The sequence below is a fragment of the Rhizobium leguminosarum bv. viciae genome (genome assembly GCF_012276115.1).
In the GTDB taxonomy this organism is placed as follows: domain Bacteria; phylum Pseudomonadota; class Alphaproteobacteria; order Rhizobiales; family Rhizobiaceae; genus Rhizobium; species Rhizobium leguminosarum_T.
On the sequence record NZ_WIEU01000030.1, the window covers coordinates 1 to 55,079 of the forward strand.

Here is a 55,079-nt window from a genome sequence, read left to right on the forward strand (position 1 = left end):
CTGGTGCGCGCTAACCTCATGCACCGCAAAAGGATCGACCGCCTGCTAAAACCAAGCCACAGTCCCCCCGGAAATCTCGGCCAAATGAGCCTCCAATGGTGACAAAATTTAAACCGGACAGCAGTGGCCTCGAGCCTGGGATCCACGCGCTGCCGATGGAGGCCAGCATGGATCCTCGGGTCAAGCCCGAGGACGACGGAGGGCGGGGTGAGCTTTAGAGCAAATGCAGCAAGGGCGGATGATATAAGTGCGAATTTCGCGCCCATGCTTGTATGGGATCATTCGAAGTTTAAGGCCCCACCGTAAAGCTTGCCACCCAGCTTGCGGATCACGACCGCTCCACCAGCAGGCCTGCCGCCAAGGCCTGAAAAGCCTCGCCCCCCTTCGGCCGGCGCGCGCCGGCCGGTCGACCATCCGATTCCGTTTGAGCCAACAGAATGCTTCAATCTAACCCCGAAAGGCTCTAGTAAAGTGTCCTTCGGTAGGCTTGTTCCAGGTCTTCGTCCATCTTGCGCATTTCATCCCCGTCCCGCGGCGCCCCTGTCGTCTCGTCCAGAATGATCTTCATGAGCGAGGGCATCTCCGTGCGGTCCTGGAAATGATCCGGGCTCCACAGGCGGGACCGTCTGAACGCCTTGGCGCAATGCATGAAGGCTTCGCTGACGTTGACGATGATCGCGAGTTTCGGCAGACGATCGGCAACGCTCATACTCGTCAATAGTTGAGGATCGTTGGTCAGACTTGCCCGCCCGTTGACGCGCAATGTGTCGTCGAAACCGGGGATAAGAAACAAGAGCCCGACGTTCGGGTTGGCGATGATGTTGCTTAAGGTATCCAGACGATTGTTGCCGGGTCGATCCGGGATCGCCAGGGTGCGCTCGTCAAGAACCTTGACGAAGCCCGGAGGGTCGCCGCGAGGACTGACGTCGGCCCTTCCCTCCGAACTCTGCGTGCCGATGCAGAAGAATGGCGAGCGCCGAATGAATTCCTGCGCGTGCTCGCCAAGCGAATTCTGACACTTCACGATTGCCAGAGCATGGGTCGGCTCGAACAGCGCCCGAAGCGACTGTTCATCGGCGATGGCAAAATCTGGATTGAGTTGTAAACCCGTCATGATCCCCTCCCGAAATCCCTCTCATCGCATGGCCGAACTGCAGGTCTGGAATTCAGACCTCGCAACGCCCGTCTCCGCCTTCAAGCCATGGATATGATGTACGTACCTCAGAGGATATACATGAGTTGAGATGCAGGATCAATGAGGGATCGAGCCATCGGATTGCAGCTCAAGGGCGACTGATGACGCGTTATCAGATGTAATCACGCTTCAAAGAGGGCAGCCGTCGCGGAGATCACCTCCGTGTGCATGACATCAGTGCCGTAAGACTGTACATTCCATTCGAAGCACTTGCCGTTTACTCGGGTTTTGTCACAGATGTCCTCTTCGCCCACTACCAGACGATTGATGGCAATCCTGACGACGGACGTTGTCGGTTATTCGCGCATGATGGAAGCCGACGAAGAAGGAACAATGGCAAGCGTTAGCCGCTTGCAAGAAGAGATCCTCAAGCCTCGAATCCTCAAGAGTGGCGGTCGGACAATCAAAGTTATGGGTGACGGCCTACTTTCGATCTTCGATAGCCCGGCCGTCGCCATCTCGACGGCGTTACAGGTACAGCATCTGCTGGCAAGCGAGGCTGTAGGTGCCAGTGGCACCGATGCTCTTCGAATTCGAATTGGTATAAACTACGCCGAGGTCATGATCACTCAGGACGATGTGTTCGGCGACGGCGTGAATGTTGCGGCGCGCCTCGAACAACACGCGTTACCGGATGGCATCTGCATCTCAGAAACAACGCACGACATCCTTCCAGAGGAATTGCAGCGGCTGTTTGTAGATGGAGGACTGCTACATCTGAAAAATATTTCCAGGCCGGTGCGTGCATGGCATTGGCCTCGCACTCCCACGATAGTGCAGTCAATTCGAACTGTCGTCGCCGTCCTTCCCTTTCAAAGCGCAGATGATGCAGCGAACGAGTTCCTCGTTGACGGCTTTACTGAGGACATCATCTCCGGTCTGGCAAGATTCAGGAGCCTGTCGGTGATTGCGGTGTCCTCAGCGTTTGCCTTCCGTGATCGCTCGGAGGGTTTAAAGGAAGTTGGGCGCAAGCTCGCTGCCAACTATCTCGTGACAGGCAACATGCGTCGGTCGGGAGACGAGGTTCGGATCACGGTGCGGATGATCCAAGCCGACACGGAGCGGTTGGTCTGGTCTGAGAAATATCAGCGGCAAGCGGCAGATATTTTCGGCATCCAGGACGAGATCGTGAAAATGATTGTCGCAAATCTCGTGGGCCAAATTGAAAGCTGTGATTATCGAGAGTCCCTCCGGCGGCCGCCGGCCAGCCTCGCTGCTTACGAATATTATCTGCGAGGGCTCGTGCATCTCAGAGGCTACGAGCCGGATGACAACGTCAAGGCGGTGGAGATGTTCGAAGCAGCGGTTGCCGGCGACGGAGGCTTTGCACTGGCACACGCTCATCTTGCGTTGGCGAGGATAGCGGTCGGCGGCTATGCCAACGCGCCGGAGGGTGTACTTCGCGACGGGATCGCCCTCGCTCGTCATGCCGTAAAGTTGGACGAGGGAGAGGCTGGCGCCCATCGTGTACTCGGGCTCGCTCACCTTTACTTGAAGGATTTTGACAACTCCGAGAGAGAATTCCGCTTGGCATATAAGCTCAATTCCAGTGACGCCCATGCATTGGTCCAGCTCGGCGGACTTCTGGCAAGGCGAAACCGCATAGACGAAGCGCTTCCTTTGGTCGAAGAAGGGATGCGGCTCAACCCCTACCCGCCTCACTGGTATCACGCAGTTTTGGGTAATCTTCTCTATTTTAAGGGCGACTACGAGCAGGCCCTAGCGGCGCTAAAGCAGCTACCGAACCCCGGAAAATATACCAGCACTCGCATGATCGCCTGCTTGTCGATGGCGGGCCGCTCCCGCGAGGCTGCCGCACTTGCCAAAAGCGTTCGCGAAAATCATCCAGATCTGACGATCGGAGAGTTTTTGGCGCGAGGGATCGTGGTTGAAACCGCCGAACAGACTGAGAAGTTCAGACAGGGCCTGTTGGGAACGGGATTGCCGGAGTGATAGGACGCTGATGGCCACGTCCAGAGGCGGGGGAGTAGGCCATGCCATGAGCAAGCTAACAGCCGCCCACTCGTCTCTGGGAAAACGGAGTCAGTCCGGACAGGAATGATCAGGCAGCGCGCTCGCAGAGACGGGGCTGTCCGTCGCTGGTGCTTGGATACCGGACGCGGCCGTCCGTGACCAGCTTGTCGAGGCCTCGGGATAGCACGTTGCAAAGCTGGCCAAGTCATGGATCGTCCTCGGTCAACCCGATCTGCAGCGCGACCTGCTAGAGCGAGATCGTTTTAGGTCTGTTCATATCCGGCTTCCCTGGAGTAGCTATGCCCCGGCGTGACGTCCGACGTCTGGAACACGTCCTCCATCTTTCGGTCGACGACGACATCCCGGTATCGGCGATCGACGACGCCCAGGGCCGACGCTTCGTGCTTCGTGAAGGTGTAGTCCTTTCGGGTGAGAGGCGGAACCGCGAACCGTCAGGCGGGTTTGAGAGCCGGTCGCTCGGCTGGTTTTCACCCCGAAAACCGCTGTCTCCTGTTAAGCCGGGCGGCCGCCCCGGCTTAACAGGTCGACGGTCCTCTTGATCGATGTTGGAGAGATCCTTCAATTGGAAGAGGACGACAGCTCACCTGCTTCACCGATGCTTGCAGCGCCCGGCCCGGCTTGCAAATCGGTCACGGCCTCGAGGCTATTTCCAAGAATTGCTGCCAATATTCTCTTTTCCGTTCAACACGCTAACAGACTTCGGGCCTGTATTATTCCAGGGATCACACACCGCCTTGCCCGCGTCCCTCCCCCCCTTCCAGGTACGGCAGAACGTGTTGCCAGAAATGTGCCACACGCCGTCAATTGAGATTACATCTCCGGAATCGAGTTTAACCTGACCATGTGCGGTGCCGTCCTTGAGTACAGAAAGCTCCCCACTGTAGCCCTCTTTTGGGCCGCCCAGCGCAATCACTTTGCCGTCTGAAAGCAGGGCCTGAAGCTCCTTTCCTATCATCGCGGTAGCAGCAATAGCTTGCGTTCCGAGAAACATCACAGATAGTCCAGTCAGTATAGTTCTATGCATCGGACGACTTCCCCCATCTCCGTCAAGCACAGTTTCTATCCGACATATATGAACCACAAGTCATCTCTTGTAATTAGCTACAACCCCCTTTGCCGGAAAAGCGAAGTCGCTCGATAATTTGATAGTTTTCAGCAGATATCTGGGGAAAAGTCAGTTCATGGATTATTGTTTTATTGAAAACTTATGATTTGTGTTCGAAATGGTTTTTGCAGCGCAATTAATTCGCCAGCCCAGAAAACACCCCCTTTCCTGATCCCCGCTCCAGCGGGGTTTTTCTTCTATGAACTCGGCAATCGTCGAGCAAGTACAGATTAATCCAAGCATTGGTGCGGAAACGTACAGGAACCTTTTCGATCAATCTTTGTTTGGCCAAAAGGATCGTACAGGTGGCCCCAATCCCGGGGCCCTCCGCCACCCCTTCCTGCCTGTACGATCCCCGTTTCGGCGGGCTCCTTTTTTTGGTCTGCGGCGCGAGCAAAGCGCAACCAGCCGGTTCCGTCATTGACGACTATTATCTCCAAGTTCTGATAGGTTTGGCGCCCGGCAGATCGAAGTGTAGGTTCAACATAGCGGGAAGCATTGAAGGCGGGAATGACCACGGTCCGGAATGGTGGGCGGCCGTTGCAAGCCGCCCGCAACATAGCTTCGGTTATTTCGCCATTGCGGCTCTGGCCGCCTCGATTTGCGCCTTGACGGCGTCGAGGTTGAAGCTCGCTCCTTTCTGCATCGGCGGGAATTCGATGGCGGTTTCCGCCAGCTTCCCGACTTCCTGCTGGACAAACACAAAGCGCCAGAATTGGAACATGAACCATTCGTTGAAATACCCCTGTGCGCCGTCCAGCGTTCCGTTTGCCGGCGTGCCCAGGCGTTCGAAGGGATCGAGGCGCAGGTTCGTAATTGAGGGCGCGTCGACATGCTCCTTGGCTCCGAGCCAGCCATTCGGCTGCTCGATAAAGCGATACTTGTAGTCATCGATGCGCACCGCGCCCAGCGTGCTTTCGCCAAAATAGAAGATCTCGTGGCGCTTCGACGGGCCTTTGCCGGTGAGCAGATCTAACTGGTTGTAGCCGTCGAGATGGTTCTTATAGGTCCGGTCTCCGATCTGCTTTCCCTTCAACAGTTCGTCCGTGATGTTCGGATTTCCGGCAGCGGCCACGAAAGTCGGCAGCCAGTCCAGTCCGGAGATCAGGCCATTCTCCACAGTTCCGGCAGGAATCTGGCCGGGCCAGCGAATAAAAGCCGGCACGCGGAAGCCACCTTCGTAAATCGTACCCTTCTGCCCCCGAAAGGGTGTGTTGCCGCCGTCCGGCCACGTGAATGTCTCCGTGCCGTTGTCGGTCGTGAACAGGACGATGGTGTTGTCGTCGACGCCTAAATCCTTGAGTTTCTGCATCACCAAGCCGACGTCGTCGTCGAGTTGAGCCATGCCGGCTTCCTGGAGCGACCAGCCATTCTCCGCAGTCCGCAGCGCCTCATACTTGGGCGAAAGATGAGTGATGACGTGCATGCGGGTGGGATTGAGCCACAGGAAGAAAGGCTTGTTCTCCGCCTTGGCCTTCTCCACGAACTTCAAGGCTTGGTCGCGGATCTCGTCGTCCACCGTTTCCATCCGTTTCGGATAGAGCGTGCCGGCGTCTTCGATTCTCTGCTTGCCGACCTTCCCCCAGCGCCCGTCTACGGTCGCGTCGTCTGTTGTCGTTGCCCAGCTATGGACCATGTTGCGCGGCCCGACCTTGTCCAGCAAGTCCTGCGGGTAGTTGGGATGCGCGGGGTCTTCCATCGCGTCGAGGTGATAGAGATATCCGAAGAACTCGTCGAACCCGTGAACCGTCGGCAGGAACTCGTTGAGGTCGCCAAGATGGTTCTTGCCGAACTGGCCGGTGGCATAACCCATGTCCTTGAGGGCAGTCGCCAACGTCACGGCTTCCGCCGGTAGGCCGGTCTTGGCACCTGCCTGCCCGACGGTGGTCATGCCGGTACGGATCGGAAGCTCGCCTGTGATGAAGTTCGCCCGGCCCGCCGTGCAACTCGCCTCGGCGTAATAGTCGGAGAACAGCATGCCCTCGGCGGCGATTTTGTCGAGGTTCGGCGTACGGCCGGCCATCAAGCCGCGGTGGTATGCGCCGATGTTCCACATGCCAATGTCGTCGCCCATGATGACGACGATGTTGGGCTTTTGCGCTTCTTGTGCCTGCGCCGGGACAAGCGCGCCCCAGAGAACGGCCGAAGCAGCCAATGCTCCGATGCCGTAGATGATCTTGCGATACATGTGACTCCTCCGTTGTAAATTCCGGCCGAACGACGAACCATCCGAACGCACGGCAGCAAAATTCAACGAGCGCCGCAGTCGCGTATCCACTCTGAATTCAATCGAACAACTGGAGCAATTTAAGTTTCGGACGCCCTTCAATTGGGAACGGCACCGCCCAAGCGTGAGGTCCCTCGGTTTGCGAAAGGAGGCTCACAGCGCGCAACCTACCAAACGGCGGTCCTTCGCGATATTGTACCTTGGGGCAGCCGCGGCCGTTCTGCAATTTTCTTGAAAGGAAACAGACATCTCTTTCGACACTCGCTTTTCGCGTGCCGATAGCCGGAACGTTGGCGGTCCGATGTTGGCGCATCGTTGCCGTGTCGCAATGGCCCCGATCCCTCGACATCGAACACTTACCGTTGACGCGCGAGCGGCACCACTAACCGTTCTCCAGCTGCTGCAAAGATAGATCCCTTACAACGATCGACAACTCGACGCGTCATCAGGGAGGTTCCGACTGGAGTTAAGCTACATGGCTAAAACCTCCCTGACGTCCTTTCAACAAGGATTAGGAGAATCTAGGCCGGATCGTGCCGGGGGGAAGCTGGACTTAAGTCCGGCTGGCGACGTCGGGACACGCTGCTCATATGTAATTTGAGGTAACGTGAAGGTCGGTGGAGGAGCGGGGCAGGAGGAGAATATGAAGTTCGGCCCGGGTAACTACGATCACGAAGAGCGCTGCTCGCAAGGCCACAGTTCGGCGTCCACCATCGCCACAATCGAAGCAGCCCTTTCCGCCGATCCGGATATCGACAGCAGCGCCATCGAGATCAGCATGCTCGGCCCTGTCGTCCTGCTCGAAGGCTTTATAACCAACACTGCAGACCGCGACAAAGCCATCGCGCTTGCTGCGATGATCGTCGGCTTTGAGAACGTCCAGGACCGGATGCTGAGCGTAAGCGGTGTTTTCCTCGCACATTGACCAAGCGCGATAGGCCATTCCGAAACTACCGCTATGACATTGATGGCAAGAATGCGCCAGAAGCTGCCGCCGACCGAGGAGGCGATCTGATCCGCAACCGCGTATAGTGCGATCGCCGAACAAGATCGCTGGGCAGCCGTCATCTGCCTCAGGAAACGCACCGGGAAAACTCACTACGGGGAGAGGCCGATGTACATTCTCTATGGGGGTGACTTCACCCGCGCACCGCTTGTCCAATGGGTGCTTGGGGAAGGCAAAATAGAGTACGAACTCAGAAAAATAGACATTTTGAACGGCGAGCACTGCTCCGCGACATTCCTCGCCATAAACCCAGCCGGCTTGGTGCCAGTGCTGATTACCCCTGAGGGCGACGCACTCTATGAAGTAGCCGCTCTGATGCTATACTTGGCTGACCGGCACCAACTTACAGATCTTGCTCCTCAATTGACGGATCCGGACAGGGGACTTTTTCTCTCTACGGTTTTCCACATCGCCGCGGACATACAATCCGAGATGAAGCGCTTCCATTTCCCGCACCGCTTCTCGCTGAGAAGAGAGGACAACGCCGGGATCCAGGATCTGGCAAAGTCGCTCGTCCTCAGCCGCTTAAACGTCATGAATACTAGACTGGCAAAAAGGGGGCCCTATGTCCTAGGAACCCGCTTCTCTCTTGCAGATTTCTATTTGAGCTTTTGGGTCGCGTATCTCGACCGCGAAACCGTATGCATGCATTTTCCGTCAATTGCCACGCTGTACGATTTGGTTCGATCTCGTCCAAGCGCAGCCCCCTACCTCGAGGAGACCGAGAGGATGGCCGAGACCTATGCAGAGATGATGAAAAAGAAACCCGGCGGCGTCATCACCTAACCACAGCCCGCGCTCACGTTCACGGTCCGATGCTGAGCGCCATTGAGGATGCACCCCTTCGTGCGCGGCGACAGGCGACGCTAGGCTCGTCCGGCCTCGGTCTAGCCCTAGCTCAGCTGGTGGTTCCCGCCTAACATAAGAGTCCGCTTCGGGCCGACTGCAGACTTCAGCCGTTTGTCCGCCCCGAATAATTCCACGGCATCAGATCGTCGATCTGGCTCTGCTTGTGGCCGTTCACGATGGAGGTGAGTGTGGCGGTGGCATGGAAGCCGATGAATCGCGGACAAGTCCGAGCTTCCGCATCACGCTTTGGGAGCGTGGGTTGTCACCACTGGTAACCGGACGGAGCCGGGAACGTAGATTCAGGTCTTCACGGTTTTTGGAGGCTCAGCGATCGGCGTGAACTGGATGGCCACCACTTTACCGTGGCCGATGTCCAATACGAAGGTGGCGCGGAATCTGCCCTCTGTGCGCCTTCCCTGAAATACCCCTTCTTGCGACACGGTGCCCACCCCAATTCGCCAGTCGCCCGCTCCCCGAAACGTCACGTCATCGAGAACGAGGCTCTCGTAAGCCCAGCCATCGGCAAAGCGAGCGACCCACGTCTCTCGGCTTAGAACAAAGCCGACCGGGCCGACACCTACGAACTGGTCCGCCAGGACCTCCAAGAGGTCGAGCGCGCTTCCGCGACGCTCTGCTTCGCTCCAGCGCTCCAGTATTGCAGCGGCACTCGATTGCATGCGATTCCCTCCTCGATCGTCAGAGCCATTCGGTTATGAACGTGTCGCTTGCGTGGATGCAGGTCATCTGCAACCGGCCGCGCCCGGTATTTTGGAAGCAGTGGGCGATGCCTGCCGGCACGATCACGACTTCGCCAACCCGCGCTGGCCCGCTCTCGCCGTCAACCGTGAACGCGACCTCACCGTCGGCCACAATCCACAGCTCGGCGTAGGGATGGCGATGGAGTGGCACGTTCCCGCCTTCCTCCATGTCGACCTCGAAAAAGGACACTGGCGCTTCGTGGGCCCGTCCCTCGAAGGCCGCCGTCAAGCCATCGCCTTGTCGAAGTGATGCAAGTTCAACCTTTAAAGCAGTTGCCAAGGCGGCCTCCCAAATTTCATCAAAAGATAGATGTCTAACTGTTAGATGTCAATCAATCTGCGCCGTATCCTGGCGCGCTTGCAGCGCCAAGTGCGGCCCGCGCGGGTAACCGGGCCTAGTCCAATCCGCGACTGGCTCTGATGGAGACAAAAGCCGCAGGTCGCGCCCAACGGCTGTCGGGCTAGCAGCTTCCGAAACGATACGGCGTCTATTGGCTGATGTTCGCGGCGACCTTTATGAGCAGATTGCGCAGCGCCTGCTCTTCCTCTTCCGTCAAACCTCGACGGAGATTTCGATCGTGGCCTTGCGCGACTGAGCGCAGGCGGACAAACATGCGCCGGCCCTCATCTGTGAGCGTGACGATCTGGGTCCGACGGTTGTCCGCTGGCCGCTCGCGGGTGATCCAGTTCCGATCGGACAACATCTCGAGGTGATGAGACATCGTCGGTCCGGTTACCCCGAGCCTTTCGGCAAGGTCGGTCTGGCGAAGCGGTCCGTGTCTCGCTAGGTTCATGATCACTAGCCACGCAGGCACAGTGGCGCCAGCATCGGCCAGCGCCCGCTCGAATGCACCATTCACGCGTTTGGCGGTACGGCCGATCAGCAGACCTAGAGGTGTCGTACGTACTACCATGCGACAGAATTACAGCGTCGCCCCGGCGCTGTCAAAGACGAGGCCTGGCTGCGCCTTTGCGCGTCAGGGGATGTGGGACGCCTACAAGTGCGGCTTCCACTTTTTGCTTGATCCAGTCAGCGCGGTGAGGTCGGCTTTCAGTTTCGCCGTCGCGGCTTTGGACCAGATTTCGAGGGCTACCCCGAAGCCGCGTGGGCCATCGTCGCGTCGCACCAAGGCAAAGGTCTAGGAAATTGCCATTCACGTCTTCCACAGCCCATCGCGCGACACCATGCTCGGCTTGTGCCGCGAGGTAGCGGCACCGGCATTATGGCGTTGTCGATGAAGATCTCAAACGCACTTCTTAGCTGACACCTTGACCGCAGGACCATTGCTCCATCGGCAAAAACAGCGCATTCAAGGCGTCGTCATCGGTCCGGTTTGGGCGGCATCAAATTGCCGAACTCCATCGGAAATGGAAAAATGATCGTCGAGGTCTTTTCGCCGGCGATGACGTTCAAGGTACTCAAATAACGAAGTTGCATTGCCTCGGGTTGCCTGGCGAGGATTTCGGCTGCTTCAAGCAGTTTGGCTGCAGCCTGCTGCTCGCCTTCGGCATTAATGATCTTGGCACGCCGCTCGCGCTCGGCTTCCGCCTGACGGGCAATTGCGCGGATCATCGATTCGTTGATGTCGACATGTTTGATCTCCACATTGGCGACCTTGATGCCCCAGGCATCGGTCTGGGCGTCCAGGATTTCCTGAATGTCGATGTTGAGCTTGTCGCGTTCCGCCAGCATCTCGTCGAGGTCATGCTTGCCGAGCACCGAGCGCAGTGTGGTCTGGGCGAGCTGGCTCGTCGCCATCATGAAGTCCTCGACCTGGATCGTCGACCTCTCGGGATCGACAACCCGGAAATAGATCACCGCGCTGACGCGGACCGAAACATTGTCATGCGAAATGACATCCTGGCCGGGCACGTCGAGCACCCGCGTGCGCAAGTCGACCCGCATCATCTGCTGGACATAGGGGATGAGCAGGATCAAGCCTGGCCCCTTGACACCGGTGAAACGGCCAAGCGTGAAAACCACGCCGCGTTCATATTCCCGCAGGATCTTGATCGCAGATGCGACGACGACGAGCAGAATAAAGATAATCACAAGGTAGAAGGCGAGATCTGAAAACATGCCCATGACTTTTCCTCCTGCATCCTGAAGGCGGTTAGGCCTCCTGCGAACTGCGGACCACTTCGAGCGTCAACCCATCCCGGCCTGTCACTTTCACGCCGTCGCCGGCGGAAAGCGGCTCAGTTGAAATGGCCTTCCAGCGCTCGCCATGGGCGATGACGTAGCCCGAGATGCCCGTCCAACTGTCGACCTTGCCTGAAATTCCGATCATCTGCTCGCCGCCGGTGACGACATCGTGCCGGCGCGAGATGTAGGCGAGACGGGCAATGGCAAGGCTAAGAGCGAGGCAGGCGACGGCGATTGCGCCAAGCACCGACCAGGAAACCTTAAGCCCGGGTATGTCCGTGTCGAACAAGATGGTAGCGCCGAGCATCAGTGCGATGCCGCCGCCGACGCCGAGTGCGCCGAAGGAGGGCGAATGCGCCTCGGCCACCGTCAGACCCACGCCGAGAACGATCAGCCCGAGGCCCGCAAAACTCACCGGCAGCAAGGCCAAAGCATAGAGACCAAGCAGCAGGCAGATGCCGCCGATGGTTCCCGGCACCAGCGTCCCAGGCGTCAGAAATTCGAAGATCAGGCCGTAGATACCGACCATCATCAAGATCAGCGCGATGTTCGGATTGGTGATCACCGAAAGCAGGCGGGTTCGCCAGTCCGGTTCAAGTTCCTGGACTATGAGACCCGATGTTTGGAGCCGGACATCCGTTTGACCGACCCGCACGACCCGACCCTGCGCCTGTGCCAGGAGATCGTTTATATCGGCCGCCACGAAATCTATGACCTTCTCACGCAGAGCTGCGGCGGAGGAAAGGCTTGCGGCCTCGCGCACGGCGCGCTCCGCCCAGTCGGCGTTACGATTGCGCAGTTCCGCAAGCCCGCGGATATAGGCCACCGCATCGTTGATCGCCTTCGCTTCGCCGGCAGCGCCCGGCACTTGCCGCTGCTTGCCGGTCGTATCAGGGCTGTCGTTCCGGTCATCATCGGATGGTCGGCCGCCAAGTGCGATCGGCGTCGCCGCACCCAGATTGGTGCCCGGTGCCATTGCCGCGATATGGCTTGCGTAAAGAATATAGGTGCCGGCGCTAGCAGCTCGTGCTCCGCTGGGTGCAACGAAACTCGCGACCGGTATCGAGGAGGCAAGGATCGCACGAATGATGTCGCGCATCGACGTGTCGAGACCGCCGGGCGTGTCGATCTGCAGGACAACCAGGCTGGCGCCGCGTTCATTGGCCCGCTGAAGGCCGCGTCTTACATAATCGGCCGTCGCCGGGCCAATCGCCCCGCTCATCTTCAGGACTATAGCGACACGCTCCGCTTCGGATGCGGGCGTCGCCAGGCCCAAAGCCGAGAACAACGTCAGCAGCAAAGCAAGGATTGACGGCATCCACCGCCAAAGCTCCAAACGCCACGCAATCGTCCGCCGGACTCTCATATTTTGAAATATATGGCAGAACTGCGAAACGGTAAGAGACAAGTCTGAGCTGGCTCGCTCGCTAGAGCGGCTGGCTTGAACGGCCGAGCATCTTCGGCCGCGGGTGGCGCTGCGAGCCTCCGGGTGATCGGATCCGGCAGTGAGAACCAGAAGCAGCGAGATGAGATCGAAGACGGAGAAGATCGGCGTTCCTCGCAATGTGACGGAACTTCGGCGCTCATCGGCAGCCGTTAGATGGTTGTCTGCAGCCCAAGTTCGACCACTCGCCCCGACGGCAGCCCGAAATAGTCTGTGGCATTGCTTGCATTCTGTGCAAGCGAGATGAACAGCCGGTCTTGCCAGAACGGCAGGCCGCCTTTCTTCGATGGCAGGATCGTTCGGCGGGAAAGGAAGAACGAGGTCGACATGATATCGAACTTCAAGCCTAGCTTGCGGGCGAGAACGAGCGCACGAGGGATGTTGGGCGTCTCCATGTAGCCGAACGTGATCACCAGCCGGCTGAAGTGGCGATTGAAGCTTTCGAGGAAGATTTTCTCATCGTCCGGGACGAAAGGCGTGGTCGAAGTCACGACGCTGAGAATGACGTTCTGCTCATGGAGCACCTTGTAGTGCTTCAGGCTATGGAGGAGTGCGGTTGGCGCGCCTTCGATGTCGCTTGTCAGAAACATCGCAGTCCCAGGCACCGTGGGTGGCTTCTTCCGGGCCAGGTTGTCAATGATCGCGGAAAGTGGGATTTCGTCGGCCTTGGTGCGGGCGGCAAGCAGCCGACGCCCCGCCGTCCATGTCTGCATGATGAGCGCCATCGCAGTCGCCACCGCAACGGGAACCCATCCTCCATCTGCGAACTTCGCGATGTTGGCGGCCAGAAACCCGGCGTCGATCAGTGTCATCGGCACGATGACGGCAAGAACCGTCGCCAGCTTCCAGCTCCAGATCCGCCGCATCACGATGAACAGGAGGATCGAAGTGATGAACATTTCGCCTGTCACGGCGATGCCATAGGCGGCGGAAAGGCCGCTCGAGTTTTGGAAGAAGAGCACCAGAGCAGCCACGAAGATGAACAGCAGGTTGTTCACCTGCGGCATGAAGATCTGTCCGGACTGAGTTTCGGAGGTGTGGAGGATGCGCAGGCGAGGAAGCAGGTTGAGGTGCATCGCCTGACGGACAAGGGAATAAGCGCCGGAGATCACGGCCTGGCTGGCGATGACCGTTGCCGCGGTGGCCAGACAGACCATAGGAATCCGCGCCCACTCCGGATGCATGCTGAAAAAGGGATGCTCAGCCATCTGCGGGTTCGCGAGCACGAACGCTCCCTGCCCGAAGTAGTTCAGAAGCAGACTGGGGAAGACGAGCGAGAACCACGCCGTGACGATCGGACGGCGTCCGAAATGTCCAAGGTCGACATAGAGGGCCTCCGCGCCAGTCACGGCAAGAAAGACGGCCCCAAGCACCGCGATGGCTGAGCCGATGTTGTTTGCGATATACCAGAGTGCGTGGACCGGATTGACTGCGCCCAACACCGACGGGTCGTCAAATATGTGGATCGCCCCGCTGACGCCAAGGACGATAAACCACAGAGCCGTTACGGGACCGAACACCGACGCCACGCCGCTCGTCCCGAACCGTTGGACGAAAAACAGCACGGCGATGATCGTGAGAGTGATCGGCACGACCCAGTTGGACAACGCCGGTGCGACCACCTCGATGCCCTCGACCGCAGACAGTACTGAGATCGCAGGCGTGATGATCGCATCACCGATGAACAGCGAGGCGCCGATCACGCCCAGGACAAGCACCCATTTGGGGCGTCCGGCCAGACCTTCGCGGGCGAGCGTCATGAGAGACAGCGTGCCGCCTTCGCCCCGGTTGTCTGCCTTCAAAACGAACGTTACGTACTTCAAGGTGACTACGATCGTGAGCGCCCAGACGATCAGTGACAGGATTCCAAGGATGTCCGCACGATGAGCTCCGGATCCGCCGGTGGCGTGGAGAGCCTCTCTGAATGCATAAAGCGGGCTCGTTCCGATGTCGCCATAGACGACGCCCACGGTAGCGAGAACGAGCGAGGGCAGTCCTCGCCGGCTCTGGTGTTCCAGTTCCGGATCCGCTGATCGCAGCTTTTCATCGGTCAAATGGGCTGTCCTGTTGTGGGCACGGTGTATGCTGGAAGCTGCTACCGGCTTGTTCTGATGGCAATGCGAAAACCTATGCCAAGCGATTGCATCCACCTTCCGAAAAAGGTCGTGAGGGCATCATCACAGGCTGCCCACAGTGTTAAGGCTCATTGGACATTGAGAATCGCCTTACAGAATTGATCCGTGATTTTGCCGGGCGGTTACTGACGAGTATATTCGCGAACACGTATCTTTGGCGGAACATGATGAATGTGCTATCGCGCTGGAGAATCTATGCACCTGGATGAAGATGCCGAGCGTGCCGAGCTTGTCCAATGAACATCCTATTGCGGAATTTTTATCCGGTGTGTTGCGAATAGCCGCCCATTTATCCGCTATCTCGACCGCAATACCCAGATGTCGCCGCGACCGCGTCATTCCAAGTTGAAAACGCCGTTATGGGGATGCCGAAGGCGGCCGGTTTGCGAAGCCGCCTTCTGTTTGATCAGACCGTCCGTCTGACCATTCTCGCAACAGCGATGAGGATACAGGCTCCGATGAAGCCCGCGATCAGATAACCCAGCCATCCGCCAAGGACGACGCCGAAGAGCGACAGGATAAAGTTGGCGACGATGGCGCCGACAATACCGAGAAGGATGTTCATCAGCACGCCCATGTTGCTCTTCATCAGCAATTCGGCGAGCCAGCCGGCAATGCCGCCGATGATGATGGCGGCGATCCAGCCGATACCTGCACTTTCCATGGCAATTCCCCCTTGTGAATGATGAGTGGACGACGCGGGCAATCACATCTAGCAGATCCAGGCTAAACCGATTGCCAAGCGACGAGACTGTAAATCTTCGCCGCGCCAGTTGGTTCCATAAGCCCCCGCCCCAAAGCGCTCGCGTGCCCCTCCCCGATCGGCTTCAGGTCACTTTTCGGCCGCCGGCCAATCGTTCGCAGGCTCCTCTATGACGGCAACATCGTCCTCCGCAGGGTCGGGATCGCGCTCAAGGGCTGCGCGCAGATTGCCGGTCTCCTTGATGATCGTATCGAAAACGTCCTGCTGCCTGGCCCCGGCCACAACGCAGTCGTCGACGAGATGCTCCAGCTTGGCGCGAAGCCCAGCCTTCCAATTATTTTTGCTCATGACCTTTTCCTCCTCTGATCGACCCACACGGAGCATGGTCGCTCGCCTGTTCCACCGCCTATGATGAGCGGGCGGCGGTTTCCGCGCTCAGAATACAGTGATCGATGTGTGGCCCTGGTTGACGGTTCGATCCTCGCCAAATCCTGTTGTCCGGGATGAGATCGCGGCGAACGGGTAAGGTGCTCGCCTGGCATTTCGTTGCCCGCACCGAGAAATCGGAAAAACCGGTGCGTTCACCATCTCCGTCACGTCCGATTGGCACGCCGCGACCTCGGCGGATTAACCGATAGCCGCTGCAACGGTTCCGCCCTGTCTGGACTCTTTGCATCCGTGACAGGGTCTCGCCTTCGCCGCTAAGCTGATATGCAAGGCCGGCATTTATTTCGAGCCCGAGACTATGCCAAGGCAATTGCCTAAACTCCGCGGCTTCCCGGTCCAGCTGGGCATATTTCCCGCTGTGCGCGCGGCGGATTTGCGCCATTACCGGTCTTCATGTTCATCTTCCCTGACAGGGCGATGGGGCATTCTATTTGCCGATTAGTTGTGGCATTTATTCACCTCGCCAAGAGGGAGATATCCACGAGTGAGCAGATACTGTGATTCGAGTATTAGCAACACCTCCTGTCAAAACAGCTATTTTCTCGCCCCTATGACCTTTTCGCAACTATTGTTTGACCTTCGCTTCAGTTCGTCTTTTTCGGCATCCGCGAACGTCAAGATGAACATTGAGAGATGAACTTGCTGCCTATCTTAAGGTGCTTGCGGGCGCTTCGCGGTTTCACGGTCACCGGTTTAGGGATGGTATTGTGCTTCCCGCTCGCAGGATGCTCATATCATTTTATGAGCGGCGTTGAGGGAAGCTACACCGCCACGGGTACTCCGCTTCTCGGGATGGTTTCTTCAAATGACGAACAGGCAGGGGGCACGCTTGAAATCGGCTCGGCCGAGAAGCAACAATGCAAAGGTTGGTACAGCCTATCGCAGTTAAAAACAAATCGATGGAAGCTAGAGACCGAGCGAACTTATCGAGGCCAGATCTACTGCCTGGACGGTCGAGCAGGAGAGTTTGACCTCATATCGGCGGATAAGGGAAGGACGGGTTCGTTCATCGGTGAGGTCAACGGCGAGGCATTTCAAGTCAATCTGATAGAGCCGAAGAATAGCAAGTGTGAGACGGACGAATGCAGATGGGGTTTGAAGTGGACTTACGAATACCCAGACAGAAACACAAAGACGTATCAAAAGGTTGCAGCTGAACATAAGACCTACTCAACGGACCGATGATCAAAGCGACAACATTCGCTAACTTTGGTGTGTTGAGTTTGGCTCTGACGCGCTGCTTGAGAATTCAGGCAGCCATGCGCTCCATACCGCTTTTGGATTTGAGGAGACACAGCGCGTCGTGTTCTTCCGAAGCCACTGTAGGCCGGCGTTGCCCTTCCACTCGGCTTTAACGACTTAGCGCGCGAAAGCCGGCCGTCTGGTTGCCACCCCATTTCAGCCCTTCCTTATGCGCCAGATAGCGTGATCAGAAAGCCGCCAAACAGGGTGAGCGTTTATAGGTCTTTCCTGAAAGCGTTCGAGGAGTTTCGCCGCAAAACTCTGTCGCAAAAGTTGGGGTTTCACGGCAAGCTATAGGCTGTCCGTGTCTTCCCGAACCTTTAGAATACGGTCGATAAGACCCCATTCCAATGCTTCTTCCGCCGTCATGAAGCGGTCGCGATCCATCCCGCGCTCGAAGTCTTCATAGGAGCGTCCGCAATGCTCCGCGTAGAGCCGCGTCATGCGCTGCTTGGTTTTCAGAATTTCTTCGGCATGAATCAGCATGTCGGAAGCCTGCCCTTGGAAGCCGCCGGATGGCTGGTGAATGAGGATACTGGAATTGGGCAAGGCAGCTCTTCCGCCGGCCTCGCCTGCCATCAGCAGGAACGATCCCATGGAACGGGCTGTCCCCATGCAAAGCGTATGAACTGGCGCGCGGATAAAGCGCATGGTGTCGTACATGGCGAAGCCGCTGGTCACGACGCCGCCCGGAGAATTGATGTAAAGATTGATCGGCTTGTTTGGATTCTCGGCCTCGAGGAACAGTAACTGCGCGCAAACCAGGGCGGAAACGGTATCGTTGACCTCGCCGTTGAGGAAGATGATGCGTTCGCGCAGGAGGCGGGAGTAAATGTCAAAAGACCGCTCTCCTCTGCTGGATTGTTCTACGACCATAGGGACGAGTTGCATCGCTTCGCGCATAGGCGAACTCCAATCTTCCAGAATTTAAAGGGGAGAGCTTGCCGCGTCAGGCGGCGAGCATGAGGGCCGGACTGTTGCTGTTCGCGGCCGTTTCCGCCATCCGGTCAAGTCTCGCGTCGGTGAGCTCGTGGATAATGCGCAGGCGGGTGCCGCCGGTCGCGTTCGGGACGATCGTGAACGTCACCGTGCTTTCAAGGAAAGGTGGGGCATCGTCGCGCAAGCTGTAACGGACTACCTCGCCAGGTGTGATGGTGGCCGGGGTGGGATCGGCCAGAGCGTCGTTCGGCAACCAGTTTTGCCGAAATTCCGGAATGCTGATTGCACGCCAGACCTTTTGCGGCGGTTCATCCAGATCGAATTCCAGTTCGATGCCGTCTTTCTGCTCCTTGGCCTTTCCATCGTTCATTGGTCCATATCCTTCAGCAAGACCTTGAGAGCTTCGATGCGGGCAGGCCAGTAGGCGCGATATTTCGCCAACCATTGTGCGATGAGAGCCAGCCCGTCCGGATCGACTTCGTAATTCACGAAACGCCCCTGCCGTTCTTCCCTCACGAGCTTTGCGCTCCGCAAAACCGAGAGGTGTTGCGACATTGCCGGCTGGCTGATCTCCATGCCCTCACGCAGGGCACTGGCGTTCATGCCGCCCGCCGCCAGTTTCTCGAAGATCGCGCGGCGGGTCGGATCAGCCAAGGCTCGGAAAATGTCATTCTCGATCATGCCGACACATAAGCACACACTTATGCGATTCGCAAGTCTATTTCGCGATGGCTTTTCCGTTGTCGCGCAACTCCTGACTTTTGCGACACTCCGGTCGTTCCTGAAAGCGTTCGAGGATCCTCGCCGCAAAACTCTGTCGCAAAAGTTGGAGTTTCGCGGCGGCTTCCGCGCTCAAGAAGCAGTGATCGATGTGTGGCCCTGGTTGGCGGTTCGATCCTCGCGAATCCTGTTCCGCGGGATGAGGTCGCGGCGAACGGGTAAAGGTCCTCGCCTGGCGTTTCGTTGCCCGCACCGAGAAATCGGAAAAACCGGTGCGTTCACCATCTCCGTCACGTCCGATTGGCACGCCGCGACCGCGGCGGATTAACCAATAGCCGCAGCAACGGTTCCGCCCTGCCTGGACTCTTTGCGTCCGTGAAACTGTCTCGGCTTCACCTCTAGAGCCGATATGCAAGTCCGGCATTTATTTCGAGCCCGAGACTATGCCAAGGCAATTCCGCGCCGGACGAGATGAAACTCGGCAGTCGTGTGTCATTATATTTTGGTGATGGCATAACTTGCCTACACTGTGCTTTGCTGCCGTGACGGCTTTTTCTAGGGCTGCCCTTAAACCCCACAGAAGAGCCACCAAAGCTCGACATCGCGTAGCCCATCTCGAAAAAGCTGCTAGATTGAAGTGGCAAAAAGAGGGGCGTAATGACCGACGAAACAAAATCCAGTGCCTTGGCGGCCGCAAAGGAAGAGCTTGAGATAGCGAAGATCAAACTCGAAATTGCTGACCTATCAAAACCTTGGTGGCAGCGTTTCACGGTCTCGGCGCCCTTTGCAACAATCTTCGTTGCGATCATTGGTTACGTCACAGTATTTCAAACCGGATACTTCGATCAGCGGAGGATCAGACTTGATAAAGAAGTAACTGAATTAACTTTAACCAAGGAAAAGTTGACGAACCAGAATGCTTACCTTGGAAAATCCATAAGAGAGAATGCGGTTATATTCAAAGCATCCCTAGTAAAATATCTGACGGTCGCCAACTTAGAGGTAATGTCGTATATTTTCGTTCCCTTCGAACCCAGAGAATACTGTAATGTTGGAAAAGCTGCAGTTGAGGGAAATATTCTGATTGGGGGGCCATTTGAATCGTCTGGATTTGCATTCTCGGCCTATTTCTTTCGACATATCGAGCTTCCGAAGGCGGGAATGTCTGCAACCGCGTCGAAAAATTTGGATGGTTTACTAGAGACACTAGCAAGCGAATTCGAGATGGGCAGTCACAGCACTTTCAAAAATCTAATGGCAAAGCACAATATTGAGGAGTTCGGTCGCCCTTTTGGTGACCTATCTGGTCCGATGGAGTTGGAACCTAAGGCGCGGCAAATACTTTGCGACCATGATCAAACCGCAAATTTCTCAGTCTCGGAAATTGAGACCGCCAAGGCACAGTTTGAACAGTTCTCCGGCGCAAGGGCCACGTTTTCACTTGTTGTCGAGGGGACCTTTAGAATTCTTGCTGCCGAGGTCAGCCTGATGCCTGCAAGCGACCTCTTTGGCCAGCCAGAGAAATAAGATGATTTGATCGCGCGGTCCGTTTCTGGTGGAAGCGGACCTACAGGCGGAAATTTCGATTGTCTACTCAGGGCTGAAAGCAGACCGATCGCTCCATCATCATCCAATGGTGAACTAAACGACTACCGATCGAGCCCGTGCCGCTTCCTTTCTCTCGCTTCGAAGAGCGGGTAAGGAAATGGAGCCACTTTCGCCATTACGGGTGAACGTCCCTTCGCTCGACTGGCTTTTGACAAATCACAAACGCTCCGCCAGCAGACCGGCCGCCAAGGCATGAAAAGCCTCGACCGCCTTTGGCATCACGCTTTGCGGATCTTCGCTGGCGGCGATCCAGAGGGCGGCATTGAGAGCCGCGCCGCTCAGCAATCGGGCGGCCGCCTCCGGGTCGAGCGGCTTGAGGATGCCTTGGGAGATCAGGCGCTCCACCGTGCTCCTGGTCACCTGCAGGCAATTGTTCTGGCTCGGCCATTGCGAGGGATCGCCCAGCACCGCAGGTCCGTCGAGCAGGACGATGCGCTGGACCTCCGGATTGAGCGCCATCTCGATATAGGCGGCACCCTCGGCAAGCAGGCCCTGCCAAGCGTCCCCTGCGCGCGCTCCGATCTCCTGAGCGCGCACCGCCATCTCCGTGTCGATCTGATCGACGACCGCCGCCAGCAGCCCGCGCTTGTCTCCGAAATTATGGTAGAGGGCGCCCCGTGTCAGATCGACGTCAGCGGTCAATTCGTCCATCGATGCTGCGGAATACCCCTTTTCCGCAAAGCTCTTGCGCGCCGCCGCGATCAGCTTGACGCGGTTTTCCTGCATCGTTTCGCTGCGTTTCCTTGCCATGCAATCCCTCAATTTCATATACGAAGCGTATATGGACTTGACATACGATGCGTATCTCATACATTTCGCATACGAACCGTATATCAAATGGGGCGCGAGATGTGAAGCGATACGTCGCGCTCAGCGGTCGTTGTCAACAATGAAGAGAGATCAGAATGACCCAACGCGAAGCAATCTTTCCGGCCGACAGGCACGCTCTTTACGAGAAGCACGGCTATTCCGCCGCGATCCGATCCGGTGATCTGCTGTTTGTATCCGGACAGGTCGGCAGCCGTTCGGACGGAACGCCGGAACCCGATTTCGAAAGCCAGGTGCGGCTCGCCTTCGAAAACCTGAAGGCGACGCTGAGTGCCGCCGGCGCAACGCTGGATGATATCGTCGACGTCACCAGCTTCCACACCGATCCCGAAAATCAGTTCGGAACGATCATGGCGGTCAAGGAGGAGATGTTCAGCAAGCCACCCTACCCGAACTGGACCGCCATCGGCGTCAACTGGCTGGCCGGCTTCGACTTCGAGATCAAGGTGATCGCCCGTATTCCGTGAAGTCATTGACATTGCCGGGGCCGCATCCGTCACCGCACGACCTGCCGGCAGGAGAGCGGCCCCGCGCTGCCACCTCTTGGATATGACAAAAACACAACTCTAGGAGTTATAGGATGGGCCTACACCGAGGCCCTTCCTCAAGGCGCCCGTGGGATCGTCGGTTACCCCACACCGTTACTGTCTGCTTACTTTGCCCCGGCGCCGCAGAGAATAATCCGCAGCGCGCCGCTTTCCCATATATTTAGAAAAATCAACTACATAATCTCACGGAACAAAGATCTCTCTTGCGTGTTCTGACCGCATGGATCTCATCTGATCCGGAAATGGAAGAAACACATATGAAGAAGATCGTCTTCGCGGCGGCAATTCTGGGCGCGTCTGCCATTGCAGCCTTTGCCCAAACCACACCGACTCCATCCAAGGATGGAAACACATCTGCGGTTGCAACCCCGGACACCAAAAATCCGACCGCGCCCGTTGAGGGCGCCAACAGCTTTACCGAAGCTCAGGCGAAGGATCGCATTGCGGAAGCGGGTTACACCGACGTCAAGGATCTCAAGCTCGACGACAAGGGGATCTGGATGGCCTCGGCATGAAGGACGGGAAAGCCGTCTCCATTGCTCTCGATTATCAGGGCAACATCGTCGCCAAGTAACCCAAGGAGAAGCATGATGAGAACTGTAACCGGACTTTTCGATGACTATTCGGACGCTCGCTCCGCCGTCACCAAATTGGAAGCGGCAGGCATTGCCTCAAACGACATCAGTATCGTCTCCAACAAGGCTGGCCGCGTCCATCGCGACTCTGACGTTGGCAAGGATGCCGCGACCGGCGCCGTCATCGGCGCTGCCGTCGGTGGCGCCGGCGGCCTGCTCACCGGACTGGGCCTGATGGCCATTCCCGGTGTCGGGCCGGTGGTTGCCGAAGGCTGGCTGGCCGTGACTGCGGCCGGAGCTGTCGCCGGCGCCGTCACCGGCGGTGCGGTTGGTGGCCTGATCGGCGCCCTCACCGACTCCGGCGTTCCGGAAGACGATGCCCACCTCTATGCCGAAGGTGTCCGCCGCGGCGGCAGCCTGGTCACGGCCAAGGTCGACGACGCCCGCGCCTCCGAGGCGCAGGCTATTCTCCAGGGGTCAAACTGCGTCGACCCGGTCGAACGTCGGCGTGCCTATAACGAACAGGGCTGGACTCGCTTCGACGACAGGCTCGATCCATACGCCCCCGAGCAGATCGCACAGGAGCGCGACCGGTATCCGCGGACAGGCATTTAATCGAGTTCAACCGTCCTTGCACGTCGCAAGGAGGGTTGAAGCGTTGATCTCACGCAGAGCGGCGGATACCAATCCGCTCAGTTTCCGGTGGCCAATCGTCACTCGTCGCAACTGGCTCAGGTGGACTTGAGCGTGCCGTTCATCCCTTCCGGATAGAAGCCGCCCTTGCTCACTCCGTCCTTGTCAGTGAGGTAAACGATCCGGAGCACCTCCTGCGGCGTTCTGGTGAATGCGATCGCATCGGGCGTCGAGGGAACGATGTTGGCTTTTCCGTCCCCCTGGATCCCCTGGTCCTTATCGTCTGATCCGTCGATTTTGTCTCGGGCATCGGAGACCGCGTTGGCGGCCTTCCAGGCTTCCTCTCCCTTTCGGTATAGCGTCGATCGCGCCATTCCCATGTGATAGGCCTCGACCGCCAGGATGCCTGCGGCTGCGGCGAGGAAGTCCTTGTTTTTCAGAACTGTCGCCGCACCGGCATAGGCGGTGACGCCGACATCCTCGAACACCATCCCGCCGAGAACGAAGTTCGTTTCGTTGCCGAAGGGGTCGAAGTCCGGCCCGAGGCCCGCCGCTTCCGCGACGGCTTTGAAGCCCGCATCGAAATCGATGGCCGGCCTGTCAACCGCGTTGGTTCCAAGCGTCTTGCGGTAGAAGCGGACGTGCGCGAGTTCGTTTTCCGCGACTTCCTGCATGAATTCGCCGATGGCGGGCGTCTCGAACGAGACTTGCTTTCCACCAACGACGTCGCCGGGTTTCGAACCGGCATCGGCTGCGTCGATGCCCATTCCGGTGGTGCCGCGGAGGTAGTATTCAGCCTCCATATATTCGAGGTTGAGCGCAAAGCGGAAAATGTCCTCGTCCGATATGTCCTGTGCCAATACCGGCGAAGGCTGCGCAATTCCGCTGAGTGCCGCTCCGGCTCCGAGTACGATAAGTCCCTGAAGCGACTGACGCCGGGATAGGTGAAGTGGGCCCTGCATGGCGATCTCCTATGTTTGTTGATTCAGCACCGCTGTCAGCACCGCGGCACCGAATGCGTTTGCCTGACGATTAGATGATCCGGGCCGCCAAAATATTCCCGTCCCGCTACAAGGGCCCTGCGAAAGGAGCCGGCGTAATCTCGGCGTGGACGGCCTCTTGCTAGGTGCGCTCGGTCGCCTCGTTCAACAGCTGCGTATCCATTCGAACCAGGCGAATTGCCAGCCGATCGAGGACTGATTGCGCGAGGCGGTCACAACGAGCGCCAGCGAAGAGAAACGTATCCGTGAACACGGTGGCGAGCTGGTCCCGCAGCGCTTCGCGGAGCAGCCGGCGTGCGCGATAAAGACGGGTGCTCACTGTCTGAGGTCGCAATGCCAAAAGAAAAGCCGTTTCCTCAATGCTCATTTCCTCGACGTCCCGCATGACAAAGACGATGCGAAAGGGCTCCGGCAAGTCACCGACGGCTCGCTCCAGCAGGCCGCGGATTTCAGCGAGAGCGGCCGCCTCTTCGGGATTAGGCTTGTGTACGCTGAACGGAGCGACCATGCCTTCGAGGGCTTTCGCGTCTACGGTGGGTCGCCTTTTCCGGCGGCGTCCCAGTGCCTCGTTCAGCGCGATCCGGGTGAGCCAGGTCGACAGCCGCGCCTCCGCGCGGAATTCGGCCAGATGGGTGAAGGCGTGGATATAGGTCTCCTGAAGTACGTCCTCCGCCTCGGTTTCGTCATTCAGGACGGCGCGGGCGACCCGGTGAAGCCGCAGATTGTGACGCTTGATGATTAGCCAGAATGCGGCGGGGTCAAGCTGTCGCGCGTGTTCAACCAGCCCCGCGTCGTCAAGGTCCTCGATCCTCACCGCCTCGGTGGATCCGCTCGGCTTCATCATAGGCGCTCCAGATGCATCAGCTTGCTATGAGATAAGCATTTCCGGCTTTTCGGTCTGCGGCCAGGTGGAGACTTGGGACTCTACCGGACCAGAGGTCTGCTGACCAAGTAAATCGGACTTGTTGCGGAGCAGTTCTATCTTCCGGTTTTGGCGCAACTGAAACTTCCAGCGTGGTCGCCGGCGATGCCTGCTTTCAGGAAGCGGCAAAGATCCGCTCAGAAGCCGGAAAGGCGGGCAAACACTTCGCCCAGCGATCGGAGCCATCATCCGGCGAAGAGATTGGTGGCCATGTAGTCGACGAACACCCGAACCTTGGGAATACCGCGCTACCAGCGTCGTGCGGCATGCAGTGAACGCCTCCCTTCCCGCGATCGAAACGACAACCTTCGATGACGACAGCCACCACTGCGTGCCGCGCTGGATGATCCTTGGCAACGGAGTCCTGGGATCCGGCCAAGACGGCCCCCCAACCTCCGTCATTCCAGGCCCTGAGCCTGGAATCCATGCCCACGGCTGACGGAGGCGAGAGTGGATCCTCGGGTCAAGCCCGATCCTCGGGTCAAGCCCGAGGAGGACGGAGCGGGGGGTGAGCTTTGGAGCAAGGACAGCGACGCATCCGGACATGATCGACGGTTGAGAACTTCTCTGCCGACGCGATCGTTAGATTGTTGGGCAGCCGGATCGTCTGGATCGCGCTTCAAGGTCGGCATTACCGATTCCTGCCTGATAATTTCATCATCGATCGTGTTCCGCCCAGTTGTGTCGGCATCGTTTTTCAGGAAAGGTTGCGACATGCGACAATCCCCGCTCAGAGATCGCGCCGCCCCTCATCCGGCTGCCGCCACCTTCTCCCCGCTCGCGGGGCGAAGGGACATGCGGCGACCTCTCCGTACCCCGCCACGTCTCGCATGGCACGTCCCCTCTCCCCGTCATTGCGACCACACACCACGCCGCGTCCGAGTAACGAGCGAGTTCCGGTCGTTTGCCAAAGTCGCGCCGGCCAGACCCCTGAAAGGATGAAGAGCCGTCGGCGAAGACCTGGTGTATGCTAGGCAACGGGATCCGTCACAGGTGAGGATCGTCATGGTCGGTTCGCCAGCAATTGCCACCCTTATCCTCAACGACAAGGTTGTCGTCGACCTGGAAGGCGAGACGCTCCGTCTTGAGAACGGCGATGCAATCGCCCTCAGGCCGCAGGCCTTTGCGGTCCTTCGCCACCTCGTCCAGAACGCGAACAGGCTGGTCACCAAGGCCGAGCTGCTTGAAGCCGTCTGGGGAGGCGCCGCCGTTACCGACGACAGTCTCGTTCAATGCATCCACGAGATCCGGCGAGCGCTCGGCGACGAGCGGTATGCGGTCTTGGCCACCGTCTCGCGGCGGGGCTACCGCCTGTCGCTGGAGCGTAGCGACGAGAGTGCGCTCGGCGGCCCTTCGATCGCCGTGCTGCCGTTCGCCACCATGCGCGACGAGCCCAATGACTACTTCGCCGATGGCTTGGTCGAGGACATCATCACCAACCTCTCGAAGATTCCGGGTCTGTTCGTCATCGCACGCAATTCCTCCTTCGGCTTCAGGGGCGAGAAAGCCGATCTGCGCACAATTGCCGCCGAACTCCGCGTTCGCTACCTGCTGCAGGGCAGCTTGCGACAGTCCGGGGGGAGGCTGAGGATCAATGCCCAGCTTGTCGACGGCGCATCGGCCACTCATGTCTGGGCCGACAGGTTCGAGGGCGCGGCAACGGACGTGTTCGATCTCCAGGATCGGTTGACTGAGCAGATCGTGGGCTCGATCGAACCGAGTGTCCGCCGTGCGGAGATCGAGCGTGCACACCGCAAGCGGCCCGAAAGTCTGGACGCGTACGATCTCTACCTTCGGGCGCTGCCGCACGCCCACGCGAACACGCCCGTCGAGACGGACAAGGCCCTGCAATTGCTGGCGCGCTCGATCGAGCTTCAGCCCGACTATGTCGCTGCGCATGGCTATGCCGCATGGTGTTACGAGCAGCGCTACCTGCGCAACGGGTTGGATCCCGCAGACAAGGCGACCGCACTCAGCCACGCCGACATTGCGTTAGGCATCAACAGCGACGACCCGCAGGCGATGAGCATCGGCGCGTTCGTCCGCGCCAACCTCACCCGGGACTACGACGCCGCCGTCGAGGTGCTCGACCGGGCTCTCGCATTGAACAACAATTCGGCCCTGGCCTTTGGCTTCAGCGCTTTGGTCAGTGCCCACAGCGAGCGACACCAGCGGGCGGTGGAACATGCGCACAAGGCGCTGCGGCTGAGCCCGCTTGACGATCCGCTGAGCTACCATCCCTACTGCGCACTCGCCCTGACCCACCTCTTTGCCGGCGCCTTCGCCGACGCAGCCAGATACGCCGCTCTGGCGGTCCGGGCAAATCCCGGCTTCAGCATCCCGTACGCCTATCTGGCGGCCAGCCACGTCGGCCTTGGCAATGTCGAAGCCGCGCACTCTGCGGCACGACGACTGATCGAGGTGGCGCCGAATTTCTCGGTCGGCGGCTACGTGCGAACGAACCTGTTTCAGCCGTACTTGATGGACGCGCTGGCAGCGGCCTTGCGAACGGCCGGGCTTCCCGAATGAGGCAGGCCAGCGGCGAACAAACCGCGTCAGGTGCGGCGCTGTCACAAGCCGCCGGCCCCCAGATCATATCCGTGGACGGATAGACCAGTCGAACCGCGATGCGAACAACATCTGCGTCATGAAACGTCCATGACGCATCTCCTGCCTTGGTCGGCGTCGAGGAATTCGCGGGCGACCATATCGGCAAATGCTTTTCTAATTCGAAACAGGGTCGGGCAAAGATGCCGATCGGGGAAATATCGTCATTTGATCGGAGTCCGTTCGTTACATGCGGCAGGACCTCGCTCACAATTGCCGGCAGATTTGCGACCTGCCGCCCCCGGAACACTAAAGATGAATCGCGCTTTGTATTTCTCAGCTATCCTATCGACGCTGTCTTGCTGGAATGGCGCTACCGCCCACGACACCGAGTCGGGATGGATCTATCCACCCGCATGCTGCCGAGGAGACAAAGAACGAGGCGATTGCCACGAAATTCCGAGTACCAGCGTGAGCACCGGTCCTGACGGTTTCAGAGTGCTGCTCAATCCGGGCGACCATCACCTCGTCACAAAGCAACACTTCTTCCGAATTCCGTATGGTGCCACCATTCCGTCCGGAGACAGTCATTTTCACATTTGCTTGCACCCAACCGAAGACCACGCGAACTGCTTCTTTGCCCCTCCTTACGGATTTTGATTTGTGAGGCATCGGAGGCGCCACCTGCGGGCGGGATGCTGACAGTCAGCTTATTGTTGGAGGCACCACAAAGCAGCCAGTGGGTTGGACGACCTGACCGGTGCGCTCACCCATGCGAGCGGTTCATCTTTGAAAGCAGACGAAATGTTGCAATCCACTGTCACCCATTGACGTGAACAGGTTTCACCCCAATACGGTCAGGTCAGCCAGACGACAACAGGAGTGTAATCGTGAGCGAACCGACCGTAGCAGATGCAACAAACCGCATTTATGAGTCGCTCCAGGCAGACAATGCCGAGATCGACGCGCACATCGCGACCCTCAAGGCGGCGTTGACGCGGGCGGGTTTGAAGGAGGCCGTATTCGACCCGGCTAGGCTCGTGCAGAATAACCGTTCCGGCAGGAAGCGAATGCAGGCCTACTTTCGCCAGCGCGGTGTCATGGTGAAATTCTCAGACTCGTGAAGCCTTCCCTCAATGGGGGCTGACCTCGCATTGGCGTCGGACGCGAATGAAGGTCGCGTCGAAGTTAACCTGCCTCATATTGGCCTTAGTGGCCGAGAGGGGCTGCTTGCCCTTCCCGACGCTCGGGGCGGGTGGACCATGAGAGTTGACCGAATGTGGGCTCGCTGGAATAATGAGCCGAGCAGCGTGACGTCGGGGGGGTGCGACACTGCGGCTCGTGCTCACCCCGTTTGATATTCCTATGGGGAGTCCTCGATGTCTGTCATTTACAGGCCAGCCCAGGCGGAGGATTTGGCCGCCACCGACGTGCTGGTGGTCGCCAGCATCAACGATCTCACCACCCGACATGGCTTCGGCCCGATGGCGATGCCAAGCCCTCCCAACTTCCAGCTGTTTTCGCTTGAGGACGACCCCGGCGGTCTATGGATCGCGGAGAACGACATCGACATCGTCGGATTTGCCGCGGAATCCAGGATTTATGTGAGCAAGAATCGGTTCCTGCCACCTTCGTCGTCGACCGCGCGAAGCAGGATGACGTCTTCGATGCGATCATCGCCGAAATCGACCCCTGATCCTGCGGATGATCGTCCCAGGCGCGAAGGCTGAAGAGCCGTCCAACGAAGGGCCGGGAGCCTGCCGTGATCTGCGGGCTGCAGACGTCAGAGGGGCCGAATCCCTTCCGCCCATGACATGCCGAACCACACCGCCGAATCTGGCGCCTTGCTCCACGCCATCAAGGTGTCGAGACCTGCGGTGACCGCGTCTCGTGAAAGCCCGGTCGCCACGATGTCGTCGATCGCTTCGTCGACGATGCTCGCAATGTTGCGAACCACATCCTCGAAATCGGGATCACCCGCGCAGCCGCCGAAGAAGACAAGCGTGTTACGGCGAGGACGTAGATCCGCCTGGTGAAGCAATTGCACCAGACGACGCCCGACGATAGGGTCGTTGCGATGCCTGTCATAGGTGCGCTGATAGGCGTTCCAGACCGACGAGAACCCTGGGGGTTCTGGCCATAGCCGCAGGCCATCGTAGTCGTCATCGGACAGGATCACACGGCCACCCGGCCGCACCGCGCGCGCCATGTTGCGGACGACCTGCAGCGGGTCGGGTATGTGCTCAAGGACGAAGCGAGCGTGAGCGACGTCGAACTGACCGAGTTCGTCGTCGCGAAGGGGCGGATCGAGGACGTCGCCCTGCCTCATCTCGATCATTCCGGTCTCGTCGTCGGCCGCCGCTTGGCGCAACGCCTCGGCGATCTGTTCGGGACTTCGCTCCAGCCCGAGCACCGGGACGCAGGTAACCCGTGCCATCATCCGCGAGTACTGACCAAGGCCGGCTCCGAAGTCGACGACGCGTTCACCGGCGGCGAGCTGCGCGGCATCGATACACCGCTCGTTGAGCCGCCTGTTCAGTGCGGTCAACCGCTGTTGCTCTGCCTCGCTCGATCCATGTGTATAGTGAGATGATGACATTCGCTGCCCCGCTGAGTGGCGCAACAACGGTGCCAGAATTCGGGCGGGAGTCAATGAGGTCGACTGGAGATACCACAAAGCAGCCAGTGGGTTAGACGACCTCACCTGTGAGCTCACCCATGCGCTCCGTCTTGACCCCGGAGCAGAGCGGTCCTACAAGACAGACCATGGCAACACACCTCTGATTGGCCGCGCCTTGCGGCCTTGAGCGAAGCGCAGTCCTGCACGACACCGCGGGGCCACTTCCACTTGCCAAGCCAAAATCAGAGATTTCCAATGCCCACGCTCTACCTCACTTGCGGTCTTCCCGGTTCGGGGAAGACGTCGCTCGCCAAGATCATCGAACATGAAGCATCTGCCCTCCGTCTGACCGGAGACGACTGGATGCACAGGCTTTACCCCGGCATCTCTACGCCGGAAGCCGAATCTGGTCCGTGCCGTGGTAGAGTCGAGAGCCTACAATGGCAGATCGCTCTGCGTGCCATCAGGCTTCAGTGTAACGTTGTCGTGGATTGGGGAGTGTGGTCACGGGCAGAACGCGACACCTGCCGCAAGGAAGCGCGCGCAGCGGGTGCCCGCGTCGTCCTCTGCTTCCTCGACGTTCCCTTTGATGAGCTTTGGGACCGGGTCTCCCAACGAAACGCCGAGCTTCCAGTCGGCACGTTCGACATCTCGCGGGCGGACCTGCTTAGGTGGTCGAAGCTGTTCGAGCCGCCAACCGCCGAGGAGTTGGCGCTTTACGATCTAACCCATCCAGCCATCGCCGCCTTTAGATGAAATGCCACAGCGCCAGGGTATTCTCAGTCTGCGTGGTAGGCGGGTCCGGACCAGCTCACTCGTGAGGACAGCCAGCCACCCCAACTCGGTCATTCCGCATTCATAAGGTCACGGCCTACCTCCTTCGAGGTAATTGCAACTTTCGGTAAAGGCACTATGGTCCGAGGTAGCAGTGCCGGCCACGGTGTTCGTCGTCCATCACCGTGACGTTCCGGGGATGGACGACGACAAGCCCCAGAGTGCCGTGCGTCCTTTCGGACGCTCCAACATTTTGAATCTACGCATCGTGCTTTCCGAAAATCCATTCCGATTTTCCGGCCGATGCCATGGCCGTCAACACGCCTCCAGCATCTCACCTGAACCGCCGCCCCAGGCTTCGAACCGACTGTTGTCGATGAGGACATGATGATGATCAAACGTGCAATATCGCTCACGGTAGGACTTGTTGTCGGTCTTTCCCTTTCGGAAGCCGCTTTTGCTCAGGAAGCGATTTCGGAGCAGGAGGCGCATAACATCGGCGTGGATGCCTATGTCTACTTCTATCCGTTGCTGTCGATGGACGTCACCCGGAAGCAGTTCACCAATGTCGAGCCCGGCAAGGAGTTTGGCAAAGGGCCGATGAATATGTTCGTGAACGTTCCGGAATATCCCCCTGCCGATTTCAAAGGCGTCGTACGCTCGAATTTCGATACGCTTTACTCCATTGCGTGGCTGGACCTTACCAAGGAGCCGCTGGTCATTTCCGCGCCGGATACGGCCGGACGATATTATCTCCTGCCGATGCTCGACATGTGGACGGATGTTTTCGCGTCGCCGGGCTGGCGGACAACGGGAACGGCGGCAGGCAACTTTCTCGTCACGCCGCCCGATTGGACGGGGACGGTTCCGGACGGCGTGACGCGGCTTGCCGCGCCGACCCCGTATGTCTGGATCATCGGGCGCACCAAGACGGACGGACCTGCGGATTACGCTGCCGTGCATGCAATTCAAGCAGGCTACACAGTCACGCCGCTGTCTGACTGGGGCAAGGCGGCCCAGCCGGTCACGGCCAAGATCGACCCAAGCGTCGACATGAAAACGCCGCCGAAGATTCAGGTCGATACCATGGCGGCTGCGGCATACTTCACCTACGCTGCCGAACTGCTGAAGCTGCACCCGCCCCACATGACCGACCAGCCGATCATCGCCCGGATGAAACGCATCGGCATCGAGCCCGGCAAGAGCTTCGACTTCGATAAGCTCGCCCCCGCCGTCAAGAAGGCGCTGGAAGATGTGCCCGAAGCAGCCCAGCAGCTGATGGCGTGGAAGGTGCCGACCCTTTCGCGCGTTGCGAACGGCTGGTCGATGAATACCGACACCATGGGCGTCTACGGAAATTACTACCTGAAGCGGGCGATCGTCACGCAATTCGGGCTCGGCGCCAATCTTCCCGAAGACGCGATCTACCCGCTGAACCTGTTCGACGAATCCGGCAAGCCGCTCGATGGCGCCAACAAGTATATGATTCACTTCGAGAAGGGAGCAACGCCGCCCGTGAACGCCTTCTGGTCGATCACCCTCTACGACGCGGACGGTTTCCAGGTGGCAAGCGTACTCAACCGGTTTGCGGTCAGCAGCTGGATGCCGTTCAAGATCAATGCCGACGGCTCTCTCGACATCTATTTCCAGAACGAGAGCCCCGGCAAAGACAAGGAAGCCAACTGGCTGCCCGCACCCAAGGGGGCGTTCAACCTCACCATGCGTCTCTACAGCCCAAAGGCCGAAGCCCTCACCGGCAAATGGAATCCGCCTCCGATCACGAAGGTTCAGGGATTGCCGAGCTTAGCCGCTCAGTGACGGGCCGGCATCTTGTCCGTTGACCCGTCGGTTCGCCCGCGCCGGATCTGGACACGTGGCCGTCTCTTTGGGGGCCTGACATGGGGCTTCGCCGACGCACCGACCCCCGTCACTCCTTTTCCTCCCAATACCTTTGCCAGAGGTCGAGCCTTGGCTTCAGCGGATCGGCTGCGAACGTCACGCCGTGATTGGTGAAGTCGATGACCCTGTGGACGAAGGGGTCGTGGTGAGGCCATTTTGGCCGTGAGCCTCCATTGGGATCACCGCTCGTTGCAAATTGGACCCAGTAAGCACTCGCCAATGTGGCCATGGCCCAGTCGGCAGGTGTAACCTTGTCTTTCACCAGTGCGTCTGGAATGTTGAGCGTATACGGAATTTCGAAGCCGTGCAGAGCGCCTTTCCATGCCGGATCGTTGCGGAGAGCCTCGGCGACATAGGAGAAACGATACCACCACGTCGGCTGACCAGCGCGGATCATCTCGTCAGCGAGGTGGCGGGATGGTTCAACAAGCGTTTTGTCGGCCAGAACCTGCTGCTTCAGCTCATCGAGCGTCTGCTGGCCCGTGGGATCGTAGAGGGTGCGGGCTTCGGCTGAATGCTTCCCGAACAGCGCAAAGAGATCGTCTTTCGTCGCGGCCTGACCGAGACCGAGATCTCGATCATTTGCCCCGACGATGACGGGAACTGGCGCTTGGCGGCCTGCCGCAAAAGCCGCTTCCGGCGTTTCGAGCAAAAACTTTCCGTCAATAATCGGGCCCGAGACGCCGAGGACGGGCTTGCCAGTCGACATTCCCGCCAGCACGTCGTGTGCCGATGCACCTTCGGTCAGCTTTTCTGCAGGCAGCGCCCGAAGGGCCATGAGAGCGTCGGCATCGCTGCCATTGATTTCCAGAGAAGCCGCATAGTCCAACGCGGTTTTCTCTGCTTCTTTCAAAGTTGACAAAGGCGTACTCTCAGCACGCGCGCTAGGAAGACCCGGTGACTGTAGAATGGCGCCGCGGAAAAGCCCCCGTGACAGTGGCGATATCATGTGCGCCATCACCGAGCCGCCACCGGCCGACTCTCCGAATATCGTCACTTTCTTCGGATCGCCGCCGAAGGCTTCGATATTCTGCTGGACCCATTTCAAGGCTGCAAGCTGGTCCATGTAACCATAATTGCCGACGGGCTCGTCAGGGGATTCCTTCATCAGCGCCGGATGGGCAAAGTAGCCTAACCGGCCTACACGGTAGTTCATGCTGACGAACACAACTCTCCGGGCGGCGAGCTGGTCACCGGGATATTGAGGGGTGTTTCCCTCGGCAAGAGCGCCGCCATAAATCCAAACCATCACCGGCAAGGGTGTCCGGGAAGGTTTGGCGGGTGTCCAGACATTGAGGGTCAAACAATCTTCTGACTTCGGCAGATCACCGGCCTGCATGCAGGACGGACCGAAATTGCGGGCATCCTTGATACCGCTCCATGCCTCCATTGGTCTCGGATTGCGCCATCTCAGATCACCCACCGGCGGTGCCGCATAGGGTATGCCCTTGAAGCTGACGACCGTGCCCGACCTCTCACCCTTCAGCATGCCGCTGTCGATCGTAACGGTGTCGTCTGCCGCACCCAATTGTGGCGCGAACGTCAGCGGACACGATGCGACGGCCAAAAAGAGCAGAAACCTGCGACTGCCGTCCGCAAACACTGCACTCTCCAGCGCCAAGTTGAGACAGTTTGGGAGCAAAATACTCTCATGGAGCGGCAACGAAAAGGGTTCATCAGACGTCGACCAAAGTCCGCTATTGCTCGCGCCGGGTTTCGGCTCGATCCGCCGGGAGTTTGGCGAAAACGCATCCCCAACCTCCGTCATCCCAGGCCTTGAGCCTGGGATCCATGCCCATTGCTGATGGAGGCCGAGGTGGATCCTCGGGTCAAGCCCGAGGAAGACGGAGCGTGGGGTGAGCTCTGCGGCAAGTACACCGCCAACAACTGTGAAAATCCACCTATCTTTCGGACTAGACTCTACCGTCCTGAGACCGATGGGAACGGAGAGGCTACCGCAAGTCTCTTCTCCCCTCGGGGAGAAGGTGCCGGCAGGCGGATGAGGGGGCCACCCGGCACACCCTCCCGTAGAACCTGTCCTGCAACGCCGTGCCCCAGCACACACGAGAGACAATGCCGCAGCGGCCGAAGCCCGCATGACGTTGTTGAAAAACCGGCTTCCGCGGTCCCCTCATCCGCCCTACGGGCACCTTCTCCCCGCTGGGGAGAAGAGGGAATCGAGACGTCGCAGCATGCCCCTCGTCCCCGCTCCCGCCCGTGTCTTCAGGCCGTTGCTGATGGAGGCGGGCGTGGATCCTCGGGTCAAGCCCGAGGAAGACGGAGGGTGGGGTGAGCTTTGGGGAATACAGCAATGGCGAACGGTCATGGATGCTCATCCAGCGTAAGCGAAATAAACCTTACCCCGGCCCGGATCAATGATCGTGACACTGCCGCCTTTTCCGTAGGAGTAAAACGATCCAGTTGACTGTATCGACTGGTTGGCTTCGTGATCCCGCCCTTGAGCAATTGAGATCGTGAAGCCGTACTTCTCTAGATATTCGAATATTGTCGGAGGGTGGTGCTTAGGGCGCTCAACTGCCATCATATCCGGATCGCGGTCGTAGTGATGCCATTGGCCTATCGCTATTTGGTCGCTACTGTCGTCCACCGGTGTTTCACGCCACGCTCTTTTTGCCCCCTCCAGCATGTTGCCCAACTGGCTGCCCTGTTTTCGTGCCCAGTTTGCGCTGTCATCGGTCAGCCGATAGACAACGAAACCGGTCTCGTTGTCCCCGGGCATGAAACCGACACCCCAGGATTCTTCCAGACGGTATTCGATCTCCGCCACTTCGAGTGGTTTGGGAACGCGTGCGAGAACGGAGTTTCGTTCACTAATTTTGAGGGCAACGCAGGGCAATGCGATAGCCCCTAGGCCAAAAGCTATAATGAGAGTTCTCGGGACGAGTTGGTTAGGCCGCGTCCGTCGCCACATGCGTCGCAGCCCAATAAAGAGAATTGCGATGGCTGCTATGAACAGCAGGGCGCAGATGGCGAGCACGCCCAGTATAACAGCGAAGAAATTCATACGTACTCGTAGGTCGTTGAAGATATGATTGGAATTCTCGACGGGCGTGCGGACATTGAAATTGAGTATGCCTAACAACGTAATGGAAGCAATGTCCGTTTGTGGCTCAGCTTGGAACACCGCCGGACACAGTCGTAGCCGCAAATCCGACGGCTCAAGACAGGGGGGTGAACCACCGCATCAACCGCTCCTCACCCCCGCAACGCCGTCAACCCCCGCCGCAGCCACAGCAACTGCTGCGGCGGCATCTGGCGCAAGTGTTCGTAATCCATCACCGTCACGTTATAGACCATGCTGCGCACCTGCGGGCCATCCGGGCAGCGGAGCAGGATGCCCTGCAGGGCCATCATGCGGTTGCTGGCTTTGCGGGCGCGGTCGGCGAAGGTTTCGGTCTGCTCGCCTTCATGGCCTTTGACGGAGAACAGCGATTGCGCCCTCGGGCTCGGGGCCGGGATGCCTGTGGTCTTGTGGTAGCGGGCGATGGTCTCGGCATAGTCGTCGCCGGCCTGGCGCTGCTCGGCGGTGATCAGGCCGTCGAGGAACATGCGGCCGAGGGTGTAGCCGGCAAAGGGGCTCCTGACCGTCTCGTCATCAACCGTCCTGCCGAAGCCGTGGATGCGCCGGCGGGCTGAGATCGCGACGCTGATATTGTCCTTCTCGGTTTCGAAGGGCTTGATCTTGCCGCAGGGAAAACGCTCGACATTTTCCTTGCGCGGCCGGCCGGCGCCCCTGTTTGCCCGCCCTGTCTTCACCTTGGTGGCTTTGCCGCCCATGCTGATCGTCCTTCTATCGAATGATGCCGTTTCTGAGTGCCGCGGCGACCAGCGCCGTTTCCTTGAAGACGCCGAGCTTCATCTTGGCGTTGGCGATGTGCGTGTTCACGGTGATCGGCGAGATGCCGAGAATGGTGCCGATCTCGGCCGCCGTCTTGCCCTCCGCCATCCAGCGGATCACTTCGGTTTCGCGTGGGGTCACTTGGCTCATGGCTCCGCAGGCCCATCGATGCTGGGCACGCGCGGCATTGTCACGTGCGCGCCCGACAGGGTCACCCGCGTCACGCGGTCGGGGTGGCGGATCGGCTGGACGGGCGGGCCCGCCTTCGGATGCGGATGCCAGGTGTCCTGCCTGGAGGGGAACCTGTCGCGGTTGCGATGCGCCATGTTGATGACGGTGTTCTTCTTCGAGCCGAACAGGGTGGCGATTTCTCTCGCCGACAGCCCTTCCTTCCAGAGCTTTTCCGCCTTGACGATCTTGTCTTCCGTCCAAAAGGTGATGGTCATCTCACTGCCTCCTCGTGTCGTGCGGCCCTGGCAATGATCGGGTTGTCGGGGAACATTTTTGCCAGCTCCCGTTTGGCGCTGCGGCTGCCATTGGCGGCGTCGCGCAGCAACTGCATCTTGTAGGCCGGCACCTTCGGCTGCGGCGTCTCGGGCTCTGCCTCCATGCGCGGCCGGCTCTCCGCCTCGATCGCCGCCTGCTGATTGCGGCATTGCTCGGCGAAACTGGCTGAGCTCGGGGCGAAAGCGCGGTTATGATCCCTGACCTGGCCAGAGATGAAGCGTTTGGCGGCCTGCCAGACAGCCTCCAGTGGGATGCCCTCGATCGCAACGAGATAGGCGCGGATCTGCATGTCGGGATCAGTGCCTGCGGATGCCGGGAAACCCGAAAGCATCCCAGCTATGATCTTCACCGGAGAGGAAATCTCGTGCGGCATCCACTGCTGTCCTTCTCATGCTGCTGTTGATCGACCCGGCTTCCCTCGCCTTCTCCTTGAGGTACCAGTCGCATTTGATCGCCTGCCAGCCGCGGAAGATCTGCATCTCGGCGGCGCCGACCGGATCGCCGGTCATCAGATATTCCCTGGCCTGCATCCGCGCGGCATAGACCGTCAGCGGCTTCTTCAGCGTGCGCTTGCGATGCTCGATGATCGCTGCCGCCAGTTCCTCCCCCAGCACCGGGCGGAGGATTTCCATGATCTCCTCACTCACCGTGTCCTTAGCCATGCGATGTGCCTTTCCGGCTTCCGGCCGCCACGGCCCCATGAATGGTTGGCCTCAAACCCGCAGCCTCCGTCGCCCGCCGGGTAAAATTGACCGGGGCGCCAGGCCTGACGGGGCGGCGGACGAACCGACGGATCTCGCCGCCATGGTCCTGCTGGGCGGTGTCGCCCTTTTCCGCACTTCGAAGCCGGTGGATCTCGCGTTCCACCGAGGGCACCGACGTGCCGAGGATGGCCGATATTTCGATGTAGTCCCGGCCGGTGCGGAAGAGTTCGAGCGCGTTCATATCAGTGCTTTGCTGCGCTGGCGCGGCCTCGGCCTGGATGCTCATCGCTTGATCTTTCTTTCCGATTTCGAACGCGGTCCGCCGTTCCCGCCGAAGCGGGTGGCTCGTCACGTGCTTGATTCAAATTCATCGGTGACGACCGGAGCCGGCTCTTGCGCGAGCAAAGGCTCCGGTCGTCTGCCAGGCCGCCGCCTGGGCGGGCTGGCGTCGCCGAGGGAGGGCGACGACGCCAGCGGCCGATAGCCTTCAGGGAGGGGCTGGGCTATCGGGGTTGGAGATCGGCAGAGTGCCGGGCGGGATCATCATTTCCCGTATGTCTTCCAGGCGCGTCGGCCGGCCGCAATTTTCGCAATGGCGCTCGATCACTTCGGCGATCGACAGCGCCTTTGCGCAGATCGAGCAGCCGGTGTAGCGGGCTCCGCGGCGCTGGAACTCGCCGGCGGGTGTTGCGGTGGAGATGGTCATAGCGACTCCACCTCCCGGTTGGCGTTCAGCACCTGCTGCAGGGCCTTGGCGAGGAAGGGGATATCCTCGTTGCGAACGGGGATCACGGACATGCGCCCTCCCCTTGGGCCTTGCGGCCGGTGAATGACGACGCCGGTCGGCATGACGTCCATGGCGAGCTTCTCTTCGCTTGAGATGGTGAACCTCATGCCATGGTCTCCCCAGTCCGAAAGGCTCGACCGTTGTTGATGATGTCTCTGTGTGTCATGGCGATTAGGGTACAATTAATACCCGATATGTCAAGCGCATTAGGGCATGACATGTACCTTATTTTAGGGTATTTTTTATATCATGTTGAAAGAGCAGGAACAATTTGAACGCGAAGAACGCGCAAAGCGCCTCGTCATGGCCCGAAAGAATGCGGGCTTTGCCGGGCCGAAGGCGATCGTCGATCGGTTCGGCTGGAATGCCAATGTCTACAAGGCGCATGAATCCGGCCGCAACGGCTTCGGCATTGCCGATGCGAAGAAATATGCCCGCGCGTTCAAGGTCAATCTCAACTGGCTGCAGTTCGGCGCCGGCAACGCGCTCGATCCGGATGAGCTGCCCGCCTCCGTCGCCGACGTGCCAAAAATCTCCTGGGTCAGCGCCGGCCAGCTGAGCGAGCAGGCGCCGATCACCGATTTTTCGGAATTCCCGACGGTCGCCGCCCTCGATCTGCCCGATGGCGAATGGATCGCGCTCGAGGTCGAAGGCAATTCGATGAACAAGATCTCGCCGCCCGGCTCGATCATTTTCGTCAATCTGCGCGACAAGCGCCTGGCGCCGAACGCGCTTTATGTCGTCGCCGACGAGACGGGGGCTGCAACCTACAAGCGCTATCGCCCGAACGACGACCCGCCCTTCCAGCCGGCGTCCTACGAAGACGTGCCGCCGCCGGAATTCCAGGGCGCCGTCACCATCGTCGGCCGCGTCCGCCGATCGATCATCGAGATGTGAGGTTCCATGCCGGGCGCGCTTGAGGATCTCACCGTTTTTGGGTGTACTACCGGCACCCGTGTGCGCACATCACCAAGCTGCCGGGCAGATCAGCAGAAGATAACATTGGAGGGGAAATGCTTGCTTTTATGGGAACATGGCCGGCGCCGGTTGTTTACGGCCTGGTTGGGGGGATATTCGGGGCGATCGGCGCGGCTGTCGGCCATCTGGCGGCCAAGCGATTTCCGAACGCGAGAACGATCATTGTTGTTCTGTTTCTTGCCAGTTCAAGCCAAGTCACCAAACTGATCGTCATTCCCAGAATCCAGAATGACGAGGCGAACGCTAACCTGCCGCAGAAGATAGACGCCATTACCACTCTTGAGCGCATCTCTGTCGAGGGGAAGACGGTCCGATATTTTTACCGTCTGAGCGATTCCCTCCCTTTAACGGATGGGGCCGTTATGAAATCAGGCATTGCCCCGTCCGTGTGCTCTTTCTGGAAGCCGAAGCTTGATTCGGGCGAGGCCGAACTCGCCGTCTACAACTACGCCTTCAAGGATGGGCAGTCGAGTTTCGACCTGAGGGCAAGCGATTGCCAATAACGTCGCGACGTCAGGTCGTCCGTTAAAGAATATCTCAATGATTCAAACGTCTTATAAAGGGCAAAAGATGCTGAAACCGACATCGCGCGCCGGCAGAATCTGGTTCTATATCGTAACTTTCGCAGTGTTTCTCCTGGCGTTCAGCGCCGCGCGGGAGATCTACGGTCTTTAGGATTTAGTTCCGAACCTTGCCGGATGGCATCCAGACCCGCCTCGATCACCTCGTCGGTGATTTCGATTTCGTTGCGCATGGCCGGCCTCCTTTTTTCTCGTAGCTTCATACTCCAACTTCAGTTCTCTATCCTCTCTCTTAGGCTTGGGAGGAGAAGGTTCCTGAAGGCTGGTGAGGGAGGGTTCCGGCCAAAGCTTCCCCCTACCCCATGAGCAAAGCCCATGAAGCCGGGAGAGCATTGGCCAAGTCCTGAAGGCCGGAGCCGGGATGGGACACGTGCCAGAGGGGCCATTCGCTTCGCCCTCGTCCTGATTTTCTGACAGCGCACTTAAGGACTTTCGCTTCCCGCGCCGCTGGGCTTCGTCAGCTCGGGAGTTGCACCCGGTCGCCCAATCACTGGCCCCAGACATAAACCTACGATTCGTACCTCGTCAATCACTGAGGTATTTTTTATACCTCTCATCATTGACGTGATAGGGTATTATATATACCTTTCTCCTCAAGCTGATCAAATGGGCGAGAGGACAGGCAATGCAGCACATCCGCAATATCGAGACCGAGGAAAGCAGGCGGGATGCCCGCTGGAATGGCGCACAGACGATCGGCGACTGCCGCGCCTATATGGCGATCGAGGCCCAGCGCATGGGCGCGCTCGGCTTTGCGTTCCTCCGCCGTCCCGAACATTTAATCCGCGGCCCGTCCTGGCTGCGCGGGGCGGCGGCTTCCGTCGAGGAGCATTACCGCTATGCCCGCGAGATCATGGGCATCGCCAATAACGATCAATTCTACGCCTGAGGGGAACGGAGATGCCTGCCGCCAACCCAACACCTGGTTCAACCGAGAGCCCTTCCCTTCCTGCCGCCCCACTGGCCGGAGCAAGCAAAAAGACCCGCGCCAAGGCCAGCGTCACCGCCGGGGCACCCGATCTGCTGAAGGCGCTGGTGGAGGCTGAACGTTTCTTCGACGGCAGCAAAGATCACGGCTGCCCGCTTCACCGGAAGATCCTCGCCGCCATCGACACGGTGAAAGGCGGCGCGTCATGAGCGATTGCCTGATCAAGGCCTTTTCCGGCTGCGCCTGCCCGCCCGGCGAATGCGCTGAAAAGCCTACCACCCCGGTGCCGGTCACCTTCATCTCGTGGCGGATCCAGGCCATCGCCTGTCTCACCTTCGGCTTCCTCGCGGCCATTGTTACGGCCGCCTGGATGGAGACGCAGTTCAAAAGCCGGGACCTGCGAAACCAGGAACAGGTATCATGGAAGTGAGCCAAGGCTTTGCCAGACACCGCCGATCAGGAGCTGAACTTGATGTCGCTGGCCTTGGCCGCCGTAATGAATGCCCGCCGCACCTGCTCCGGCCCGGCGGCATCGTTGAACACATCAAGCACAAGCCGCTCGGCCACCTTGGCCGCCGGCGTCTGCTCGGGCCAGTCATTCAGCAAGGTATTGCCGGCCTGAACGACATTGTAGACGGTTCTCACCTTGCCATTGATGGTGATCTTCACCGGTTTGAAGCTTCGTCGCCTGCTCATGATGCAGCCCCCTCACGCTGGACACGCGACTCAACGAATCACTTCGGGACTCGTTCCGGTTGATGACAGTGCGGCGCGGGAAAGATTGGAAAAGATGTATTGCCATCACTACCCAGATTACCAAGCCAACGGTGCAGCGGTGTATTGTTCCGCGGAAGTGCCTCGACTGGCGATGAGCTGCTATCGACGAAAATAGAAGGAGCAGGCCGCGATAATCATGACGGTAATGAGCGTCCACACTCCACGCTCGAGGTTCTGGAGCGTTTTCTGCAGCTGACGTTCCGGCGTATAGATGCCCATCGATTCGTCAATCTTCTGGTTCTCCTCGTCCGAGAAATAACCTTCTTGCTCGCCCCACTTTATCGATGCATCCACAAGGATCGCGTGTCCCCAACCTGGAGCAGCCGGTAGGAAGTAATTGCTCCGGCCCCGCCAGGTTGATGTCCAGCTGTCAATTTGATCTTCGAAAAGCAGGACCTTGATCGATAGCTCCAGAGGAGGAAGCTCTTTACTCAGTCTGATGTCAGCCATGAGTTGCCGCATTTTGTCTTTTTGAATAACCGCACCAAAATACAGCTCTTCGTCTAGGTGCTCGCTGTTCGCGATGAATCGAAAATGGTCACGGGCATCTTGATCACCTGCCGCGATGGTGACGTGTACCTTGTCGAACGTCTTGCTGAATCCTGTTTCTACCTTTTCCATTTGTTTATCTGGATACCCTGCCACTTCGCCAACGGTGACGGTATCCCGGTCAGCAAACTGAGCTCGGCCCGAAATACGGTAGGTGACGGGATCCTTGGCTGTTTTGATCTCCGCTTTCCGCAGCTCGCGATATTTCTTTTGAGCCTCTTCCGTAAGAGGCTTCCAGTCCTCTCCCGGGAGTTCATCTAGCGAAAACTCGGTATCAAATGACTTAACGGATGAAACTGCCTCATATTTCGTCAGGATCAACCGGATCGGCCGCCAATCCTCACGAAACCTCATTACTCTGTTATCCTTCCCAGGATAGGTCAGCGTCGAGTTGGTTTCCCATGTCAGCATTTCTTTGATCATTTGCGGCCCCAGTTGCGTCCTGATCTTGCACGGGCAACAATCAAGGTCAATCAGAGGTAGATTCGACTACGCAGAATGATCGCCTTTTGGTTCTTCGATCAGAAGGTCCATCTGTTGGGGCTGCCGGATGTGGTTCTCGACCTTAATGACCGCGTATTCGGTCTTGAGTCCGCCGCCTGTCTGGGTTTGGGTAACACGCACTTGGCAAACCAGCACGTCACCCTTCGTGAAGGAAATCTGCTGATGATCGACCTTATAGAGGAAGTCCTTGTCCTCGATGATCGCGCTGATCTGTGAGTTACCGTCGTGAAGACGCCACTTGTTGTCTTCTTTGAACGCTAGAGAGACGATTGAGAATGCCGCTTTGCGGACATCTTCGAGTAGGACCTTGCCGTCCGGTTCGGGCGAGACGAAGTATGACGCCTCGCTCTTACCGACTTCCTCGGTCACCTTCTTCCCCTCGATCACTTTGAACTGGTCGATGCCCGGTTTCCGAAGGGGGTCGGTGATAACGCCCTCAAGCGCCTTGCGAACCGACAGGTCCTGGTAAAGCCGCAGCAGTTCGAGCGGCACGTCGGTCGATTGACCGTCGAACGTCAGGCGGATCGTGTCTTCGCTCAACCGTTCCACTCGGTCAGGCTTCTTACCCTTGTGGCGCTTGAGCAACCAGACGAGCGATACGCCGCCTCCCACTCCTGTCAAGATGAGTTCCTTGAGATTGAGGGCAGCAGTAATGGTGTCGCCGTTGAGCAGCAACTTGGCCTGTTCATACAGAGACTGGATGATGTCAATCCCGATCTCGAACGATCCAGGCGCGGTGGCGACCACATTCACGGTCATCTTCGGAGCGTCAGGGCCGTTTAAAGTGTGGTTCGCTGCGTCGAAAAGCTGGCCAACCGCCAATAACGCCGGTGCGAGGTCGCGGACCTCCATACTCCCGTCGCGGACCGCCTCGCCGTCATATGCTATCGTCAGCCTAGCTTTGCTCACTTCAGACACCACTCGTCCCCCGGCTCATCTGGGGCTACGACTATCATATAATGCCTTACTCATCCCTGTCTCAGATGGGGTACGGCTCTTAGAGGCTTTCGCCTCACTGAGCCCAATCAGTCACATTTAAGCAAATCCTGATGCAATGTCGGCATGGCAAAGCGTCTGGACGCCTTTCCACTTGATTCCGTCGGCGCCACTGTCTATTTTGACCATATATGGTCATTTAAGACAGGAGGCCGCAATGTCGACGATCAGCGTGGCAGAGGCAAAGGCGGGTTTCGCCGGTCTGGTGGATGAAGCGGCAAACGGAGAGTTCGTGACAATCACGCGGCACGGAAAGCCCGCTGCCGTGCTTGTGTCGGTCGAAGCGGCCGAGGCCGCGAAAAGGGCTTTGAAGAAGCCACGGCCGAATTTCGGGGATTTCCTGTTGACGTTTCCCGGCGGGGTCGAGCTGGAGCGGAACCCTTCGAAAATGCGCGATATCGATCTGTGACCGCCTATCTTCTCGACACGAACATCATCTCGAAGTTCGCGCCGGGCAAGGCGCCGCCGACCGATCCGGTGCGGGCATGGTTTCATGAGCAGGGCGTAGCCGATAGCCTGTTTCTGTCGGCTCTATCCGTCGCGGAGATCGAGAAGGGAATGCGGAGCCTTCACCGTCGCGGCGGGATCGAGAGGGCAAAGCGCCTTTCGGCATGGCTGGACGTCATCACCGACAGTTTCGGCGATCGGATATTGCCGATGGATACGGTTGTCGCGCGCATCGTCGGCGCTCTGGAAGATGAAGCCGAGAGCCAAGGCCGTCATCCCGGGCTTGGCGATCTCATCATCGCGGCGACCGCGCGCGCCTATGACCTCACTGTCATCACGGAAAACTTGCGGCATTTCCAGCCGCTTGATGTCGCTGTTGATCTTCCCGCCGCGTTCCGGTCGGAATGATCGTTACCGACGCTGCCAAGACACCGCCGACCGAATCGCAGATATTTCGCGAGCAGGATGCTTCGCCGGCCGCGCGACGATTGCTACGGGGCTCAATGATGTCCCGCCCCGATATTCATCTAGAGGCACTCATTGCTGGTTAGCTAGGCCGGAGGTTTCCGCGTCCATCTGACCGGACCGGGGGGCAAGGCGCTCCGTCAAGTTCTGGAGGAGTCTGTCTCGGGCGGAGTTCTGAACGAGATCGATGGCAAGGGTCAGCGCGCGGCGGCCTTCGTTGCTATCGATCTCACAGTGGTTCTTTGTACACCACTGCCGAACCGCAGTGATGACGACTTCGATGTCTTGATCGGACAATGTAATGAGGGACTGAAGCATTTCGATGCCTCCAAAATCCGAGAGCGCCTACGGTCCGCCAAGGGATGAAACCGATCGCTAAAGCGCGTCGCGATCTTTCAGATTCGCTTGTCGCGCTTTAGGTCTTTGTTTTTACGCATGTCGTTGTCGCAAAACCGCTGCACACTTGACATGCTTTAGTGATGAGCAGTGGACGTCGCTGCGTTGATCTTCAGCGAATAAGGGCTGTCAAACCTCGTGATCAGCAGCGTAGCCAGTTCCTCCGGCGTCCTGTGCCCTTGGCTATAAAGATCGGCAGCCGCGCTGCAGAGCAATTGCGTTGCTCGTTCCGTCGGTGTGACATGATTATGCCGGTACCAGGTCCGAATAGCCTCCGTAAGCACGTTCACGTCTTTCGTCCGGAGCGAGAGATTGGAATCGATCATATCATCCTCCTACGCCTCGCCGCTCCGGGTTAATCTTGAGTTCAAGCTCATGCTAAAATTTAATCCATTGGCTCCTCGCCGCCAACTATCAGTGCGGTTGCGCACAATGGCCGTAAGGGTATCGGCAGCGATGACGAAAGCATGCCCGATACTGTTGATCTGAACGCTGCGGAACGGCAAAATAAGTGACTTATCCTGCCGGGCTTTGAAGGATTTCGAATGCCACGCTTCTACTTCAACATTCTGTCTGAAGCAGGATCGCTCGACGACTGGGAAGGAACCGAGCTTGCTGATTTGGACGCCGCTCGCGTTGAAGCGGTGCGTGATGCTCGCGCATTGATGAGCAATGCCGTGCTCCTCGGATATGACATTGCGTCAAGAAGCGTCGAGATCAGAAACGAAACAGGCGATATCCTGCTCGTGTTGCCCTTTTCGGAAGCGGTTAAGCGAGTGGGCTAATCTACCTGGCGCAGAGCGGAAGACCCAGCACCTTTTCGTATTCGCGCTCCGGCACTCCATAGCAGCCACCGGCGATTTCGATCAATTTTTCCCTGTCCAGAATTCTAACATTTCCGCGGGTCGATCGGATCGCGTGGACGCCCTCAAGGACGTGTAGTTCATTGGTGACGCCCGAACGGCGGACGCCGAGCATCAATGCCAGAAATTCATGGGTAATTGCCAGGTTGTTGCCTTCAAGGCGGTCGTGGCACATCAGGATCCACCGAGCCAGCCGTTCGTGCATATTGTAGCGGGCGTTCGCAAGCGCCGAATGGGCGAGTTGCAGCACGGTTGTGTGAACATAGCGAAGGAAGAAATCCTTCAATTCGGGATCATCGGCGAGCGCGCGCTGAAACGTCTCCATCGGCACCATAATTCCCGACCCTGCGACTTGCATGAAGGTGCGCGTGGGGGTGGTCTCTACCGCCAGAACGACATGCATGCCGGATGCGCCTTCGCGCCCGATATGGCCAATTTCCACCACCTCGTCGTCGATGCTGCTGACAACCATGGACCCCAAGCCTCTTTCCAAGAAGCAGACATGCGTGGTTGGGACGTCGTTAGCGACAAGAACGTACCGTAATGGCAGGTCGACGCGCTCCATCCCTTCTGACAGGCGTGCGAAGCGGTCCGCGCTCAAAATTTTCAGCAGGGTATTTTCGACAGTCGATTGGTCAATCTGAGTCATAGCGGCTCCGCATGGGGAGCTTGGATGTCAACCAAACGCCTGTGAGTTGGTGAAAAAACTACGGGACGGTCGTTGGTTTGACCATAGGTCCCCAGGAAGTGTGCGTTTATGACAAAACCGCACATAAGCCGCTGAAATTGTTGACGATCAGCGACGAGAAATCGGTAGCGAACTTTCGATACCTGCCAGAGACCTTAGCACATTTTGCCTCGGCATGCGCGCTCATTGCGAAAGGACGAGCGATTCACAATACAAATATCTGCCTTTTGTGGATCGTCGATATAAGTCGCAATCAATCTCGCCAGCCAAGCCGGCGGCAATGCGCTTCGGCGGTCAGGACGGCCGCCTTTCGGTCAACGTAAGGACCCGGCAGATAGACCGTGACGCCGCGGAAACTGACGATCACCGCCTTTGCCACGCTATCGAAGACGATAGCCATATCCGGCTCGTAGGCCATTTGTTTTCCTGACCACGCTTACTCCATCGAGATGTGCTCTTATTCGAATGAAACAAGGTGCCGATATCAATCCTTCAGGTGCGGGCGCTTGGTGCGGAACCGCACAGGAACTTTTCCGACTATCTATGGGTTAGGTCACAAGGATCGCACAGGTGCCCCCTCTCGTGACGGGGCCGTACGCCAACTCTTCCTTCCTGTGCGATCCGTCCGTTCCCAAATTGCCCCGTTTCGGCGGGGCTTCTTTTTGATCTGCAGCGGGCAAGGCGCGAGGACGGTCAGGGACGCGGCAGGGTTTGGCGATGATGTCACACGCACGTTCTGCGCCACATGGAGCCGCTTATCACAACAGAGCGATGCGAGCTTTGCGCTACCGGCGCTCTTCCGGGCCCGACAGCCCCTGCGGCGAGGCAGGTTTTCCGCTTATGGGGCTTATGCCGCACGTGGCCTTGGCAGCTTGCCCCGCGCGTTGGAAGAAACGGATTTCTGTGGCGATGCTTTCGCGGAACGGATCGGTTTGGTTGAAGTAGTCGCGGTCCAGACCGAGCTTTGCACCGTGTGCATCGCCCTCGTAATAGGTACCGAACAAATGATCCCAGATCGGGAAATAATTGGCGAAATTCTTGTCGTGATGTTCCCGCACCCGGGAGTGATGGATGAAGTGGTCGCGTGGTGACTGGATCACGTATTTGCCAAACCAGCCATGCCAGGGAATGGCACTGTGCTTGATCAGACCAATGGCGCCAAAGGTGATGGTCACGAAGGCGAATTCGGCCGTTGGCAAGCCGATAAGCAGCGCCGGAACGACCATGATGGCCATATTTATGGCCTTCTCCAGCGGATGCTCCCGCGACGAAGTCAGCGCGTTGAACTCTTCGGCTGCGTGGTGAAATTCGTGCAGCCGCCATAGTACGGGCAGCCGGTGCATCAACCGATGCTGCCAGTAGCTCAAGAAGTCTGACAGCACTAGGAACAAGAGAACATGTGCCCAGCCTGGCAGCCTCCCGGCAAGGTCCAGGTGGGGGGCATTCTGAGCAGCTTTGGTGATGGCATAGGACAGACCAAATGATGCGAGCGCCGCGAATAGCGTAATCATACCCGTCGCCTGAAGGACGAAATAGACGATGTCGGTGATTGTGGATTTGCTGCGTTCGAAGAAAACCCGACGGAACCCGGAATTGCCGAACCCCACATAGGTGAGTTCCACCGCGAAAACCGTCAGAACCAGGCCAATGGAAATGGCGAAACTGAGCGCCATTGCCCGACCATTCAAATAGTAAGTGTTGTAAAAAAAGTCTCCAAGCTTGTGCAGGCAGTACTCGACCAGCTCCATGCCGCTGCTCCAAAACGCGAACTCGTACAGCTTAGTCGTGACGATGCGCTGTTGCCACATTGCTCAAAGGACGATCAGGGCGTCCTTTTGGTATTACCAGCGGTAGAAGGGCAGTCCCGGGAAGCATGCAGGTGGCCGCCCAACGCATAGGAGACATAATGCTTGGGGTTAGCAAGTGATCGCTGAGCGGCCGACTGCCTAATACAAATTGTGACGTGGAGTTGTAGCTTTTGTTCGGTTTCGTACAATAACAGCTTAGCGTCTTAGAGAAAACCTTGCGAGGTGGCCCCATACTGGGCCGTCCGCTTGCCAAGCTTCTTCTGTGCGATACGTCCTTTCCAATTGCTGCGTTTCGGCGGGGCTCCTCTTTGATCGTCGGCGTGGAATGACGGAACCTAGCCGGTCCGCTTTTTGTTATATCGGCAGGAAAGCACGGGCGTTCCTCCTGTGCGATCCATAGACTGGCCCCGCCGAGAGGCGGGGCTTTTTTTCGAATGGAGTTCCGCGGAAGCAAATGCGGAATCGGTCACGGGTATGCGCATGCGAGTCCGGACTTCCAACAGCAGGCAGCGAACGCTTTTTTAATCGGTCCGCTGCTTCAAACGGTCCGCAATCGGTCCGTTGATTTGAAATAGCTTTCGCGGGGAAGTCGGCTCGGGAGTGAAAACCCTTATGGTGCAAGGGTTCTAGCTGGTCGGAGTGGAGTGATTCGAACACTCGACCCCCACGTCCCGAACGTGGTGCGCTACCAGACTGCGCTACACTCCGTGACCAGCGGCGCTTCTATAGAACAGCCTATCTGGTTGCACAAGCACCAAATTCCAAAAAGCCGGCGGAATTTTTGACGGGGGTTGTGACAGGTCGGGAGGTCGGCAGCTGCAGCAAAAAGCCACACCTGCCGCAAATCGAACGGAAGTCTCAAAGGGGCAATTTTCTTTTGCCGGGTTCCGCGCTAAAGGGCACGACAGGACAGGCGAAACCGCTCACGAGGGCGGCTTGCCAGCCATGCGCTAGAGATCAGGGACGACACGATGAATTTCCGCATCATGACCGCGGCCGGGCTTGCCATTGCGCTTGCCGGATGCACCACCATACCTTCGGCCGGCAATCCGATCGAGGCCCGCTGGGTCGGCAAATCGGCCGGCGTCTTCTTTGCCGCCTACGGGCCGCCGATCAGCGACAGCGAGCAGGGCTCGAGCACCGTCTATACCTGGCGCGGCGGCTACAAGACCGTGCGCATTCCGGCGAAATATGCCGAAGGCGCCGATGGCAAGCGCGGCAAGCAGATCGCGTCCGCGCGCACCGCCTATCTGCGCTGCCAGGCCGAAATCACCACCAACTCCGATTACACGATCCGAGACATCCGCACCGTCGCCGACATCCCCGGCGTCAACGGCCCGTCCTATTGCGCAGAGTTTTTGGCGCCCGAACAGAAGTAACGGACGGTTTGTCGGACAGGCGAAGACAGGCGCAACTGCTCTTTCGTCATGCTCGGGCTCGTCCCGGGCATCTACTGCCGGTTGATACGTGGCAGATCCTCGGCACAGGGCCGAGGATGACGCCGAGCTGGTGGCACTATAGGCAACTGACCTGACCGCTTTCAAGCATCACAATAGCTTCGGTGGCGCTTCACAATGACCGGCTGTTCTTCCAGGTCAGCGCGAATATACGCAGCCAGTTGTCGAAGCCGAATTTCGACAGGGTCTGCGTGTCGAAGCCGCTGTTGCGCATCGCTTCGAACAGATGCGGCAAGCCGCTGGCGTCCTTGATCCGGCGGGGGATCACGGCACCGTCGAAATCCGATCCGAGGGCGACCCTGTCTTCGCCGACGCGGTTGACGAGATAGTCGATATGGCGAGCGACGGCATCGAGCGACGTATCGTCATTCAGGTGGCCATCGGCGCGGACGTCATTGACCGAGAGGTTGAAGCCGACCACGCCGTCAGTATCGCGGATCGCGTCGAGCTGCCTGTCGGTGAGATTTCGGGTGGAGGGGCAGATGGCGTGGGCGCAGGCATGGGTGGCGACGAGAGGGGCTTGGCTCAATGCCGCCACATCCCAGAATCCCCGTTCGTTGAGATGCGCAAGGTCGATCATGATTCCGAGCGCATTGCAGGTCATGACCAACTCCTTGCCGATGTCGGTCAGCCCGGGACCCGTGTCCGGCGACCTCGGAAAGGCGAAGGGAACGCCGTAGCCGAACATGTTCGGGCGACTCCAGACCGGCCCCAGCGACCGCAAGCCCGCCGCATGCAGCCGATGGAGATAGTCGAATTCGCCATCCACCGCTTCGGCCCCTTCCATATGAAGCACGACGGCAAAGGCCGCCTCGGCTCTGGCGGCCGTAATCTCATCGACATCAACCGCCATGCGCATCCGACCGCCGGAGCGGCGGATCAATGTTTCGAGCGCCAGACGCTGTGCATCGATCTGCTGGCGGGCATAGAGCGGATCGACGGTCTCGGCATATATAACCTCGTAGCCATTCTCGGTAATGATCAGATCATTTTCCGGCTGGCGCTCCGGAGCCGCATGCAGCGCAAACAACCCGCCAACCAGGCCGCCCTCGCGCGCCCTCGGCAGATCGAGATGCCCGCTTTCCGATCTCACCAAAAAATCCCGGCCGGAAGAGGTGTATTCCGCGATGAATTGCACCGCGTCATTGTGCCCGTCGAAGACATCGATTTTGGCCATATCGGTTTCCTCTTGAACTATCACCGGCGCCCGTCTCAAGACCCCTCCCCAACCCCTCCCCACAAGGGGGAGGGGCTAAGCTGTGGCACCCGCCTCACAAACAAATAGACCAGCCGCACAGTCGACGTTCAATAGGGCGCACGACGAGAGCCGCATGTTAAGCCCCTCCCCCTTGTGGGGAGGGGTTGGGGAGGGGTCTTGCAACGCGCCTGCAACAATTCTCCGGTTTGCGCCTGGCGCCTGCCAAGCCACGCCTACGCCGCCTCCCCCGCCCGCACCGCACTTTCCGCCAGCTTGCGCGCCGCAACGAAATCCACCTTACCCGAACCCAGCACCGGCACCTTGCCGATATTGACTTCGGCCGGCACTATCATGTCCATCGCGCCCCTGGATTTGGCGAAGGCGAGGAATTCGGCGCGGGTGGCTGTCGGCGCGTCGGTGAGCAGCACCAGCCGCTCGCCCTTCTTGGCGTCGGGCAGCGAGGAGACGACCGAGAGGGCGCCCGGCCAGAGCTCGGCGGCGAGCGTCTCGACGGCGGCGAGCGAGATCATTTCGCCACCGATCTTGGCGAAGCGCTTGGCGCGGCCGCGGATCTTGACGAAACCGTCCTCGTCGATGGTGACGATGTCACCGGTGTCGTGCCAGCCATCGACCAGCGGCTCGAGCACGCCTGGCTTTTCGGCGCGGAGGTAACCGGCCATGACATTGGCGCCGCGCACATGTAGCCGGCCGCCCTCATCGATGCCGGGCACCGGTTCGAGCTTCCATTCCATGCCCGGCAGGATTTTGCCGACGGTGCCTGATTTGTTGTACATCGGCGTGTTGATCGAAATGACCGGTGCTGTCTCGGTGACGCCATAACCTTCCAGGATGCGCAGGCCGAATTTTTCCATATAGGTCTGGCGGGTTGCGGCCTTCACCGGCTCGGCGCCGGAGAAGATATAGCGGATCGAGCGGAAGTCGTAAGGATGCGCCGTCCTGGAATAACCGTTGAGGAAGGTATCGGTGCCGAAGATGATCGTGGCGTTGGAGGCATAGATCAGCTCCGGCACGATGCGGTAATGCAGCGGCGAGGGATAGAAATAGACCGGCACGCCCGAAATCAGCGGCAACACCGTGCCGGCCGTCAGCCCGAAGGAATGGAACACCGGCAGGATGTTGAACACCTTGTCGCCGCTGTGGAAATCGATGCGGGCGGCTGCCTGGGCGGCGTTCGACAGGATATTGCGGTGGGTCAACACCACGCCCTTCGGCGTGCCCTCGGAGCCCGAGGTGAAGAGAATGACGGCCGGATCATCCGGCTTACGCTTCACCAGCGGCCGCGCCTTCCTGAGAAACCCGAAAATCTTGTCCTTGAGTGAGATTTCGGCCCTGAGATCATCGAGCCAGACGATCGTCACCTGCTTTTCCATCTCTGCGATCACGGGGGCGAGTTTCGCCTGGGTGACGAAGGCGCGCGAGGTCAGCACATGTTTGACCTCAGCGGCCTTGCAGGCGGAGAGGATATTGGCGGCACCCGCCGTGAAGTTCAGCATGGCCGGCACCTTGCCTGCCGTCATCACGCCCAAAAGGGTGGCGGCAGCGCCATTGGCATTCGGCAGCATGACGCCGAGGTTGTTCTCCGGGAACATCGTGCGGAATTTGGCGCCGAGCACGGCCGCCCCGGTCAGCAGCTTGCCATAGGTCAGCCTTCCGGTGACCGGATCTTCGACGGCAAGTTTCTTCATGCCGAATTCGTGGCCGGCCTGGATGACGCGGTCGAGCACTGTCGACGAGGTATCGGCGGTCTGGAACAGCAGGTTCGACATCACCTGATAGAGGGCAGCACCTGCCGCCGTGCGGCGCTTGCGGCCTTTCAGCTCCGGCGGCACGTCGAGCTTCACCGGATCGAGAATGGTGACCTTGACCTTGGGGAACAGCCGGCGGCGGATCTTGCCGTTGTCGAGATAGGAGAGATAGCTCTTCTCCAGCCCGTCGATCTTCACCGGCACGACCATCGAGCCGGTCTTGTCGGCGACCATGGCGGCGCCATCATAGACCTTCATCAGCGTGCCGGTCACCGTCAGCCGTCCCTCGGGGAAGATGCCGATCGGGTTACCGTCCTGCACCACTTTGATCAACGAACGCGTCGCCATCGGCTTTGTCGGGTCGAGCGGCAGGAATTTGCACATCTTCAAGAAGGGCCGCACCCACCAGGCCTGGGCAATCTTGTAATCGACGGCAAAGGTCGGCTCTTCCTCGGTGATCGCAAGCGCCAGCGCGCCGTCGAGCAGGCTGACATGGTTGAGCGCGATGATCGGCGCGCGGCCGGCCTTCTTGATATTCTCAAGGCCCTCGACCTCGAGGCGCATGAAGGCGCGGAACAGGATCGAGATGAAATCGCGGAAGGGATTGGTCGGCAGCGTCTTCAGCATCAGCCAGGCGACGGCGAAATTGATGATGCCGAGGCCGATCAGGATCTGCGGAATGGAAGCGCCCATTGCCTGGACGGCGGCAACGAGGCCGAGGCCGACAGTGATGAACAGCGCCGAGAGCACATTGGCGGCGCCGATGACGCGGGCGCGGCGATCCTCATGCGCCCAGGTCTGCAGGGCGGCGAAGGTGGGAACGGCGATGAAGGCGCCTGCTATCGCCATGCCGGCGAGATCGATGGCGACACGGATGGTATTCTCACCGGCAAAGAAGGTGGCGATCGTCGTTGCGTGGCTCACCGAAGCCAGGCCCCAGAGGTTCCAGGCGAGATCGAGGCTGAAGAGGCCAAGGAGCGCCGTGCCGACAGGGGCCGGCAACAGCACGATGCGGCCGGACGACATCCAGGCGGCAATCGCCGAGCCGACCGCGACGGCGATGGCAAAGACGGTGAGATAGGCCGGAACGACGAGCTCGGAGCCGCCGAGCAGCTCGGTCACCATGGTCGGCAGGATGGAGAGAACGAAGGCGCCGACCAGCCAGAACCAGCAATTCATCAGCGCCGAACGCCACAGGCGCTTGTCCTGGCGGATTTCCATGACCAGGGTGTAGCTGGAGCGGATGACATTGCGGTCGATCTGAAGATCCGGCGCCTTGGAGCCGGTGGGCGGGATCATGCGGGCTGCCAGCCAGCAGATCACCGAAAGCCCCATCATCATCGTGCCGAAGATCAGCACATTGTCGCCGCCAGAGAATGCGACAGCGGCGATGATCGTGCCGGCGAGGATGGCGATGAAGGTGCCGCCCTCGATCCAGGCATTGGCCTTCGGCAGGTCGCGGCGCTCGAGATGATCGGGCAGGATTCCGTATTTGATCGGCCCGAACAGTGCTGAGACGACACCGAAGCCGAACAGCGCCGCCATCAGCACAAAGATGGAAGAAAACGCCAGACCGACCACCGCAAGAGCGGCGACCGCGATCTCGCAGCGTTTCAACAGTTCGGCGATCTTTGCCTTGTCATGCTTGTCGGCGAGTTCGCCGCCAAGTGCGGAGAGCAGCAGGAAGGGCACGATGAGGATGACGCCGGCGAGCGTCACCAAGGCGGCGCCTTCACTGGCCGACATTTTGAAGAGAATGAGGAACACCAGAGTGTTCTTGAGGAAATTGTCGTTGAAGGCCGTGAGGAACTGGGTCCAGAACAGCGGCGCGAATTTCCTTGAGGTCATCAGATTGTGTTGCACGGCAGGGTTCCTCTTTCGGCTCGCAGAGAAGGCCACAGAGTTGTTACGCAAAAGTTGAATGCGTCAACAACTCTGCGCTGTGGTTAACCAAG

General features: G+C 58.9%; 58 protein-coding genes, 1 tRNA gene and 3 pseudogenes. 22 read left to right on the plus strand and 40 right to left on the minus strand.

Translation table 11 applies throughout. The features are described 5' to 3' along the window. Positions 1-463: 463 nt before the first annotated feature. On the minus strand, positions 464-1,114 hold the full coding sequence (locus GFM02_RS31740) for a pyridoxamine 5'-phosphate oxidase family protein (protein ID WP_168323883.1): 651 nt from the start codon (positions 1,112-1,114) through the stop codon (positions 464-466). A 348-nt stretch (positions 1,115-1,462) separates the two neighbouring features. On the opposite strand from GFM02_RS31740, the gene GFM02_RS31745 reads away from it, so the two are divergent. Next, positions 1,463-3,148, plus strand: coding sequence for an adenylate/guanylate cyclase domain-containing protein (locus tag GFM02_RS31745; RefSeq protein WP_246764336.1), 1,686 nt, complete (start codon positions 1,463-1,465; stop codon positions 3,146-3,148). A gap of 685 nt (positions 3,149-3,833) precedes the next feature. Here the strand turns inward: GFM02_RS31745 and GFM02_RS31750 are convergent. The 3 genes and pseudogenes from GFM02_RS31750 to GFM02_RS31760 form a co-directional block, all read right to left on the minus strand. Then, the gene (locus GFM02_RS31750) at positions 3,834-4,214 is read right to left on the minus strand and encodes a hypothetical protein (RefSeq protein WP_168323884.1); all 381 of its coding nucleotides are present in this window, start codon (positions 4,212-4,214) and stop codon (positions 3,834-3,836) included. Between the two features lie 491 nt (positions 4,215-4,705). Then, a pseudogene (locus GFM02_RS35640) lies at positions 4,706-4,855 on the minus strand (glycosyltransferase family A protein); the annotation flags it as partial. A gap of 8 nt (positions 4,856-4,863) precedes the next feature. After that, entirely contained in the window at positions 4,864-6,483 is a 1,620-nt protein-coding gene (locus GFM02_RS31760) for an arylsulfatase (protein WP_027668466.1), read from the minus strand. A gap of 682 nt (positions 6,484-7,165) precedes the next feature. On the opposite strand from GFM02_RS31760, the gene GFM02_RS31765 reads away from it, so the two are divergent. Both GFM02_RS31765 and GFM02_RS31770 read left to right on the plus strand, forming a co-directional pair. Continuing rightward, positions 7,166-7,447 (plus strand): BON domain-containing protein, encoded by a 282-nt coding sequence (locus GFM02_RS31765; RefSeq protein WP_168323885.1) that lies wholly within the window; start codon positions 7,166-7,168, stop codon positions 7,445-7,447. Positions 7,448-7,636: 189 nt separating this feature from the next. Further along, on the plus strand, positions 7,637-8,314 hold the full coding sequence (locus tag GFM02_RS31770) for a glutathione S-transferase family protein (protein WP_168323886.1): 678 nt from the start codon (positions 7,637-7,639) through the stop codon (positions 8,312-8,314). 362 nt (positions 8,315-8,676) lie between these two features. On the opposite strand, the gene GFM02_RS31775 is transcribed toward GFM02_RS31770, so the two are convergent. The 8 genes from GFM02_RS31775 to GFM02_RS31810 form a co-directional block, all read right to left on the minus strand. Continuing rightward, entirely contained in the window at positions 8,677-9,054 is a 378-nt protein-coding gene (locus GFM02_RS31775) for a nuclear transport factor 2 family protein (RefSeq protein ID WP_168323887.1), read from the minus strand. A 19-nt stretch (positions 9,055-9,073) separates the two neighbouring features. Then, positions 9,074-9,415 carry a cupin domain-containing protein gene (locus GFM02_RS31780; RefSeq protein ID WP_246792523.1) on the minus strand — a complete coding sequence of 114 codons (342 nt, stop codon included), beginning with the start codon at positions 9,413-9,415 and terminating at the stop codon, positions 9,074-9,076. A 208-nt stretch (positions 9,416-9,623) separates the two neighbouring features. Continuing rightward, complete coding sequence (locus GFM02_RS31785) at positions 9,624-10,049, minus strand: MarR family winged helix-turn-helix transcriptional regulator (RefSeq protein ID WP_168323888.1); 426 nt, start codon at positions 10,047-10,049, stop codon at positions 9,624-9,626. 407 nt (positions 10,050-10,456) lie between these two features. Beyond that, positions 10,457-11,221, minus strand: coding sequence for a slipin family protein (locus GFM02_RS31790; RefSeq protein WP_131666421.1), 765 nt, complete (start codon positions 11,219-11,221; stop codon positions 10,457-10,459). A 28-nt stretch (positions 11,222-11,249) separates the two neighbouring features. Beyond that, complete coding sequence (locus GFM02_RS31795; RefSeq protein WP_168323889.1) at positions 11,250-12,599, minus strand: NfeD family protein; 1,350 nt, start codon at positions 12,597-12,599, stop codon at positions 11,250-11,252. 278 nt (positions 12,600-12,877) lie between these two features. After that, positions 12,878-14,779 (minus strand): potassium transporter Kup, encoded by a 1,902-nt coding sequence (locus GFM02_RS31800; RefSeq protein ID WP_168323890.1) that lies wholly within the window; start codon positions 14,777-14,779, stop codon positions 12,878-12,880. 487 nt (positions 14,780-15,266) lie between these two features. Then, positions 15,267-15,524: a GlsB/YeaQ/YmgE family stress response membrane protein gene (locus GFM02_RS31805; RefSeq protein WP_077975745.1), complete on the minus strand. Its 258-nt coding sequence runs from the start codon at positions 15,522-15,524 to the stop codon at positions 15,267-15,269. A gap of 168 nt (positions 15,525-15,692) precedes the next feature. Next, entirely contained in the window at positions 15,693-15,911 is a 219-nt protein-coding gene (locus tag GFM02_RS31810) for a hypothetical protein (protein WP_168323891.1), read from the minus strand. Between the two features lie 840 nt (positions 15,912-16,751). On the opposite strand from GFM02_RS31810, the gene GFM02_RS31815 reads away from it, so the two are divergent. Then, positions 16,752-17,195 (plus strand): hypothetical protein, encoded by a 444-nt coding sequence (locus GFM02_RS31815; RefSeq protein ID WP_348644003.1) that lies wholly within the window; start codon positions 16,752-16,754, stop codon positions 17,193-17,195. Positions 17,196-17,543: 348 nt separating this feature from the next. Here the strand turns inward: GFM02_RS31815 and GFM02_RS31820 are convergent, their stop codons facing one another. From GFM02_RS31820 to GFM02_RS31830, 3 genes are read right to left on the minus strand one after another with little or no spacing between them, the layout of a single operon-like run. Then, positions 17,544-18,155 carry an ATP-dependent Clp protease proteolytic subunit gene (locus tag GFM02_RS31820; RefSeq protein ID WP_131645280.1) on the minus strand — a complete coding sequence of 204 codons (612 nt, stop codon included), beginning with the start codon at positions 18,153-18,155 and terminating at the stop codon, positions 17,544-17,546. Between the two features lie 46 nt (positions 18,156-18,201). Next, positions 18,202-18,561, minus strand: a complete 360-nt coding sequence (locus tag GFM02_RS31825; protein ID WP_168323892.1) for an SRPBCC family protein — start codon at positions 18,559-18,561, stop codon at positions 18,202-18,204. Further along, a complete protein-coding gene (locus GFM02_RS31830) occupies positions 18,558-18,872 on the minus strand; it encodes an ArsR/SmtB family transcription factor (protein ID WP_003557361.1) in 315 nt (104 codons plus the stop codon). Before GFM02_RS31830 ends, GFM02_RS31825 begins: the two co-directional genes overlap by 4 nt. Positions 18,873-19,568: 696 nt before the next feature. Between GFM02_RS31830 and GFM02_RS31835 the strand changes: the two genes are divergently transcribed. After that, entirely contained in the window at positions 19,569-20,438 is an 870-nt protein-coding gene (locus tag GFM02_RS31835; RefSeq protein WP_168323893.1) for a hypothetical protein, read from the plus strand. 237 nt (positions 20,439-20,675) lie between these two features. Here GFM02_RS31835 and GFM02_RS31840 read toward each other — a convergent pair whose 3' ends face one another. After that, positions 20,676-21,287, minus strand: a complete 612-nt coding sequence (locus GFM02_RS31840) for a TetR/AcrR family transcriptional regulator (RefSeq protein ID WP_168323894.1) — start codon at positions 21,285-21,287, stop codon at positions 20,676-20,678. 137 nt (positions 21,288-21,424) lie between these two features. Between GFM02_RS31840 and GFM02_RS31845 the strand changes: the two genes are divergently transcribed. The 3 genes and pseudogenes from GFM02_RS31845 to GFM02_RS31855 all read left to right on the plus strand — a co-directional run bounded on the left by GFM02_RS31845 (position 21,425) and on the right by GFM02_RS31855 (position 23,085). Then, positions 21,425-21,814, plus strand: a complete 390-nt coding sequence (locus GFM02_RS31845) for a RidA family protein (protein ID WP_168323895.1) — start codon at positions 21,425-21,427, stop codon at positions 21,812-21,814. Positions 21,815-22,152: 338 nt separating this feature from the next. Continuing rightward, positions 22,153-22,469: pseudogene (locus GFM02_RS31850) on the plus strand (PepSY domain-containing protein). Between the two features lie 16 nt (positions 22,470-22,485). After that, complete coding sequence (locus GFM02_RS31855) at positions 22,486-23,085, plus strand: general stress protein (RefSeq protein ID WP_168323896.1); 600 nt, start codon at positions 22,486-22,488, stop codon at positions 23,083-23,085. 116 nt (positions 23,086-23,201) lie between these two features. Here GFM02_RS31855 and GFM02_RS31860 read toward each other — a convergent pair whose 3' ends face one another. Both GFM02_RS31860 and GFM02_RS31865 read right to left on the minus strand, forming a co-directional pair. Continuing rightward, a complete protein-coding gene (locus GFM02_RS31860) occupies positions 23,202-24,065 on the minus strand; it encodes a ferritin-like domain-containing protein (protein WP_432444459.1) in 864 nt (287 codons plus the stop codon). 160 nt (positions 24,066-24,225) lie between these two features. Continuing rightward, the gene (locus GFM02_RS31865) at positions 24,226-24,948 is read right to left on the minus strand and encodes an RNA polymerase sigma factor (protein WP_168323897.1); all 723 of its coding nucleotides are present in this window, start codon (positions 24,946-24,948) and stop codon (positions 24,226-24,228) included. Positions 24,949-26,031: 1,083 nt separating this feature from the next. Between GFM02_RS31865 and GFM02_RS31870 the strand changes: the two genes are divergently transcribed. The 3 genes from GFM02_RS31870 to GFM02_RS35335 all read left to right on the plus strand — a co-directional run bounded on the left by GFM02_RS31870 (position 26,032) and on the right by GFM02_RS35335 (position 29,303). Then, positions 26,032-27,555, plus strand: a complete 1,524-nt coding sequence (locus GFM02_RS31870; protein WP_168323898.1) for a winged helix-turn-helix domain-containing tetratricopeptide repeat protein — start codon at positions 26,032-26,034, stop codon at positions 27,553-27,555. A gap of 905 nt (positions 27,556-28,460) precedes the next feature. Next, the gene (locus GFM02_RS31880; RefSeq protein ID WP_168323923.1) at positions 28,461-28,697 is read left to right on the plus strand and encodes a hypothetical protein; all 237 of its coding nucleotides are present in this window, start codon (positions 28,461-28,463) and stop codon (positions 28,695-28,697) included. A 291-nt stretch (positions 28,698-28,988) separates the two neighbouring features. Further along, on the plus strand, positions 28,989-29,303 hold the full coding sequence (locus tag GFM02_RS35335) for a hypothetical protein (RefSeq protein WP_246792535.1): 315 nt from the start codon (positions 28,989-28,991) through the stop codon (positions 29,301-29,303). A gap of 53 nt (positions 29,304-29,356) precedes the next feature. Here the strand turns inward: GFM02_RS35335 and GFM02_RS31890 are convergent, their stop codons facing one another. Further along, on the minus strand, positions 29,357-30,121 hold the full coding sequence (locus GFM02_RS31890) for a class I SAM-dependent methyltransferase (RefSeq protein ID WP_168304802.1): 765 nt from the start codon (positions 30,119-30,121) through the stop codon (positions 29,357-29,359). Positions 30,122-30,448: 327 nt separating this feature from the next. Between GFM02_RS31890 and GFM02_RS31895 the strand changes: the two genes are divergently transcribed. Then, positions 30,449-30,949 (plus strand): AAA family ATPase, encoded by a 501-nt coding sequence (locus tag GFM02_RS31895; protein WP_168323899.1) that lies wholly within the window; start codon positions 30,449-30,451, stop codon positions 30,947-30,949. A 408-nt stretch (positions 30,950-31,357) separates the two neighbouring features. Further along, positions 31,358-32,785 (plus strand): DUF1254 domain-containing protein, encoded by a 1,428-nt coding sequence (locus tag GFM02_RS31900; protein WP_205930553.1) that lies wholly within the window; start codon positions 31,358-31,360, stop codon positions 32,783-32,785. A gap of 109 nt (positions 32,786-32,894) precedes the next feature. Here the strand turns inward: GFM02_RS31900 and GFM02_RS31905 are convergent, their stop codons facing one another. The 10 genes and pseudogenes from GFM02_RS31905 to GFM02_RS31950 all read right to left on the minus strand — a co-directional run bounded on the left by GFM02_RS31905 (position 32,895) and on the right by GFM02_RS31950 (position 38,830). Then, positions 32,895-34,469, minus strand: coding sequence for a carboxylesterase family protein (locus GFM02_RS31905; protein WP_168323901.1), 1,575 nt, complete (start codon positions 34,467-34,469; stop codon positions 32,895-32,897). Between the two features lie 729 nt (positions 34,470-35,198). Continuing rightward, the gene (locus GFM02_RS31910) at positions 35,199-35,891 is read right to left on the minus strand and encodes a hypothetical protein (protein WP_168323902.1); all 693 of its coding nucleotides are present in this window, start codon (positions 35,889-35,891) and stop codon (positions 35,199-35,201) included. 191 nt (positions 35,892-36,082) lie between these two features. Next, positions 36,083-36,664: a hypothetical protein gene (locus GFM02_RS31915; protein WP_168323903.1), complete on the minus strand. Its 582-nt coding sequence runs from the start codon at positions 36,662-36,664 to the stop codon at positions 36,083-36,085. 13 nt (positions 36,665-36,677) lie between these two features. Beyond that, positions 36,678-36,875: a response regulator transcription factor gene (locus GFM02_RS31920; RefSeq protein WP_129418254.1), complete on the minus strand. Its 198-nt coding sequence runs from the start codon at positions 36,873-36,875 to the stop codon at positions 36,678-36,680. Next, positions 36,872-37,171 carry a GcrA family cell cycle regulator gene (locus GFM02_RS31925; protein WP_025393570.1) on the minus strand — a complete coding sequence of 100 codons (300 nt, stop codon included), beginning with the start codon at positions 37,169-37,171 and terminating at the stop codon, positions 36,872-36,874. Before GFM02_RS31925 ends, GFM02_RS31920 begins: the two co-directional genes overlap by 4 nt. Continuing rightward, complete coding sequence (locus tag GFM02_RS31930) at positions 37,168-37,563, minus strand: hypothetical protein (RefSeq protein WP_168323924.1); 396 nt, start codon at positions 37,561-37,563, stop codon at positions 37,168-37,170. The genes GFM02_RS31925 and GFM02_RS31930 overlap by 4 nt, the downstream gene beginning before the upstream one ends. After that, positions 37,529-37,894 carry a hypothetical protein gene (locus tag GFM02_RS31935; RefSeq protein ID WP_168323904.1) on the minus strand — a complete coding sequence of 122 codons (366 nt, stop codon included), beginning with the start codon at positions 37,892-37,894 and terminating at the stop codon, positions 37,529-37,531. The genes GFM02_RS31930 and GFM02_RS31935 overlap by 35 nt, the downstream gene beginning before the upstream one ends. A gap of 51 nt (positions 37,895-37,945) precedes the next feature. Beyond that, positions 37,946-38,222, minus strand: a pseudogene (locus GFM02_RS31940) (sigma-70 family RNA polymerase sigma factor). Positions 38,223-38,423: 201 nt separating this feature from the next. Beyond that, entirely contained in the window at positions 38,424-38,642 is a 219-nt protein-coding gene (locus GFM02_RS31945) for a hypothetical protein (RefSeq protein WP_168323905.1), read from the minus strand. After that, positions 38,639-38,830: a hypothetical protein gene (locus GFM02_RS31950; RefSeq protein WP_018240998.1), complete on the minus strand. Its 192-nt coding sequence runs from the start codon at positions 38,828-38,830 to the stop codon at positions 38,639-38,641. The genes GFM02_RS31945 and GFM02_RS31950 overlap by 4 nt, the downstream gene beginning before the upstream one ends. 142 nt (positions 38,831-38,972) lie before the next feature. Here GFM02_RS31950 and GFM02_RS31955 point away from each other — a divergent pair, with 142 nt between their 5' ends. From GFM02_RS31955 to GFM02_RS31975, 5 genes are all read left to right on the plus strand, one after another. Further along, the gene (locus GFM02_RS31955; RefSeq protein WP_164579381.1) at positions 38,973-39,620 is read left to right on the plus strand and encodes a S24 family peptidase; all 648 of its coding nucleotides are present in this window, start codon (positions 38,973-38,975) and stop codon (positions 39,618-39,620) included. Between the two features lie 116 nt (positions 39,621-39,736). Then, positions 39,737-40,204, plus strand: a complete 468-nt coding sequence (locus GFM02_RS31960) for a hypothetical protein (protein ID WP_027668505.1) — start codon at positions 39,737-39,739, stop codon at positions 40,202-40,204. A gap of 703 nt (positions 40,205-40,907) precedes the next feature. Next, positions 40,908-41,171, plus strand: a complete 264-nt coding sequence (locus GFM02_RS31965; RefSeq protein ID WP_017963219.1) for a hypothetical protein — start codon at positions 40,908-40,910, stop codon at positions 41,169-41,171. 11 nt (positions 41,172-41,182) lie between these two features. Beyond that, entirely contained in the window at positions 41,183-41,419 is a 237-nt protein-coding gene (locus GFM02_RS31970; RefSeq protein WP_168323906.1) for a hypothetical protein, read from the plus strand. Continuing rightward, positions 41,416-41,640, plus strand: a complete 225-nt coding sequence (locus GFM02_RS31975) for a hypothetical protein (RefSeq protein ID WP_168323907.1) — start codon at positions 41,416-41,418, stop codon at positions 41,638-41,640. Before GFM02_RS31970 ends, GFM02_RS31975 begins: the two co-directional genes overlap by 4 nt. A gap of 26 nt (positions 41,641-41,666) precedes the next feature. Here GFM02_RS31975 and GFM02_RS31980 read toward each other — a convergent pair whose 3' ends face one another. The 3 genes from GFM02_RS31980 to GFM02_RS31990 all read right to left on the minus strand — a co-directional run bounded on the left by GFM02_RS31980 (position 41,667) and on the right by GFM02_RS31990 (position 43,958). After that, positions 41,667-41,906: a DUF982 domain-containing protein gene (locus tag GFM02_RS31980; RefSeq protein WP_003557262.1), complete on the minus strand. Its 240-nt coding sequence runs from the start codon at positions 41,904-41,906 to the stop codon at positions 41,667-41,669. A 180-nt stretch (positions 41,907-42,086) separates the two neighbouring features. Further along, positions 42,087-42,959, minus strand: coding sequence for a hypothetical protein (locus GFM02_RS31985; protein ID WP_168323908.1), 873 nt, complete (start codon positions 42,957-42,959; stop codon positions 42,087-42,089). A 66-nt stretch (positions 42,960-43,025) separates the two neighbouring features. Next, positions 43,026-43,958, minus strand: coding sequence for a hypothetical protein (locus tag GFM02_RS31990; RefSeq protein WP_168323909.1), 933 nt, complete (start codon positions 43,956-43,958; stop codon positions 43,026-43,028). 235 nt (positions 43,959-44,193) lie between these two features. Between GFM02_RS31990 and GFM02_RS31995 the strand changes: the two genes are divergently transcribed. Together GFM02_RS31995 and GFM02_RS32000 are read left to right on the plus strand one after the other, a co-directional pair. After that, positions 44,194-44,445: a type II toxin-antitoxin system Phd/YefM family antitoxin gene (locus tag GFM02_RS31995; RefSeq protein ID WP_003546085.1), complete on the plus strand. Its 252-nt coding sequence runs from the start codon at positions 44,194-44,196 to the stop codon at positions 44,443-44,445. Next, a complete protein-coding gene (locus tag GFM02_RS32000; RefSeq protein ID WP_168323910.1) occupies positions 44,442-44,891 on the plus strand; it encodes a PIN domain-containing protein in 450 nt (149 codons plus the stop codon). Before GFM02_RS31995 ends, GFM02_RS32000 begins: the two co-directional genes overlap by 4 nt. 129 nt (positions 44,892-45,020) lie before the next feature. Here GFM02_RS32000 and GFM02_RS32005 read toward each other — a convergent pair whose 3' ends face one another. Beyond that, entirely contained in the window at positions 45,021-45,266 is a 246-nt protein-coding gene (locus tag GFM02_RS32005; RefSeq protein ID WP_168323911.1) for a hypothetical protein, read from the minus strand. 155 nt (positions 45,267-45,421) lie between these two features. Beyond that, positions 45,422-45,670 carry a hypothetical protein gene (locus GFM02_RS32010; protein WP_168323912.1) on the minus strand — a complete coding sequence of 83 codons (249 nt, stop codon included), beginning with the start codon at positions 45,668-45,670 and terminating at the stop codon, positions 45,422-45,424. Positions 45,671-45,889: 219 nt separating this feature from the next. On the opposite strand from GFM02_RS32010, the gene GFM02_RS32015 reads away from it, so the two are divergent. Then, entirely contained in the window at positions 45,890-46,129 is a 240-nt protein-coding gene (locus GFM02_RS32015; protein WP_168323913.1) for a DUF6894 family protein, read from the plus strand. A gap of 1 nt (position 46,130) precedes the next feature. On the opposite strand, the gene GFM02_RS32020 is transcribed toward GFM02_RS32015, so the two are convergent. From GFM02_RS32020 to GFM02_RS32035, 4 genes are all read right to left on the minus strand, one after another. Then, complete coding sequence (locus GFM02_RS32020) at positions 46,131-46,856, minus strand: Crp/Fnr family transcriptional regulator (RefSeq protein WP_168323914.1); 726 nt, start codon at positions 46,854-46,856, stop codon at positions 46,131-46,133. A 292-nt stretch (positions 46,857-47,148) separates the two neighbouring features. Next, positions 47,149-47,313 carry a hypothetical protein gene (locus GFM02_RS32025; protein ID WP_020048857.1) on the minus strand — a complete coding sequence of 55 codons (165 nt, stop codon included), beginning with the start codon at positions 47,311-47,313 and terminating at the stop codon, positions 47,149-47,151. A 367-nt stretch (positions 47,314-47,680) separates the two neighbouring features. Beyond that, entirely contained in the window at positions 47,681-48,643 is a 963-nt protein-coding gene (locus GFM02_RS32030) for a sterol desaturase family protein (RefSeq protein WP_168323915.1), read from the minus strand. A 691-nt stretch (positions 48,644-49,334) separates the two neighbouring features. Continuing rightward, positions 49,335-49,411 (minus strand) — tRNA-Pro (locus tag GFM02_RS32035). A gap of 263 nt (positions 49,412-49,674) precedes the next feature. Here GFM02_RS32035 and GFM02_RS32040 point away from each other — a divergent pair. Beyond that, the gene (locus GFM02_RS32040) at positions 49,675-50,082 is read left to right on the plus strand and encodes a hypothetical protein (protein ID WP_168260269.1); all 408 of its coding nucleotides are present in this window, start codon (positions 49,675-49,677) and stop codon (positions 50,080-50,082) included. A 190-nt stretch (positions 50,083-50,272) separates the two neighbouring features. Here the strand turns inward: GFM02_RS32040 and GFM02_RS32045 are convergent, their stop codons facing one another. After that, on the minus strand, positions 50,273-51,337 hold the full coding sequence (locus GFM02_RS32045) for a dipeptidase (protein WP_168323916.1): 1,065 nt from the start codon (positions 51,335-51,337) through the stop codon (positions 50,273-50,275). Between the two features lie 254 nt (positions 51,338-51,591). Then, positions 51,592-54,987: an acyl-[ACP]--phospholipid O-acyltransferase gene (locus tag GFM02_RS32050; protein WP_168323917.1), complete on the minus strand. Its 3,396-nt coding sequence runs from the start codon at positions 54,985-54,987 to the stop codon at positions 51,592-51,594. Positions 54,988-55,079 lie beyond the last annotated feature (92 nt).

Bases quoted from the DNA above. Each gene is read 5' to 3' on its own strand.
- GFM02_RS31740 (WP_168323883.1), bottom strand. From the start codon at position 1,114: ATGACGGGTTTACAACTCAATCCAGATTTTGCCATCGCCGATGAACAG.
- GFM02_RS31745 (WP_246764336.1), top strand. From the start codon at position 1,463: ATGGCAATCCTGACGACGGACGTTGTCGGTTATTCGCGCATGATGGAA.
- GFM02_RS31750 (WP_168323884.1), bottom strand. From the start codon at position 4,214: ATGCATAGAACTATACTGACTGGACTATCTGTGATGTTTCTCGGAACG.
- GFM02_RS31760 (WP_027668466.1), bottom strand. From the start codon at position 6,483: ATGTATCGCAAGATCATCTACGGCATCGGAGCATTGGCTGCTTCGGCC.
- GFM02_RS31765 (WP_168323885.1), top strand. From the start codon at position 7,166: ATGAAGTTCGGCCCGGGTAACTACGATCACGAAGAGCGCTGCTCGCAA.
- GFM02_RS31770 (WP_168323886.1), top strand. From the start codon at position 7,637: ATGTACATTCTCTATGGGGGTGACTTCACCCGCGCACCGCTTGTCCAA.
- GFM02_RS31775 (WP_168323887.1), bottom strand. From the start codon at position 9,054: ATGCAATCGAGTGCCGCTGCAATACTGGAGCGCTGGAGCGAAGCAGAG.
- GFM02_RS31785 (WP_168323888.1), bottom strand. From the start codon at position 10,049: ATGGTAGTACGTACGACACCTCTAGGTCTGCTGATCGGCCGTACCGCC.
- GFM02_RS31790 (WP_131666421.1), bottom strand. From the start codon at position 11,221: ATGGGCATGTTTTCAGATCTCGCCTTCTACCTTGTGATTATCTTTATT.
- GFM02_RS31795 (WP_168323889.1), bottom strand. From the start codon at position 12,599: ATGCCGTCAATCCTTGCTTTGCTGCTGACGTTGTTCTCGGCTTTGGGC.
- GFM02_RS31805 (WP_077975745.1), bottom strand. From the start codon at position 15,524: ATGGAAAGTGCAGGTATCGGCTGGATCGCCGCCATCATCATCGGCGGC.
- GFM02_RS31810 (WP_168323891.1), bottom strand. From the start codon at position 15,911: ATGAGCAAAAATAATTGGAAGGCTGGGCTTCGCGCCAAGCTGGAGCAT.
- GFM02_RS31815 (WP_348644003.1), top strand. From the start codon at position 16,752: ATGAGCGGCGTTGAGGGAAGCTACACCGCCACGGGTACTCCGCTTCTC.
- GFM02_RS31820 (WP_131645280.1), bottom strand. From the start codon at position 18,155: ATGCGCGAAGCGATGCAACTCGTCCCTATGGTCGTAGAACAATCCAGC.
- GFM02_RS31825 (WP_168323892.1), bottom strand. From the start codon at position 18,561: ATGAACGATGGAAAGGCCAAGGAGCAGAAAGACGGCATCGAACTGGAA.
- GFM02_RS31830 (WP_003557361.1), bottom strand. From the start codon at position 18,872: ATGATCGAGAATGACATTTTCCGAGCCTTGGCTGATCCGACCCGCCGC.
- GFM02_RS31835 (WP_168323893.1), top strand. From the start codon at position 19,569: ATGACCGACGAAACAAAATCCAGTGCCTTGGCGGCCGCAAAGGAAGAG.
- GFM02_RS31840 (WP_168323894.1), bottom strand. From the start codon at position 21,287: ATGAAATTGAGGGATTGCATGGCAAGGAAACGCAGCGAAACGATGCAG.
- GFM02_RS31845 (WP_168323895.1), top strand. From the start codon at position 21,425: ATGACCCAACGCGAAGCAATCTTTCCGGCCGACAGGCACGCTCTTTAC.
- GFM02_RS31855 (WP_168323896.1), top strand. From the start codon at position 22,486: ATGAGAACTGTAACCGGACTTTTCGATGACTATTCGGACGCTCGCTCC.
- GFM02_RS31860 (WP_432444459.1), bottom strand. From the start codon at position 24,065: ATGCAGGGCCCACTTCACCTATCCCGGCGTCAGTCGCTTCAGGGACTT.
- GFM02_RS31865 (WP_168323897.1), bottom strand. From the start codon at position 24,948: ATGATGAAGCCGAGCGGATCCACCGAGGCGGTGAGGATCGAGGACCTT.
- GFM02_RS31870 (WP_168323898.1), top strand. From the start codon at position 26,032: ATGGTCGGTTCGCCAGCAATTGCCACCCTTATCCTCAACGACAAGGTT.
- GFM02_RS31895 (WP_168323899.1), top strand. From the start codon at position 30,449: ATGCCCACGCTCTACCTCACTTGCGGTCTTCCCGGTTCGGGGAAGACG.
- GFM02_RS31900 (WP_205930553.1), top strand. From the start codon at position 31,358: ATGATCAAACGTGCAATATCGCTCACGGTAGGACTTGTTGTCGGTCTT.
- GFM02_RS31910 (WP_168323902.1), bottom strand. From the start codon at position 35,891: ATGAATTTCTTCGCTGTTATACTGGGCGTGCTCGCCATCTGCGCCCTG.
- GFM02_RS31915 (WP_168323903.1), bottom strand. From the start codon at position 36,664: ATGGGCGGCAAAGCCACCAAGGTGAAGACAGGGCGGGCAAACAGGGGC.
- GFM02_RS31920 (WP_129418254.1), bottom strand. From the start codon at position 36,875: ATGAGCCAAGTGACCCCACGCGAAACCGAAGTGATCCGCTGGATGGCG.
- GFM02_RS31925 (WP_025393570.1), bottom strand. From the start codon at position 37,171: ATGACCATCACCTTTTGGACGGAAGACAAGATCGTCAAGGCGGAAAAG.
- GFM02_RS31930 (WP_168323924.1), bottom strand. From the start codon at position 37,563: ATGCTTTCGGGTTTCCCGGCATCCGCAGGCACTGATCCCGACATGCAG.
- GFM02_RS31935 (WP_168323904.1), bottom strand. From the start codon at position 37,894: ATGGCTAAGGACACGGTGAGTGAGGAGATCATGGAAATCCTCCGCCCG.
- GFM02_RS31945 (WP_168323905.1), bottom strand. From the start codon at position 38,642: ATGACCATCTCCACCGCAACACCCGCCGGCGAGTTCCAGCGCCGCGGA.
- GFM02_RS31950 (WP_018240998.1), bottom strand. From the start codon at position 38,830: ATGAGGTTCACCATCTCAAGCGAAGAGAAGCTCGCCATGGACGTCATG.
- GFM02_RS31955 (WP_164579381.1), top strand. From the start codon at position 38,973: ATGTTGAAAGAGCAGGAACAATTTGAACGCGAAGAACGCGCAAAGCGC.
- GFM02_RS31960 (WP_027668505.1), top strand. From the start codon at position 39,737: ATGCTTGCTTTTATGGGAACATGGCCGGCGCCGGTTGTTTACGGCCTG.
- GFM02_RS31965 (WP_017963219.1), top strand. From the start codon at position 40,908: ATGCAGCACATCCGCAATATCGAGACCGAGGAAAGCAGGCGGGATGCC.
- GFM02_RS31970 (WP_168323906.1), top strand. From the start codon at position 41,183: ATGCCTGCCGCCAACCCAACACCTGGTTCAACCGAGAGCCCTTCCCTT.
- GFM02_RS31975 (WP_168323907.1), top strand. From the start codon at position 41,416: ATGAGCGATTGCCTGATCAAGGCCTTTTCCGGCTGCGCCTGCCCGCCC.
- GFM02_RS31980 (WP_003557262.1), bottom strand. From the start codon at position 41,906: ATGAGCAGGCGACGAAGCTTCAAACCGGTGAAGATCACCATCAATGGC.
- GFM02_RS31985 (WP_168323908.1), bottom strand. From the start codon at position 42,959: ATGATCAAAGAAATGCTGACATGGGAAACCAACTCGACGCTGACCTAT.
- GFM02_RS31995 (WP_003546085.1), top strand. From the start codon at position 44,194: ATGTCGACGATCAGCGTGGCAGAGGCAAAGGCGGGTTTCGCCGGTCTG.
- GFM02_RS32005 (WP_168323911.1), bottom strand. From the start codon at position 45,266: ATGCTTCAGTCCCTCATTACATTGTCCGATCAAGACATCGAAGTCGTC.
- GFM02_RS32010 (WP_168323912.1), bottom strand. From the start codon at position 45,670: ATGATCGATTCCAATCTCTCGCTCCGGACGAAAGACGTGAACGTGCTT.
- GFM02_RS32015 (WP_168323913.1), top strand. From the start codon at position 45,890: ATGCCACGCTTCTACTTCAACATTCTGTCTGAAGCAGGATCGCTCGAC.
- GFM02_RS32020 (WP_168323914.1), bottom strand. From the start codon at position 46,856: ATGACTCAGATTGACCAATCGACTGTCGAAAATACCCTGCTGAAAATT.
- GFM02_RS32025 (WP_020048857.1), bottom strand. From the start codon at position 47,313: ATGGCCTACGAGCCGGATATGGCTATCGTCTTCGATAGCGTGGCAAAG.
- GFM02_RS32030 (WP_168323915.1), bottom strand. From the start codon at position 48,643: ATGGAGCTGGTCGAGTACTGCCTGCACAAGCTTGGAGACTTTTTTTAC.
- GFM02_RS32040 (WP_168260269.1), top strand. From the start codon at position 49,675: ATGAATTTCCGCATCATGACCGCGGCCGGGCTTGCCATTGCGCTTGCC.
- GFM02_RS32045 (WP_168323916.1), bottom strand. From the start codon at position 51,337: ATGGCCAAAATCGATGTCTTCGACGGGCACAATGACGCGGTGCAATTC.